The organism is Variovorax sp. PAMC26660, assembly GCF_014302995.1.
In the GTDB taxonomy this organism is placed as follows: Bacteria; Pseudomonadota; Gammaproteobacteria; order Burkholderiales; family Burkholderiaceae_C; genus Variovorax.
In genome coordinates this window covers 6214036-6271706 of record NZ_CP060295.1, presented here as the reverse complement: position 1 = coordinate 6271706, position 57671 = coordinate 6214036, and the positions used below count along the sequence as shown (strand labels likewise).

Here is a 57671-nt window from a genome sequence, read left to right as displayed (position 1 = left end):
GCGCACCGAGCATGCCTTCGCACCCGACCATCCCGACTTCGAGCTCCGGGCTGCCGCCGGTCAGCGTCAGCAGTGAAATGAAACCTTCCGTGGGGAAATAGGCGTGGCGCGTGGACTCTCCGGGCGTGCAGAGCACCTCGGCCAACACCAATTCAGCAGGTTCGCAGATGGCGAGGAAGCGCCGACGATCCCTGGCGGGGAGCAGTTCGATCAGTTGGTTCACGACTGCGGTCAATTCGCTCTCCAGTGCGTTGGCTACCCTTCTACGGGAAGGGGGCGAACCGAACGTCGTGCGGTGGCCGGATGCCGCACGGATCGGTGCAACGAGTCTGCAACCAGCGCCGGAAATTCACTGTTCGATAGCGCACACAGCGAAATGGTGTCGGCAATCGCCGGATCGACGTCACCCGGCGCGCCTACGCCGCCATCGTCTCAGGCAGAAGCCGGGCGTATTCCTTCTTGACCACCGCGTAGCACTCACAGGTGCGTTGCTCCAAGCCGCGTCGATCCAGCACTGAAATGTGACCACGCGCGTAGCGGATCAACCCGGCTTCCTGGAGCTTGAGTGCGCTTTCGGTCACGCCTTCGCGGCGCACGCCGAGCATGTTGGCAATCAGTTCCTGCGTCATCAGGAGTTCGTTTCCTTCCCGCCGGTCCAGGCTCAGCAGCAGCCAACGGCAAAGCTGTTGGTCCAGGGAGTGGTGTCGGTTGCAGACCGCCGTCTGCGCCATCTGCGTGATCAGCGCCTGGGTGTAGCGCAGCAACAGGTGAAGGATGGGGGGACGCGTGAATTCTTCCTTGATGGCCTGAGCCCTCAGTCGAAATCCTTGCCCCGCGCCTTGCACGACCGCGCGGCTGGGCGTGGATTCGCCGCCCATGAACAACGAGATACCGACGATGCCCTCGTTGCCAACCACGGCAATCTCGGCCGATGCACCGTTTTCCATCACGTACAGCAACGAAACGATGGCGCTGGTCGGAAAGTAAACGTGGTCCAACGTGATGCCTGACTCATACAGCACCTGGCCCAGCGGCATTGCTACCGCTTCGAGTTGCGGCAGCCAGCGTTGCCATTCGGCATCGGGCAGGGATGCCAGCAGATGGTTTTTCCTCGGGTCGATCGCAACGGACATCGCGCTCTCCAAGTGGCTCCGGAGATGAATCGGGATCCGGGTTCAGGCGCAGAGCCTTTCTCAGTATAGGCATCGGTACCATTTTTTTCGCCATCGCAAAAATCGGGCTTCTCGCGAGTACGCCAGCCGTTTCGCCCGCTATGGCACCCCGATGCCCAGCGCGAATCACGGTGTTGGGAGCGCGGCTTTCTTCCAAGAGCAGGATTTTTCGCTGGCGATGACCAAAGCGCCTTCGCGGGTGATTGCGCGGACAAGCACTGCTTCCGTCGCGAATGCTTTCGTCCCGACTTGCGTTTCAAGAGTCGCTTCGATCATGCCGCCTGCAACCAACCGCTTCGCCGCCGCAACATCTGCCGACAACGTGAGCCACCGAGGCGGTGTCATGCGTTCGATCCGCATCAGCAATTGAATGTCCATAGGAGTCCTTTGGGGGCAGAGAACGACATAGCCCAGTCATTGGAGCGAGTGGCGTGGCAGGCAGATGGTGAAAATGCAACCGCTGCCCGGTGCGTCCCGAACAGTCAGCGTGCCGAAGTCGGCCTCAACGCTTTGGCGGGCGATGGAAAGGCCCAGGCCAAGACCCGTCTTGTCATGGCTGTGCTGATTGAAGGGCGCGAACATCTTGGCGGCGCTGCCCGGCGGCAGCCCTCCGCAGTGATCCTCGACTTCGATCAATACGTGCTCGCCGAGCTCATAGGCCTTCAGGGCGACTTCGGTATGGGAGTGCGTGAACTTGAATGCGTTCTGCAGGAGGTTTGCCAATGCAGCAAGCAACAGTTCGCGATTTCCCCGGATCGCCAGAAGGGGAGCGACAGGCGGTACCTCGAAGGCGCAACCTGCGGCGATTGCAACAAGCTGGGCCGAGGTTTCGGCTTCCTTGATGAATGCGGCGATGGAGAAGGTCTGACGCTGTTCCGGCGCGCCGCTGCGCACCTCGGTGAGGGCCCGACTGATCAGGGTGCCCATCGCTGACAGGCTGCGCTTCAATACGGCCCCGGTGGCGCCGCCCACGGTCATGTTGCCGAGCTCAAGGGCGTGGATCGCCAGCGTTGCCGTCCCCAGCGAATTGCGCAGCTCGTGAACCAGGAACCCGAAACGTTCGGTGGCGTCGAGGCTTTGTCTCAGGGCGATTTGAGTGTCCCGCTGGGAGCTGAACTCGGTGACGGCGTCCGCAATGGCGTTGTCCAGACACCGATTCAGCGTCCGGAATTCTGTGACGGCGAACGGTGCGTCGCGTTCAAACGCCAAATCCGTGATCGCTTGGCAAAGGTCACCGTAGTCGTGGACAACTTGGTCTACGGTGTAACCCAGCTTCAGCAATTCCTTGCCGTGAGCGGTGGCGGTCACCCCCATTTCTGACAGGACCAACGAGTCCCCGCCGGATGGCCCTGAGATTCGGATGCTGTCGGCAGGCTTGTCGTCTTCTTCAGCCGCAAGGGTTCTTATCAGTTGCTCGAGGAACAACGGGATGCCGTTTGCCAACTGATGCTCGGTGGCGGCGCGCCGGGGCCTCTGTGCGACCTTCGCTTTGCACCGTGAAATCAGCTCTTCTCGGTTGTGGATGAGAAAGTTGCGCATATTCCGAGACCTTGACGGCTTTCGCCTGATTCACTCAATGAATGCCGCCTGCTTTTGCTTGGCAGGCGTACGCTCCATCGTTAGCTGGTCGGGGTGGAATTGTCTGTACGGTGACGAACATACCTGGCACTGCGGCCAAAGCCGAGCGCGGACTGCCTTCCGTGGCGGGCGCAGGAGAAAAGGACGGCCAGCCCAGACTGAGCAATCGATCTGCATGGCACGCGCTCGGAAGGCTTCGCCATATTGGCCGCCTTATTTCGTCGGCTCGGTCTCCGCAGGTGGTGTGACGATCACAGTGGTGGTTTCGCTGGGCTTGCCAGTCTCCCCCTTTTTGCCATCGACGCCCTGGGCACCTGCTACGCCCGGAGGCCCCGCAGGTCCGGGTACAGCCGCGGGTGCAGCTGGAACGGCGATCACTGCAGCAGGTCTATCGCACGCGGCCAAGCTCAGTGCGCCGAACAGCGCCAAAGTCAGTAATGAACGGTTCATGGGGAATCCTTTGAAGGCCCCTCAGGCTAGGCGCATTCCGAGTGCGAGACAGTGCGTCAGCGAACATAAAAGCAGAGAGTCAGCCCACGCACGGCATCTCGGCCTGTGCGCTTGCAACCGAGCGAAAAGCGCAGGCGGCAGGCTCGAACTGCCCGGCGGTGCGGCGATGCGGCGATGCGCGGCGGCAGTCGATCTGTTTCGCGCTTGACGGATTCGTAGCACTCGCGCATCTGCCGCTCGAGGCATAGTCGTCGCTTCCTAAGAGGTTGTACACCCGAGGCGCATGAAAATGGAGGTTCTGACATCTCCCGATCTCCTTCAGGGCCTACCTCCGATGCCCGAAGAAGGATAAAAGGACGCTCAAGCGCCTTGGCTATGGGGCGACTTGCCCTATGTCGGTGGCAAACCAGCGAAAGATCTTGGTCGGATTTTTCCAATCCATCGTGCTTCGAACGAACAGAAATCCGGATGCTGCGTTGCCGATCGCGTCGACGGGAATGCCGGCGGCATGCAACGCAGCCGCTTCTGCCTCAGCACTCATGTTGAGCGGAAGCTTCAGAGTGATGGTCGCGTTGTGGATGACTTGCTTTGGCACTGCTTTTCCTCCCGTGAGTGCGCTGGCACATTAGGAACGCGGCGGAAATCGGTCTGTGCGGTTCCGCACGTAAGGAGCGCTCTTTTTCATCAGGAGTAGGCTCTGATGAAGCGCAGGTAGGCACCCCACGGTAGCCCGGCACGCGGGCGGGTACGTGACCACTGCGCGCGGAACAGGCATAAAAATGCCCGCTTGAGGCGGGCACCGAAACGTCAGGAGTTCAGGATTTGCCGTGCTGCTTGGGGTCGGCTTGATGAGGCTCCGACTTGTGGGGCGGCTGGCCCTGCTGCCCCTGCTGCTTTTGCTTCTCCGGCTGAGATTGGTCCTGTTGTTTCTGCGGCTGTTGGGCCGGCTTCTTGTCTTGCTGGTTGGACATAGACGGATTCCTAGTGGCGCAGCGATATTGACTGCCAGTCCATTCAGCTACAACGACACCCTATGGCTGTAGGCGTTTGTCGGGATAGGGGGTAAGAAGTTGCGGGCTGCATCCCGTCACTCCTCGGGGCTGAACCTTCGATCCGAAGGCAGCCTTTGAGGTGGCTTCTTCATCGGCATTTGTCGGACAGTGACGGCCCGCCAGCATCGAGGCTCCGCTCTTGATTGAGCAGGCGCCTAAGCTACCCCTACCAGCGCTGGATGGCCGTCAATCAGATCATGGCGCGGCTCGGGCGCTCGGTCTGTGTGCTAGCGCACGGTCCAAACTTCCTCCCAGCGGTAGTGTCGCGGTTCCAACTCCCTCCAAATGGAGGACACCATGACCCCCTCCCAATTCACCGCTGAGTCCCTGCTTCGTACCTACCTCAATGGGCGCAGCATGCCGAAGATCCTTTGTGACGCAGTTGTATGGGCGATCGAAGCTCGACTGATCAGCAACGAGACGCCAACTCTCGATGAAACGCTGCGCCTTGACATCGACAACCATGCGGTAGCGCTTCCTGAGCGACCGATCGTGTGTGCCTTGCTGCGTCGCGTCGACGAGATTGAAGTCACAACGTATGCGAGCGCGAGGCATCCAGGCCACAGAGAGTTCGGAACCTCGGTGTATTGAGACGAGTGCTCGGGCTTCAGGGCTGCCCATCGCTTCTACGGGGCGATGACGGGCCGATTGATTGGTTGTGGATTGCAGGCACAAGTTCATGGCTCTCGGGCTTGGCGGCGTACCCGTAGGAGCGCAGGCCGTGTTCGAGGCTAAGAGCGCAAGCGAACAGACGATGACCACCCCCTCCAGAGAGAGTGATTAGCGCGGTCTTTTCTGCGTTTCACCCATTCCAAAGGAATCGTCATGAAGTACACACTGCCATCACTGCTCGTCCTTGGGTTGCTGGCGCTCGGCGCCTGTACCGGCCCCATGGGCCCTCAAGGCAACACGGGGTACACCGGCGCCACGGGCGCGAGAGGAAATACCGGCAACACCGGATACACCGGCGCCCAGGGCGAGACCGGCAATCAGGGCAACACCGGCAATACCGGCGCCACTGGCGACACGGGCAACCAGGGCAACCAGGGCAATCAAGGCGAGACCGGCAACCAGGGGAACACCGGTGCCACGGGGGCCAGGGGCAACACTGGCAGCAGGGGTTCCGGGGGCGGCACCGTCGTTGTCGTTCCTCCTGCACGCTGACGCGTCGCCCGGCGCGATCTTCTTTCAGGCGACTCGGGCGACCCGCCTTGGGTAACGGTGAAAAGCCATCAGCGCATCTTCACGCCGATGCTTCCGTTGAACCGTTCTTCGCCCGCGCGCCACTGCCCGAGGCCCACAGCTTGTCGACTTCGCCGTAGAGGTGCTACGTCCTGGTAGTCCAAGTTTTTATCCGCACCCCAGTGGATCAAGCCTCAACCGGCGCCGACACTTGAGTTGGCCCAGGCTCAGGTGACCGCGCTGCGCGTTGCGCCAGTCGGGGCCGTGGATGCGCAAGACGTCGGCAACTTCCAGGGCGCAGTGCGCCATGAAGGCAACCTATGCAGACAGCTTGTCCAGCGGACTGACAACCTCGCGCAGGACTTCGGTGGCCACATGTGTGTAGATCGATGTGGTCTTCAGCTTCTTGTGGCCCAGCATCACCTGGATCACTCGGATGTCCACTTTCTGCTCCAGCAGGTGCGTAGCGAAGCTGTGGCGCAGCGTGTGCATGGTGACGCACTTGTTGATCTTGGCCGCTTCGGCGGCGTCACGGACTGCCCGATTGAGCTGGCGCGCTGTCAAAGGATCGACCGGGTTCATGCCCGGGAACAGCCAGCCGCCCGGCAGCATCCTGCCTTGCGCATGACCGCATAGCCCGCTGCGCTGGCGACCGGCACAGCAAAGCTGAACACTCCGTTCGCCACATGGGACAGCGCGATGTTATCCCCCGCGTTGCTCTGCAGCACCAGGCCACGCCCTCTCACAATCAAAGCACGGGGAGTACAAGCGGAAGGTCAAATGCAAGGACGGTGTCGGAGCAACGTGGCGCGGGGAATGGAAGGATGAGTTTCGCGATGGCCCATGCAAGGTCAAGCTCGAGGCCAGCTGCGAGGTGTTCAAGGAAGAGGTCAAGCGTGAGGGGCGTCATTGCCTTGCAGGCGCGTTCCATACGCCCCAAGTCCGGGCCTTCAATCGTCAATCTGGCCCAGTCCGTGGACCGGAGTTGGTCGTCGATCAGCAGTGCCCCTTCCCCGGGGAGTGCGCGCAGGCCGCACGCAGGAAGGTTGGGACGCTCAGGCTGTCGACGAGAAAAGGGTTTACCCTAATCTCAAACTGCTACGTTTTGCACTGAAACCGAGATCACCCCAAACCGCACCGCGCCAAGAACGGATTCATGGCGCGGCGCGCGTTTATCACTACCACTTCATGCGCAACCCGAGCGAGCCCTGCACGGAAGTCTTCACATCCGTCGCGCCGCCCGAGGCCCACAGCTTGCCGATTTCGCCGTAGATGCTGGTGGTCTGGTTGAGCGCCAGCGTGAGGCCACCGGCCAGTTCGCCGACGGTCGAGCCGGTGCGGCTCGTGATGTCGGTCGTGGCGGCAGGTCCGATGAAGCGGGCGACGTCAGCGCCGCCGCTCGCCTTGTAGATGTTGAAGCGGCCGTACGGCTGCAGCGTGCCGAGGCTCGTGGAGATCTCGCCCTTCACGCGCACGCCGACGCGCGCGATCCAGCCGTCGTCGCTGTCCTGCCGCACGTTCGCACCGGAGATCGCGATGTCGTCCAGGCTCAGGTGCTGGCGAATCAACTGCAGTTGCGGCTCGATCTTCCAGCCGCTGTCGCCCATTGCGAATGCCTGGCCCACCTCGATGGATGCCGTCAGGCTGTCGCCCTTGCCCGAGCTGCGCTGAGTGGACAGCGGCTCGACGGTGTAACGGTGCCGCCCGGCCTGCAGCACGGCGTCGGCGTAGAAGCCCGAATCGGCGGTCCAGGTGCCGTAGGCGCCCAGGTACTGGCTGCGCAGGTCGTTGCCGCCGACGGCCAGGTTGGCGATGCCGCTCGCGAAGCCGCGGACCTTGATGTTGCCGTCCAGCTGGCCGACGTACACGCCGGCACGCCAGTTCGATGCGGCGAACAGGTCGGTGCCGGCCTGGAAGCCCTTGAGGTTGCCCTTGCTGTGCGGGTCGACGGTGCCTTGCTGGCGAATGTCGATGTCGGTGGCGATCACGCGGCCCCAGGCGCGGCGCCCGGTGTCGGTCGATGCGGCGGCGCCTGCCTTGACATCGTCGTCGCCGATGCGCTGGTGCAGGTTGCCGATCATGGCCAGGTCCGCCTGGCGCAGTTGACTGGGCAGTGCGGAGAGCAGCGGGACTTCGGCGCGATAGGCGGGCACTTGCACGGCGTTCGTGCCCGCGCCTGTCCCTGTCCCCGTGCCGCCTGTCGATCCGCCCGTGCCTGTTGTTGCCGTGGTGGTCGATCGCAGATACCAGTTTTCGCCGGCCCCGCTCGCGTCGGCGGCATAGAGGCGGTACTCGTAGGCGCCCGCATCGACGTGGCCGCCAGCGAGCGTGAACGCGTTTCGGGTGGTTTGCGCGGTCGTGGTGGCGCCGTTGAGTGCCGCGACCACCTCGATGCCGTTGCCCGTGGTCAACGCGCCCAGGCCGCCCAACTGGGTGATCTGCACGCTGGTGCTGCCGCTGGCCGAGGCGCTCGCGCCGTTGAGCACTAGCCGGTCGCTCACGCTGGTGCTGTCGCCCAGGAATGTGCCCAGCCGCAGCACGCCGCCGTTGCCCACATAGGCGCCGTTGACCGTGAGGGTGGTGCCCGGTGCGCTACCCACGAGCGAGACGGTGCCGCTGTTGGCGAGCGAGGCGACCGTCTGGCTGAAGCCCGCGAGGTCCAGCGTGGCGCCGCTGCGCACCGTGTGTGCCGAGGCTGCGCTGAAGGTGCCGGTGGCGCCGGCTTTCAGGGTGCCTTCGGCCACGTCGGTCGCGCCGGTGTAGCTGTTGGCGCCCGATAGCGTGAGGGTGCCGCCGCCGATTTTGGTGATGAAGCCGCCGCCGGTGATGTTGCCGCTGAGCGTGGCGCTGAAGCTGCCGGTGTCGATCACCGGGTCGTTGTTGCCGGTCAGCACCACGGCGTTGGCCAGGTTCAGGCCATCGGCGACGAAGCCGAGCGCGGTGCCGTCGTCCATGGCCAGCGCGCCGGTGCCCAGCGCCAGGTTGTTGCCGACGTTCAATCGACCCTGCTTGAGCGCCGTGCCGCCGGCATAGCTGTTGGCGGCGGTGAGCGTGGTGGTGCCGGCGCCTTGCTTGACCAGCGAGCCGGTGCCGCTGATCGTGCCTGACAGCGTGAGCGCATTCGAGCGGTTGATGGCCAGCGTCGCGTTGTTCACGATGTTGCCCACGATGCTGCCCGTGGTGCCGCCGCTGCCCAGCTGCAGCGTGCCCGCGGTGATGGTGGTGGTGCCGGTGAAGGCCTGGTCCTGCGTCAGCGTGAGCGTGCCCGCGCCGGTCTTCTCGATGCCGCCCGTGCCGCTGACAAGCCCGGCGTAGGTCGCGTTGTCGGGCTGGGCGAAGCGCACCAGCCCGTTGTCGGTGATTGCTGCTGGCGCGAATTGCGCGCTGCTCTGCAACACGCCGCCCGAGCCGACGGTCATGCTGCCCGTATAGGTGCTGGCATCGGCGCCCAGGATCAGGGTGCCGCCATTGACGGTCGCGCTGGTGACGCCCGAAGACGGCAGCGCCACGTTGAAAGTCCAGACCCCGGCATTGCTCTGCAGGGTCTGGAACCCGGCCAGGGAAAGCGGCGCAAACGTCGAGGCGCCGCCGTCCACGCTTTCGAGCGTGAGAAGGTTGGCTCCGCCTCCGCCGCTGATGTTGCCGGTGATCGAGGACCCGGTGTAGACGTGCAGCGAATCGTTGCCGTTTGCGAAGTTGAGCGACCCGATGACGCTGCCCTTATTGGTGAAATCGACGGCCGAGGTGCCGTTGGCGCCGAACACCGTGGCGGTACCGGGGTTGCTGCTGCCCGCTACATAGCCCGCTTCCATCGTGCCGGTGTTGAGAATGGTGTTGTTGCCGGAGTTCGCCTGGAACCAGATCGCCGCGTGGGTCGATCGCACGGTTCCGTGATTGATGATCGTGTTGCCGCTGCCGACGGGATTGACGGCCTCCGAATTGCCGGCAGTTCCATCCGCGAAGACGTTCGCGTTCTGCTCGATAGTGAGGATGCTGTTGCTGTTGAATTCGATCGTATTGGCGCCGATGCCGCCGGGGTACGGACTGTTGCCGCCGGTAGAGCTGTTCTGGACCGTGGCGCCATTGCGAACCGTGATGACGGCGTTGTTGCCAAGGCTGATCGCGGAGCTGTTACCCGTGTCGACCAGCGCACCTGACTGGACATCCACCGAGGTGTTGGCGGCCGTGGCCGGCCCCGTCCCCACGGTCGTGCTTTGCGCTCCCCCCGTCGTGCCGCAGGTGATGGCCGCGCCCGCGGCCACGCAATCCGCTGCAGCCGGCATCGACACCGCAGCCAAGGCAATGGCCACCGCTGCACCTGCCGCGCTGGCTGTGGTGCGTGCCTTTGCATGACCGCGGCTCAACTCCGATGCCACTGTCCATGCCGCGAGAGCATCGTTCCACACGATGCGAAAGACTCTGTTCATGATGTTCCTGGTTGGTTCCGCCGCCGCGGGGTAGCAACGCTGTCCCAGCCAAGATCAGGAAGAACGGCCTATGCCGAACAAGCCCTATGTACCGGAGCGCCGAGCGTGAGCGCGCGAGCATATGTAACAAGTGTTCGGCTGCGGTAGATGCATAGTTAACATTATTTTTTCTTTGTTAACTACATCACATAAAAGAGGCGATTTTGAATTCTTCCTGAAAGTCTCGTCGACGGAACGCAACAGGTTGTTGGAAGCCCTCGCTGGTGCGGCGGCTTGCTGCAAACAAAGCATAGCGGTACGTTTTTTCTGTGCGAACGGCGGAACCCTGTCGCGCCTGCAGATGTGTTTGACGATTGCGCCGGATTTGCTGTCCGAAGCATGGGCTTTTATGTTCAGAGAGCTTTGCAACATTCACGGCCTGCGAGTCTTTGGACATTTGCCCAGGCATTAGTTCGGAAGCGTTGCTAAAGAGCCATGGACGTGACGGTTTGGCTGCCGGGCATGCCTTCATGAAATTGAAAAGACGGTCTAGCTTCGTCGCTTCCTCGCTTTGTCGAAGACAGCACCTGCCGAGAGCCAGACACCGCACTTGCCCCTCCGTCGCGGGTGAATCAATACCTTATCTTTATTAAAAAAAGCGCCACTGCACTAGGTGCGTGGCGCTGAAGACCGGTCATATCAAAGGATGGGGGAAAAGGGGATGACCGGCCAAGACAAAGTGTACTGGTCGCCGTCAGCCTTACGCCAGTGGTCTTGGAGGCGGTACGACAGCATGTCGCGGCGCTATTCCTCTTTCAATAAGCTTTCAACAATGCACCAAAAATATGCAACGCCCCAAAAACGTGCTTGCTTCTAAATATTGATTACAACAAATAACCACATTGAATGGATCCAAAAAGTGTGGTAATGGCGTTATTCTTCGGTAACTTAGTGTTTCTATGAAAATCTGATAGTCGATTGAAATTTTAAATCAATTCAACATAATGACTCCAAAATGCGACACGACTAGTTGAAATCACCTGCCGTCCTTCTAAGATTTATTCAGAAACAATAATTTCTAAGTATTTCGCGCGACCGAATGGTCTTACGACCTTTCAATAGTTTTTTCTAAACGGATGGATGGGGCACATGAACACAACTTATCGCTCGCTCTGGAATGAATCCCTTGGCGCCTGGGTCGCGGCGTCGGAGCTCACTTGCTCCCGCGGCAAACGCAGCGGGAGTTGCGTGGCAGCCAGTGCGCTCACGCTGTCGCCATCGCGGCGTCTGCGCTCAGGGATCGTGACCGCGCTGTTGACGCTGGGCGGGCTTGGAGGGGTCTCTCTGGCGCAGGCACAGGTGAACTGCACTGCGGCGCCGTACTACGTCTACAGCGGCAGCTCGACGTGCGCGGGTACTCAGTCCCAAGCGACTTTCGGCGGAGCCACTGCCATAGGTTTTAACGCCCTCAGTACGGGGCTGAATGCCACCACTCTCGGCTACCAGGCCCTTGCCTCTGCGACCAACGCCCTTTACCTGGGTGCGCGCACCGCCGCCGGGACAGGTGCATTGGCCCAGAGCGCCATTGCGATCGGCACAGACGTGACCGCCAGTGGACAGGCTGCCGTTGCCGTCGGCGTCCAATCTCAAGCAACTGGCGAAGCAGCCACCGGCGTCGGGTCCCTCGCTCGGGCGCTAGGGAAGAGTTCGTTGGCGCTCGGAACACAAGCGCTCGCTATGGGGGAAAGCACAGTTGCGGTCGGCCAGGGTGCGGGTGCGGGCTCGACGATCGCCAATACGGGTTCGATCGCAATGGGGACCGCCACCGGAACGCTGGTCAGCGGCGCGCTGAACACCGCCGTGGGGGGAGGCACTCCAAGCGTGATGCGGGGCGCGGGTTCGGGCGTCACGGGAACGCGCAACGTCGCCTTCGGCACAGGCGACGGCACGGTCGCCTACGACGCAACCTTGAAGGCTGCGGCAGGCAGCCTGGTCAGCGGCAACGACAACATCGCCGTCGGCACCAACGCAGGCATCGGCGTCACGAGCAACGCGACAACGTCGATCGGCCTGAACGCGATCGCGAGCCTGGAGAACGCGATCGCCATCGGCAGCAATGCCCGGGCGAATGCGGTCGAAGCGGTTGCAATCGGGACCAACGCTACCGCCACCGGCGGTCGCTCGGTCTCCATCGGCTCCGGCAACGTTGCCAACGGCAACGGCGCGGTGGCGATCGGCGACCCGAACACCGCGACTGGCAACGGCGCGGTGGCGAACGGCATGGACAACACTGCCACCGGCGACGGTTCGGTGGCCATGGGCAACACCAACAAGGTCGGTGGCGGCGGACAGGATGTGGGCGTCGCCGGCACGGCGGCACAAGGCGCGGTCGGCATCGGCTACCAGAACACGGTGGTCGGCCAAGGCAGCGTGGCGATCGGCAGCACCAGCAAGGCGCTGGCCGCGGGCGCGGTCGCGTTCGGCGACACGGCAGTGGCGAACAACGCTCGGGACGTGGCGCTAGGCTCCGGGTCGGTCACTGCAACAGCGGTGGGCACGCCCAGCGCGACGATCAACGGCAAGCTCTACAACTTCCAGGGCATCGCGCCGACGAGCACGGCCAGCGTCGGCGCGGCGGGCGCCGAACGCACCATCACCAACGTCGCGGCCGGCAGGATTTCCGGGACCTCGACAGATGCCATCAACGGGAGCCAGCTGAATGCCACCAATTCAGCGATCACCGATGTGTCGACCGTGGCGAACAAGGGCTTCAACGTGACGACGGGAGCGACAGGCACCGGGACGGTGACCGGTACGAGCGTGTCGAACGTGGCGCCCGGCGGCACGGTGACATACACCGCCGGCAACAATATCGCGCTGACCCAGGCGGGCAACGCAGTCACCATCGCCACCAGCGCCACGCCTTCGTTCACCAGTGTGACGACAGGCAACACGACGTTGAATACCAACGGTGTCACGATCGTCGGCGGCCCGAGCGTGACGACCACCGGCATCAATGCCGGTGGCACGCAGATCACGAACGTGGCGGCGGGGACGGCCGCCACGGATGCTGTCAACCTGAACCAGCTGACCACCACGGTAGCTGCCAGCAAGACCAAGTACTACCAGGTCAACTCCACAGGTGGGGGCAACGAAGCCAACGACGGTGCGACCGGCACCGATGCCATCGCATCGGGCAAGAACGCAACGGCCGCAGGTACCTCCAGCGTGGCCATGGGTCTGGGCGCCACGGCCGGCACGGCCAACAGCGTGGCGCTGGGCGCGGGCTCGGTCACGGCGACGGCAGTGGCGACGCCGAGCACGACGATCAACGGCACGGTACACAACTTCCAGGGCATCGCGCCGGTGGGCACGGTCAGCGTCGGCGCAGTCGGCGCCGAACGCACGATCACCAACGTGGCGGCTGGTCGGATCTCCGGCACGTCGACCGATGCGATCAACGGCTCGCAGCTGTCCGCCACCAACTCGGCGATCGCCGACGTGGCAACGACAGCGGGCAAGGGATGGAACCTGAGTGCCAATGGCGAGGCGACGCCGCAAAACATTGCGCCAGGCGGGACGGCGGATTTCGCCAACGGCAGCAACACGACGGTCACGCGCACGGGCAACCAGATCAAGGTCGATGTGGTGGCAGATCCCGTCTTCAATTCCGTGACCACGGGCAACACGAAGATCGACAACAATGGCCTGACCATCGTGGGTGGCCCGAGCGTGACCTTGACCGGCATCAATGCCGGCAGCAAGGTGATCACCAATGTGGCGCCCGGCGTGGCCGGCACCGATGGCGTGAATGTCAACCAGCTGACCAGCACGGTGGCCGGCAGCAAGACCAAGTACTACCAGGTCAATTCCACGGGCGGGGGCAACGAAGCCAACGACGGCGCGACCGGTGCCGATGCCATCGCATCGGGCAAGAACGCAACGGCCGCTGGTGCCTCCAGTGTGGCCATGGGCCTGGGCGCCACGGCTGGCACGGCCAACAGCGTGGCGCTGGGTGCGGGCTCGGTCACGGCAACAGCGGTCGGCACGCCCAGCACAACGATCAACGGCACGACCTACAACTTCCAGGGCATCGCGCCGGTGGGCACGGTCAGCGTCGGTACGGTCGGCGGCGAACGCACGATCACCAACGTGGCGGCCGGCCAGATTTCCAGGACCTCGACTGATGCCATCAACGGCAGCCAGTTGTTTGCCACCAATTCAGCGATCACCGATCTGTCGGTCGTGGCGAACAGGGGCTTCAACCTGACGACGGGAGCGACCGGCACCGGCACGGTGACCGGCACGAGCGCGTCGAACGTGGCGCCCGGCGGCACGGTGACGTACACCGCTGGCGACAACATCGCGCTGACCCAGGCGGGCAACACGGTCACCATCGCCACCAGCGCAACGCCTTCGTTCACCAGTGTGACGACAGGCAACACGACGATGAACGCCAATGGCATCACGATCGTCGGTGGCCCGAGCGTGACGACCACCGGTATCAATGCCGGTGGCACGCAGATCACGAACGTGGCGGCCGGTACGGCGGCCACGGATGCCGTCAACCTGAGCCAGCTGACCACCACGGTGGCCGGCAGCAAGACCAAGTACTACAGCGTCAACTCCACGGGCGGGGGCAACGAGGACAACCTCGGCGCCACAGGTGCCGACGCCATCGCCTCGGGCAAGGACGCCAGCGCAACCGTCGCGGGCTCGGTGGCCATCGGCTCAGGCTCCGTCTCCGACCGCGCCATCGCAGGCAGCACTGGCAACATCCCCGCGGGCAGCTCGCTGATCCCCTTCAACACAACCGACCGCACGCTGCTGGGCGCGCTCTCTGTCGGCAGCGCCACCACCTACCGCCAGATCACCAACGTGGCCGACGGCACCCAGGCCCAGGACGCCGTCACGGTGCGCCAGCTCAGCGGTGCATTGCAGTCCTTTGCGGTCACGCCCATCCAGTACTTCCATGCCAACTCCACTGCAGCCGATTCGCTGGCCATCGGCGCGGAGTCGGTGGCGGTCGGCCCGCAGACGGTGGTCAACGGCAACAACGGCGTGGGCATCGGCAACGGCGCCGTGGTGCAGCAAAGCGCGCCGGGCGGCATTGCGGTCGGCCAGGGCGCGACATCGCACCTCGCCGATTCGATTGCCATGGGCACGAACGCGTCGGCGGCGGCCGTCCAGGGCGTGGCACTGGGCGCGGGCAGCAGCGTGACGCAGGCTGGTGGCGTGGCTTTGGGCGCAGGCTCCGTGGCTTCGACGGGGTCGGGCGTTGCAGGCTACATACCGCCCACTGCAACCGACGCGCAGCGCATCGCCATCGGCGCGACCACCAGCACGCTGGCGGCCGTCTCGGTGGGCGATGCGGCCAATGGCCAGTTCCGCCAGATCACCGGCGTGGCCGCGGGCACGGCCAACAGCGATGCGGTCAACGTCTCACAGTTGCGAGGCGTGCAAGGCCAGGTGGCGGTGATCGACCAGTCGACGGTCAAGTACGACACGAACCCGGATGGATCCATCAACTACAACAGCGTGAGCATGGGCGGCAGCAATGCCACTGGCCCGGTCACCGTGCACAACGTGGCGCCGGGCGTGGCGGGCACCGATGCCGTCAACGTCAACCAACTCAACAGCGGCATCGCGGGGGCCAACGCGTATACCGATGCACGCGTCAATGCCCTCGGCGGTGAGATCCGCAGCATCGCCAAAGATGCCAGTGCGGGCACCGCCGGTGCGATGGCCATGGCCAACATGCCGCAGGCCTACATTCCGGGCAAGAGCATGGTGGCCGCGGGTGTCGCGAGCTTTGACGGACAGGCGGCACTTGCCATCGGCGTGTCGAAGCTTTCGGACAACGGCAGGTGGGTCGTGAAGTTCAGCGGATCGGCCAATTCGCGCGGGAAGGTCGGCATGGCAGCCGGCGCGGGCTTCCATTGGTAAGCCGACTGCAAAAAAAGAGGAACAACATCATGAAAACTCAATTCCATCGCTTCTCGGCCGCCGCAGTGGGGGCTGTAGCACTGCTGGTGCTTCAGGGCTGCAGTTCCTATGTGAGCAAGGGCATCACCGACGACGGGAAAGCCACGGAAGTGGTTTTTCCGAACATCGACAACGATGCGTGGCTCAAGGAAGGCACGTTTCCGAATCTCGATAACCTGCGTGCCGTGGCGCCCGGTGTCACGAAGGACCAACTGTATGACCTGCTCGGTCGGCCACATTTCAGAGAAGGCTTGGCGGGCCCGCGCGAATGGGACTACATCTTTCATTTCCGCAAGGCTGGTGGCGGAGTGACCACCTGCCAGTACAAGGCGATTTTCGACAAGGACTACAAGGCGCAGACCTTCCATTGGCTGCCGGCTGGTTGCGGCGATGTGCTGGCAGCCCGTCCGATACCAGTGGTCGAACGGCAGGCCGCTGCGGGCCTGGCCGCACCGCGCAGGACCACGCTGGGTGCCGATGGCCTTTTCCGCTTCGACGGTCGCTCGCTGGCCGACTTGCTGCCTGAAGGGCGGCGCAAGCTGGACGGGCTGGCAAGCGACATCAAAGGCAGCGTCACGTCGGTGCAGTCAATCAAGCTGACCGGCCATACCGACCGGCTCGGCAGCAGCACCTACAACGAGGCGCTCTCGCTCGCTCGCGCCAACACCGTCCGCGACTACTTGATACAGGCCGGCGTGCCGGCTCAGACCATGCAGGTCCAGGGCAAGGGCGAATCGGAACCGAAGGTGCAATGTGCGCAGACAAGGCGAGTGGAACTTATCGACTGTCTTGCGCCGAACCGTCGCGTCGAAATTGAGGTGTTCGCAGAGCGATGAGCTCGGCGAGGGGCCCTGCCGATCAATCGAGCCCGTCGCTTCAGGTGGAGTTCGATCCGATTCCGCGTACTGACGGTGCTCTTCAAGTCATTGGGTATCGAGCAAGACTTGATCGACATCCGACTTGGCCTCTCTTCGGCGCGGCATCAACTCGCCGCCGAAGTGCATGAGGTCGATGCGTGCCTCTCATCAGAAAACTCTGATGACGTATCATTTTTCCGGATCGCTATATCTCAGTCTGACTGACATGCGCTGCATGTAGGCCTCGGCGACCCGCTGGCTGACTTGGTTTGGCAGCGGATCTTTGACTCACCGACTCGACCAACTTCGCGCATGAGTGGCATCAACGACACCGCTTACCCTCGTTTGAAGACGGAGATCAGCGAGGAAGATCTGATCTCGGCATTCACGCCGACAGAAGTAGAGCGTCGCTTCATCGCCGATGCATACAGCCGGGCAACGGTCCAGGCTCTGATGGCCATCCAGCTGAAAACGCTGCAGCGGCTGGGCAATTTCGTCGCTGTAGCCACCGTGCCCGACGCGATCGTCAAACACATCTGCGGGAGCTACAAAGTTCGGCCGTTCGACGCAGAAACACTGCACCGCTACGACCTGTCCGGCAGCAAGCCGTCGCACCAGCGACGGCTGCGCGAATTCGTCGGGCTGCGGCTGCTGGAAGCCGCAGCGCCGGGTTGGCTCGAAGGCGAGGCCATCAAGGCCGCGCAAACCAAGCAGGAGCTGCCCGACATCATCAATGTCCTGCTCGAAGAACTGGTCCACCATCGGTACGAGCTACCGGGCTTCGTCACGCTGTCTCGCCTGGCGAGCCGCGCGCGGGTGAAGGTGAACGATGAGATCTGCCGACGGATCTCCGCAGCCTTGACGACCGCTCAGCAGACCCAGATCGACCAGATGTTTCGAACGCAGAAGGGTCGAAGCCAATGGGACCAGCTCAAGCGCGAGCCCAAGCAGCCGAGTGTGCGCGAGGTGACCAGCTTCCTCACGCACATCCAGGCGCTGCGAATGCTGGCCGCTGGCCTGCCAGTCATTGCCGACGTCTCGGTGTCCAAGCGAACCCAGTTCGTTCTCGAGGCCCGTGCGCTCAACGTGCGCGAGATGCAGGCGCTCAAGCCGGTCAAGCGCTACGCCTTGGCCGTACTGCTGATCCAGGCGCAACTGCAGAAGGCCGTCGACGACATCGCCGACATCTTCATCCGGTCCGTGCGCAACATGCACAACGTCGCGCGCGAACGCCTCAAGCAATACCAGCTGGAGCACGTGGCGCAAGGCGAGGCGCTAATCGCTCAGTTCCGCGAAGTGTTGACGGCCTTCGAAGACGACGGGACCGATCCGCAGCGCGTCAGCCGAATGCGCAAACTGCTGGACGACGAGCCGGCCGCGTGGATCGAGCGCTGCGACGAGCACATGGCCTATGCGGGCAACAACTATTACCCGTTCATGCAGCAGCCCTACCGCGCCAAACGATCGCTGCTGTTTCAGTGCCTTGACGCCATGTCACTGAAGTCCTCGTCGCCGGATGACGCGTTGCTGCGTGCCATCGACTGGATCGCACAGTTCCGCTCCAGTCACAAGGAATACGTCCCGGCCGACAGCGGTGCGCTCCCGCTGGAGTTGACCTGGCTGACGGACCGAAAGTGGCATGCGCTGATCAGAGGCCAGGGCCAGGACGCTGATTCGGGACTTGTCCATCGCAAGTACCTGGAGCTGTGCATCTTGACGCACGTGATGGACGAGCTGAAGTCCGGCGACCTCTACGTGCAGAACAGCGACCAGTACGACGACTACCGCGACCACCTGGTGGACTGGGAGGAGTTCGACACCGAGATCGGCGAGTACAGCGAGATGGTGGGCCTGCCGGCCGATGCCGACGAATTTGTCATGCAACACAAGCAGCAGCTCGCCAATCTCGCGCGCGAAGTTGATGCCCGATTCCCGGACAACGAGCATGTGGCAATGACCGAGTCCGGACTGCTGCTACGCCGCAGCGAGCGGGCCCCGCCGCCCGAAGGCTTGCCTGAGGTCGACCAGGCGATCACCAACTCGATGGCGACGGCCAGCATCCTGGATGTTCTGACCGAGACGGAACGCTGGCTGGACCTGCACAAGCTTTTCGGCCCGCTGTCCGGCTTCGAAAGCAAGGTCGACGATCCACGCAAGCGCTTCCTGACGACGCTGTTTTGCTATGGCTGCAACCTCGGGCCGACCCAGACCGCGCTATCGGTCAAGGGCCTGTCTCGTAAGCAGGTGGCCTGGCTCAATCTCCACCATGTAACGGAGGAGCGCCTGGACAAGGCGATCTTCAAGGTGGTCAATGCCTACAGCCGTTTCTCGCTGCCCCAGTACTGGGGCACCGGCAAGAGCGCGTCGGCAGACGGCACGAAGTGGAACGTCTATGAGCAGAACCTGCTGTCCGAGTACCACCTGCGCTATGGCGGCTACGGAGGCATCGGGTACTACCACGTGTCGGACATGTACATCGCGCTGTTCAGCCATTTCATTCCCTGCGGCGTCTACGAAGCGGTGTACATCCTCGATGGGCTGGTCAAGAACGAATCCGACATCCAGCCCGACACGCTGCACGGCGACACCCAGGCGCAGAGCGCGCCGGTCTTCGGCTTGTCGCATCTGCTGGGGATCAAGTTGATGCCGCGCATGCGCAACATCAAGGAACTGGTGTTTTTCAAGGCCGAGCCGGGCGCCCAGTACAAGCACATTCAAAGCCTGTTCCGCGGCTCGATCGACTGGGATCTGATCAAGCTGCACTATCGTGACATGTTGCGTGTGGCGGTGTCGATCAAGCTCGGGAAGATCACACCGTCGATGATCCTGCGGCGGCTCGGCACCTTCAGTCACAAGAACAAGCTCTATTTCGCGTTCCGGGAACTGGGGCGCGTGATTCGCACCTTGTTCCTGCTCGACTACATCAGCGACATCGAGCTGCGACAGTCGATTCACGCCGCCACCAACAAGAGCGAAGAATTCAACAACTTCGTGAAGTGGCTTTTTTTCGGCGGGGAAGGGGTGATTGCCGAGAACATTCGCCACGAGCAGCGCAAGGTCATCAAATACAGCCAGCTCGTGGCCAACATGGTGATTTTGCACAACGTCCAGTGGATGTCGCGCAAGCTGAAAGAGCTCCAAGGCCAGGGGTATCCGGTGGGCGAGCCGGTTTTGAAGGCGTTGTCGCCGTATCGGACCAGCCACATCAACCGCTTCGGGGACTACACGCTGGATCTTTCGAGGGCCGTGGAACCGATCGATTACAAGATCAAATTCGCCTGAAAAATCAACGGGTTAGATACGATCCTGCAAATTTTTCAGGAATCACGGCCGACCCTCCCTTCGCCTAGCCTCGCGTGCGCCTTGTTTGCGCGGCTCCAACAACGGGTTTCCATGGACATCTTCAGTCTTGTCATCGACTTCGGACTTCACATCGACAAACACCTCGAGGCATTCGTTGCCGCGTATGGGCTGTGGGTTTACGCGCTTGTCTTCGTGATTGTCTTTGCCGAGACCGGGCTGGTCGTGACGCCTTTTCTTCCGGGCGATTCGCTGCTCTTCATCGTCGGTGCGCTGTGCGGCGCCGGGCTCATGTCCTACGCAGTTGCAGTGCCGGTTCTGTTGGCGGCTGCGATTGCGGGCGACCAGTGCAACTTCGCGCTGGGGCGATATTTCGGGCCGAAGGTGCTGCGGGGAGAACGCTCGCGATGGTTCAATCGCGAAGCCTTCGACCGCGCGCATGCGTTCTATGAACGCTACGGTGGGGTGACCATCGTTCTGGCCCGGTTCATGCCGTTCATCCGGACCTTCGTGCCGTTCGTGGCCGGGGTCGCGCAGATGAGCCGGAGCAGGTTCAGCGCCTTCAATGTCATGGGTGGCATTCTGTGGGTCGTGGCGCTGTGCTCGGCTGGCTACTTCTTCGGCAACCTTCCGGTGGTGAAAGACCACCTCGAAGTGATCATCTGGGCCTTGATCCTGGTGCCGGGACTGGTTGCAGTGGTGGGCGCATCCCGCTCGTCAGGTCCCCGGAAAGAGCTTCGCTGACGCGGCGGCTATTCGGGTTTGGCGGCGCTGCGGTCGTGCCTGGTGGGCGCGCCGAACCGCACCCGCACTTCCAGCCCGGTGTGCTGCGGACCGTCATGCAAGGACACCGTCGCGCCGTGGCGCTCGGCAATCGATCTGACGATGGCCAGCCCCAGGCCACTGCCGGCCGGATCGCCTTCGCGCACATGCAGGCCTTCGCCGCGAAAGAAGCGATCGAACGCGCGTGCGCGTTCCGCGTGCGGAATGCCGGGGCCGTTGTCGGTCACGAGCAGAACGGGGGCGCCGTCGACGATGGCCGTGCTCACGTCGACCTTGCTGCCGCCGGGCGAATAGTGCAGCGCGTTGCGCACCAGATTGTTCAGCAGCACTTGCAGCTCGTAAGGGTCTGCCAGCACCGAGGTCTTCGATGCGGCGGCTGCGCCCAGATCGATCTTTCTGAGCGAGGCGGCGGCCGCATGCTCCGACACCGTGTCGCGAACCAGTTGATCGAGATCGACCTGCTGCATGCCGATGTCGTCGTCGCCGCCGGGTTCGGCACGCGAGAGTTGCAGCAGTTGCTCGACCATGCGCTGCAGCCGGTCGATGCCCTCGCGTGCATCGTGGAATGCGGCCGCGCGGCTCTGGGCGTCGTGTGTGTGCTCCAGCAGGCCGATCTGCAGGCGCAAGGCGGTGACGGGCGAGCGCAGCTCGTGCGCCGCGTCGGCGACGAACCGCTGTTGCAAGGCGAACGCGGCGGCCAGGCGGTCCATCAAGCCGTTGAATGCGCCGACCAGCGGCTGCAGCTCGCGCGGCATCTCGGCGCCCTCGATCGGCTCCAGCGTGAGCGCGTTGCGCTGCGCGATCTGCGCGGTGGCCTCGTGCAGCGGATGCAGGCCGCGGCGCAGCGCCAACACCAGCAAGCCCGCAATCATCAGCGCCAGCACAAGCAACGGGAGCAGCAGCTTGGAGGCAGCTTCCACCGCCATTTCCTGCCGGGCGGCAGTGCGTTGCGCAGCCAGCACCACGAAGTCGCCTTCGATGACGGTGCAGGTGCGCCATTCGACACCGTCAAGGGTCGCTCGGCGGGCGCCAGCCTCGGGACGAAACTGGAACGCGAAGGCGCTGTCCGGAACGCTGACGGGTTGGCCGTCTCGGCGCCATACGCGCGTGACCAGGTCCGACTGGTCCGGAGCGCGCATGCGCGGCTGCGTGGCCTGCGAAATCGCCGGGAAGGCCTGGCCTTCGGCGTGATAGCGCCCGACTGCCGCGGCCACTTCGCGCAGGTTGTCGTCCAGCACTTCGTTCATTTCGTCGAGCACGAAGACATAGGCCACGAGCACGAGCACGATCGAGCCGAACGCCAGGGCGCCGAGCGTCCATTGCAGCAGTCCGCGTCGCAGCGAGCGCAAGATCAGTCCGCGACGCGGTAGCCGACACCGCGCACATTGACGATGACGGCGGAGCCGAGCTTCTTGCGCAGGTAGTGCAGGTGCACCTCGATCGCATTGCTGCCGATTTCTTCGCCCCAGCCGTACATCGATTCCTCCAGTTTCTCGCGCGAGAGCACCGCGCCGGGCCGCTGCATCAGTGTTTCGAGCAGGGCGAACTCGCGCGCCGACAGCGCGACGGGTTGCCCGCCCTGGGTGACCGTCTTGCGCAGCGGGTCCAGCACCAGATCGCCCGTGGTCAGCAAGGAAGAACCGCTGCCGGCATGCCGGCGCAGCAGCGCACGCACGCGTGCCACCAGCTCGTCCATGTCGAAGGGCTTGACCAGGTAGTCGTCGGCGCCGGCGTTGAGTCCGGCGATGCGGGCCGAGACGGCGTCGCGCGCGGTCGCGATCAGCACCGGCAGATGGTTGCCGCCGCGCCGCACGCTGCCGAGCAGTGCCATGCCATCTTTGACGGGCAAGCCAAGGTCCAGGATCGCCAGGTCGTACACGCCGTTGCGCAACGCCAGCTCGGCGGCCGCGCCGTCATGGGCCCAATCCACGGTGAAGCCGGCGTTGAGCAGGCCCTGGCGAACGGCCTTGCCGATCATGGGATCGTCTTCGACGAGCAACAGACGCATGGATGGACGGTGCCTTCAGTTGCGGTGCAGGAAGTGGAGGGCGGCGCTCTCGCAGGCATCGTAGCGCTTCAAAAGCGCCGCCATCCATTTTCCGAGCCGGCCGCGCAGGCCCCACGCCGCGGCGGCACCGAGCGCCGCCACCGGCAGCGCGGCGGCGATGTCGAAAGGAAAGTGCACGCCCAGGTAGACCCGGGCCCAGCCGACCACGAGGCCGATCGCCAGTAGCGGGAACACGAGCCACGATCCGCGTGCCGAAGCGAGCGTTGCCAGCGCGACAGCCCATATCAGCGTGACGTGATCGCTCGGCAGGCCCGGGTCGTCCACGTGCGCCAGGAACTGGTGACCCATGTGCACCGCGAACGGCCGCGGCGATGGCCACGCCATGCCAACCAGTTGCGCGAGGCCGAGCGCGAGCAGCACGGACAGCGCAACGTGCAACAGATCCAATCGCGTGCGCTGGCTTCCGCGCAACCAGAGCACACCACCGACGACGGGAAGGACGAGGATCAGCCACTGCGCGCAAAAGCGCGCGAATGCCAGCGTCGATGGTGCGGGCTGCGGGCCCGCATTGAAGAGTTCGAACAGGTGTGCGTTGCTGAGGATCATGCGAATGGGATCCTCGGCGCTTGCTGCTTAAGTGCGACTTAAAAAAGGAGCATGTGTGGATTGGATCGATGGTCTCATTCGACCTGTCAGTTTTAATAACACAATGTGCATTATGTAAAATAATAAGCATGAGCTTGCCACAGCCACACTCAACGTCTATGTTCAGAAATGTGTTCGCGGATTTCTCACAAATGTGTTCGCGACTTCATCCTTGATTGTCGACCTCTTCTTCAGCAAAGCCTTCGCCAGAGCGCTCACCAAAGACGGCGCGACTCGCCGTGTCAACACCGTAGGCGCTGCGATAGACGGACAGCCACCGCACCGCTCGGCCCCAACTCCGACGTGTCCGTACAAGGTCAGCCCCATACCGATGCGGTACGCGGGTCCGTTCGATATGGCCCGCGGTGAAGTTCATTTCTCAGCAAACACCTCGATGTCGACGCGGCGGTTCGGAGCAAGGCAGTCGATCAGTTCTGCTCTCCTGGTCTGTGCACAATGCACCTTCGGCTCCGATTCGCCCTTGCCTTGTACCTGCATGGTCTGCGCCGGCACGCCGGCCTGCACCAGGTAGTCGCGCACGGTATTGGCGCGTGCCAGCGAAAGTCCCTCGTTGTAGGTCTTGCTGCCGAGCCGGTCGGTATGCCCCGTCACCTTGATCGCATTCACCGACCTGACGCTGCTCCTGATGTCATGTGCCAGCGCGTCCAGTTTGTGCCGCCCTTCAGGCAGCAGATCGGCCAACGAGCGGCCATCGAAGCGAAACAGGCCGTCAGCGCCGAGCGTCGTCTTCGCAGGAACAACCGCCGGCTGAACGGTCGCGATGGACTTCGCTGCCGCAGGCGCCGACTTGAGCATGTCCGCGCAGCCCGCTCCCTTCCAGTACATGCCGTGGGTCAGCACGTCCGCGTTGAAGCGAACCATGTACTGGCAGGTGATGTATTCAGGGCCGGCGCCCGTGCGAAAGTGGAAGATGTAGTTCCACTCGCGCACGCCCGCGAGTCCCTCGCTGAAGTGCGGGAAGCCCAGCAACCCACGCACCTGATCCTTGCCCATGCCGGTGCGCATGGTGCGCAAGGCCTCGAGGCTCGGGAAGGAGCCCTGTTGCCACTTGGCCGAGTCCAGTGCGGGAAATTCATCGTCCGTCGGCGGTGTCGGGTTCTCCGACGCGGCCCTGGCCTGCATCTGCGGCGTGATGGTGTAGCTCGGGCTGGCGCAGCCGCCGGCCACCAGTGCCACGAAGCACAGCGCGGCGAACGGCGTGGAGTGAGCCGTGAAGGAGGTCTTGGCTTGAAGTAACTTGTTCATGATGGAGTTCGTCCAGTTCATCTGTATCGCAATCAGTTGAAGACCCATTCCGCGCCGACGGTGGCACCCACCCCTGCGCGGCTGGTGGCCACGCCACCGGTGACGCTCCAGGCGTTGTTTTCCGAGGTGCGCCGGAAGCTGACGCCCACCGCTCCTTGGCCCTTGAAGGAGCCCACGCCGATGCGCATGGCCGTCTTGCCCGGAACGTAGCTCGCGGGCATCTGCAGCGCCATGGCCGCGGCAACACCGGCGTAGGCGTTCTTCTCGACGCCGTCGATGCGGTCGTTGACCGCGTTGATGCGGTTGTTCAGGTTGCTGTTGACCGCGCTCAGCTGGTTGACGTTGACCGCGTCGGTGCCTGCCACGCCCGGCGCCACGTTGTGCACCGTGACCGGCCCGGTGGCGTTGCTGCCGCCCATGGTCACGCTGTTGTAGTTGACCGAGCCGTCCACGTTGGTGTCGTACTTGACTGTCGACTGGTCGATCGCTGCAACCGTGCCCTGCACGCCCCTCAACTGAGAGACGTTGACCGCGTCGCTGTCGGCCGTGCCCGCGGCCACGCCGGTGATCTGCCGGAACTGGCCGCTGGCCGCGTTGCCCACCGACACGGCCGCCAGCGTGCTGGTGGTCGCGCCGATGGCAATGCGTTGCGCGTCGGTGGCGGTGGGCGGCACATAGCCTGCCACGCCCGCGCCTGTCGACGCCACGGAGCCCGCGCCCAACGCCACGCCGCCGGCCTGCGTCACGTTGCTGCCGGCGCCCAGTGCCACCCCCTGCACCGCAGCGGCCGACGCCTGCGTACCCAGCGCAATGGAGTCGGCCAGGTGCGAGGTGGCGCCCTGCCCGATCGCAATGCCGCCCGGCGCGCTTTGCTGGACGACTGCACCGTTGCCGATGCCCACGCCGTTGTTGCCATTGACCACGGTTTGCGGACCGACCGCCACGGACTCCGTGCCAATGGCCAGCGAGTCCGCCGCGGTGGAGTTGGCATGGAAGTACTTGATCGGTGTGACGGCAAAGGACTGCAGTGCACCACTGAGCTGGCGCACCGTGACAGCGTCCTGCTGTTGGGTGCCGTCGGCGACGTTGGTGATCTGGCGGTAGGTGGTGGCGCTACCGACCGAGACGGCGCCCAGCAGTGCGCGATCGGTCGTGTTGTAGGGGATCAGCGCGCTGCCCGCAGGGATGTTGCCGGAGGTGCCCGCAATCGCACGGTCGGAGACAGAGCCTGAACCGATTGCGACCGAGCCGTCGACGGTGGCACTGGCATTCTTGCCCGAGGCAATGGCATCGGCACCTGTCGCGCCGAGGTTGTCTTCGTTGCCGCCACCGATGGAATTGACGCTGTAGTACCGGATCTTGTTGGCGGTGACGGTGGTGCTGAGATTGGCGATCGACTGGTTCGTGGCGAACAACTGCGAGCCGTTGATGGCATCGGTCGAGCTCCCGGAGATCCTGCCGGCCGCAAGGTTGGTGATCGTGCGCTCTGCGCCCGCCGCGCCGACACTGACCGTGCCGATCGGCGAGATGCCCTGGAAGTTGTAGGTCGTGCCGTTGATCGTCGTGCTGGGGGTCCCCACCGCTGCGGCCGTTGCCGAGCCCGCACCCAGCGCGACGCTGTTGGCGTCCGCGGCAGTGGCCCCCAGGCCGATAGCCACTGCCGAAGTGCCTGCGGCCGTCGCGTTCTTGCCCGAGGCGATGGCGTCCACGCCTGTGGCTCCGAGGTTGTCTTCGTTGCCGCCGCCCTTCGAGTTGACGCTGTAGTACCTGGTCTTGTTGGTGGTGACGGTCGTGCTGAGATTCTCGATCGCTTGGTTGGTGCCGAACAGCTGGCTGCCGTTGATCGCATCGGTCGAGGTGCCGGAGATTCTGCCGGCGGCCACGTTGGTGATCGTGCGTTCCGCCCCCACCGTGCCGACACTGACCGTGCCCACCGGCGCGATGCCCTGGAAGTTGTAGGTCGTGCCGTTGATCGTCGTGCTGGGAGTCCCCACCGCCGCAGCCGTTGCCGAGCCCGCACCCAGCGCCACGCTGTTGGCATCTGCCGCCGTGGCTCCCAGGCCGATGGCCACCGCCGAATTTCCAACGGCCGTCGCATTCTTGCCCGATGCGATCGCGTCGGCGCCTGTGGCTCCGAGGTTGTCTTCGTTGCCGCCGCCCTTAGAGTTGACGCTGTAGTACTTGGTCTTGTTGGCAGTGACAGTGGTGCTGAGGTTCTCGATCGCCTGGTTGGTGCCGAACAGCTGCGAGCCGTTGATGGCATCGGTCGAGGTTCCGGAAATCCTGCCGGCGGCCACGTTGGTGATCGTGCGCTCGGCGCCCGCCGCGCCAACGCTGACGGTGCTCGTCGGCGTGATGCCCTGGAAGTTGTAGGTGGTGCCGTTGATCGTCGCGCTGGGGGTCGCCACCGCCGTCGCCGTCGCCGAGCCCGAGCCCAGTGCCACGTCACGAGCGTTGTTCGCCACCGCTGTGTCGCCGAACGCGACCGCGCCCGCAGCCAGCGCTTTGCTGGTGCTGCCGATGGCAACGCTGCCCTGGCCGATCACGGTGTTCTGGTAACCGATGCCGACCGCGCCCTGCGCTGCCGTGCCGGCCGTGCCAACCGCCTGGCCGCCCCCGCCGACCATGTTGGTGTTGCCCATGGCCACGGAGCCATTGCCGGTCGCGGTGTTGTCCAGGCCGCTCGCGATCGCGCCGTTGCCGGTGGCTGTGTTCGGGTCGCCGATCGCCACAGCGCCATTGCCGCTGGCGAAGTTGCCCGAGCCGATCGCCACTGCTTTGCCGCCGGTGGCGGTAGAACCGTTGCCGATCGCGACTGCATCCGCGGCGTCGGCGACGGTGCCAGTGCCCATCGCGATCGCATTGAGCGCCGAGGCCTTGGCGCTGTTGCCGATCGCGATCGCCTGCGCGGCAGACGCATTGGCGAGCGCGCCCACCGCGGTGGCGTTCTGGCCGCCCGCCGCAGAGCCAAACCCCAGCGCGGTGGCGCGCGTGACGGTTGCGGCAGCGTTGTTGCCGACCGCCACGGTACCGTCGGCCGCTGCGTTGGCTCCCGATCCCGTCGCGACCGAGCCGATACCACTCGACAGGGCCTGATTGCCCATGGCCAGCGAGAAATCCGCCGAAGCATTGGCGAGGTTGCCGAAGGCTGCCGAGCTGATCCCCGTCGCGTTGGACCGCGTGCCGACGGCGGTGGAACTCTCGCCCGCCGCCTTGGCCAGATAACCGCCAGCGAGCGCAAAGTTGGCGCCGGCCGTGGAGCTGACACCGACCGCAGTGGAGTTCGCTCCCGCAGCGTTGGAGAGAGTGCCCAAGGCGCTGGCGCCGGCTGCCGTGGCCTGGGCGGCAGCGCCGAGCGCAACGGCATTGACGTCGCTTGCAACCGTGCCGGACCCCAGGGCCATCGCGGCGGTGCCCGAGGCGACGGCGGTCGGGCCGAGAGCCAACGCGCTTCCCCCCGTTGCCTGGCTCTGGAAGCCGATGGCGGTGGCGTTGTTCTGGGACGCCGTCACATCCGTACCGATGCCGATGGCGCCGATTGCCGTGGCGCCTGTTCCCGCGACAGTGCGCGAGCCGAGATAGATGGAATTGAGCTGGGACGCGACCGACTGAAAGCCGACGGCGATGGCGTTCTGCGCGGTGGCCTGGGCGCGGGTACCTTGCGCGACGGCATCCAGCACGGTCGCGGTTGCCTGGTAGCCAAGGGCAACGGTGCGCAATGCAGCCGCATTCGCGCCGAAACCCAAGGAAGTAGCACTTTCCCCGCTGGCGATGGCCTGGGTCCCTACGGCAACGGTATTGGTGCCAGTCGCGGTCACATCCGTGCCAATTCCGATGGCACCGTCCGCCAGTGCGCCCGTGGCAGGCCCGGTGCGGGCGCCCAGATAGATGGAGTTGACGCCCTTGGAATACGCCTGAAAACCCAGAGAGATGGAGTTCTGTGCCGAGCTAAGGGCGTTGTACCCCACTGCGAGCCCTCCGAGTTGTTGGGCTTGCGCGAGAGAGCCAAGCGCCGTGGCCCCGATCCCTGAAGCCTTGGAGCTCAGACCCATGCATGAAGCAGTTCCGCTGTAGGCGTTGTAAGGCAGCGCAGTGCAATCCACCGACTGCGCCTGCGCCAGGGCAGACCACCCGATCCCCCCTATCGCCAGCAGTGCGCCCACGATGCCCGCGCGCCCGCGCCCGGATGGACGCGATGCAGGCACACAGCTTCCGCTGCGTTTGCCACGAGCGCGGGTGTTCTCCGACGCCGCGACCCAGGCGCCCAGGGATGCGTTCCAAAGCGAGCGATATGTTGTGTTCATGAGCCCATCCATTCAATTAAATAATCTGTTGAATGGCTGCTAGAACCATTCTGGTGCGCGCATCTTTGAATTGAGAATTGCAAACAAATATTAATAAACGAACCAGGACCCACAACCAGTCATGTCGCATTTTGGAGTCATTTTGTCGAATTGATTTAAATTTTCAATTAATCCAAAGCAATGAATAGTAATACAAACATACCAATGAATTAAACTCTTACCATATTCATTTAATCCTCTCAATATAGTTATTTGTTATTATTTTCAAATAACAATCAATGCGAACTGAATGGCCTTGCATCAAGTTGGTGCAACGCGAAGTTTTGAGGATTTGAACTATTAATCGTCGATCATCGATTGATAGTCATACGATTTAATTGAATCCGTGGACGGACGCTCGGTCATCGAGCGCGGTCCAGTTGTGAGCCATCAAGAGCTCGTTCGCTGAGCTACCGGAGCCCGAGCGAGCGCGCAGTGCGCTGGTCTGACTATTGATGACGGTCTGCGCATAGCGCAAGCGCCATGCACTTTCGCGCATCCCGGCTTTCTTGAATCAGAAGGGTTTAGGGACAGGAGTTGCGCGAAACAAGATGGCAAGTATCGTTTCACAGAACTCCTGAAAGAACTTCACTCTGACTCCACTTGGGTCACGCACATTACCTCTCGACAGCGGTTCGGCGCTGGTAGAGGCCAGGGAGAAAAAAGCCGCTCAGGGAACCGCCTCGATGCCGATCGCTGTCGCTCTTCATACTCAGGCTTGCAGGCCCGGCATCAGCGCTGCAATTGGAGCGGCACAATGTGTTCATGCCAAACACCGCCTCAATCCTCAAAGCCGAAATCTCCCGCGTTGCTTCGAGCCAGCTTGCTACGGAAAAAACCGAGATCCTGTCGCTCCCGGCAAATTACGGGCTTCGTGTCGCGTTGGGAGCGACGGAAACTGCAGTCGTACTTGTCTAAGTCCTTGAGCGAACGGGTCGTGGCCGATGCCGGCGAGCAGTTAGGTGTTGTCGGCCGACTGTCTTCAGCGCAACAGAACTGAGCCAGCACATGACTGCTGCGGGCTTCGACGTTCTTGCCAATGAAAGCCACGCGACCAAGGGCAACGACAACCGTCCTTACATCGTGGCCTGCAAGAGGTGATGCAGGTGCCCCCTTTCGATCTGATACGTGCCTTCCTGATGCCCTCGGCCACGCCGAATGGCTTCCTCGTGCCGGGCGTCGCCCTTTACGGCGACAGCATCATGGCGAACGGAATCGCGCAGCGCCTGCAGGCTGCGGGCATCGCGGTCAACGACCTGTCTCAGTCCGGAGACTCGGCCGCCAACGCATGGCGCCGCTTCGCCTACGACCTGCGCACGATGGGGACCGTCATCCTTCAACACGGCACGAACGACCTCTCCGCGGGTCGCGACCCGGTGCCGTACCTGCGCCGCATGGCGAAGCACGCGATGGCCGAGGGCCGCCGTGTCATGTTCACAGGCGTCACGCACCGCGAGTTGCCCTGTGCGTACAGTTGGCTCCGGGCGAACGACGACATCAGGAAACTTGCCGCCGACCTGAGGTGCACGCACGCAAGCTGGAACGGTGTTGCGTATTCGTCCGAGGACCTGATACACCCTGACGCGGCGATGGCAGAGCGCCTCGTCACCCGGCTCATGGAGGCACTCGCTCAGCCGCAAACTGCCGGCAGTGAAGAAGCTCGGGCGTGAAGCAGCGCTCGCTTTGTCCCCTCCTCCCCTGCCAGCGGCCGCAGCAGAACCTGGTTGATCAACAGCCACCGCCGCTTGTGCGCATCAGCGGCTCGCCGCCTCGAAGAAATCGAGGATCTGTTCGCCAAGCAACTGTTCGCCGCTGTTGAAGTGGGCCATGACCGACACGTGGTTGTGCCCGGCCAGGCTCAGGTGCCGCGGCGCGATGCGCCTTGCCTTGGCCATGCGCCACGCAAACTCGGTTGCATAAACATCCAGCAGTGGGTTTTCGTACTGGGCATGGACGATGAAGGTGGGTAGTTCGAGCCGGTGCGCATGCGCCATCGGTGACTGGTGCGCGTAGGTTGTCATGTCGTCGCCAAAGTACGCGCGAACGCCGGCCGCGTTCGGATTTTCCGGCAGCGTGTCCGCCCGCAGGCGCGCCGACACCAGCACCAGGCAGCGCAGGTGCCGGCCCATGAAGCCGAGCGCGGGGTCGCATGCGTAGCTCGCCGCATGGGTGCCGCCTGCCGAGTGCCCGACGAGGCAGACGGTATCGGCGTCGCCGCCATGTTCAGCCGCGTGGCGTGCGACCCACTCGCAGGCCATGCCCACGTCGCGGGCACCTTCCGGATGCGCTGCCTCGGGCGCAAGCCGGTACTCCACATTGATGCCCACGCAGCCCTGCCGCGCGAACCACGCGAGCACGTTGCCGTACATCGCCGCATTGATGTCCTTGCTGCCGCGCACGAAGGCGCCGCCATGGACAAACATCACCACGGGCGCACGCCGCGCGCCATGCGGCCGGTAGACATCGAGCACCTGCCGCGGATGGGCGCCATAGGGCAGATCGCGGATCACTACATAGCCGTCGCTGGGCGCCGCCATGAGCAGGGGCAGGTACACAGCCTTGACGCGGTCGCCGGCCGCGCGTATGTCCTGCGGCCACGCCGGACCGGTCTCGCGCAGCAATCGCTCGATCGCGTCGGGCCTGTCGATAGTCATGCCTGGCTTCGCTTCGTTGAGTCCCGTGGCTCAGCCGGGCCGGAATGCCGATGCCTCGACCTCCACGCGCCATGCCGGATGGGCCAGCGCCCTGACGACCAGCAAGGTCGATGCCGGACGCGCCTCGCCCAGGAACATGGCGCGCACCGAACCGAGCCGCCGCACATCGCTGCCGTCGGTCAGGAAGGTCGTCACCTTCACGAGGTGCGACACATCCATGTCCGCGGCGCGCAGCACGGCCACAAGGTGGGTCCAGGCCAGTTGGGCCTGGGCCTCGAAGTCGCTGGACACACTGCCGTCGACGGCCATGCCGACCTGTCCGGCAATGTGCAGCCAGGTGCCGGCGCCGCTCACGGCGATGCCGTGGCTGTAGGGGCCGCCGGGCGGCGGGACATCGGGCAGCACGATGCGGGTGGCGAGGGTGTTCGTCATCAGTGCACCGCCCCGTCGAGTTCGGGAATGAACGGGATCTCGACGCCGTAGACGCCGATGTCCTCGCGGATCTTGTCGACGCCGCGCTTGATGATGCCCATCTCCTCGTCGGGATGCGTGGCGCCGAGCCCGTGGTCCGCCGCCAGCGCCCGGTTGCGGCCGGAGCGCCGGCGTTCGTCCTCGGGCAGGTTCACGACCGCGTAGACGCCGTTGAGCAGGCTGCCGCGCAGCTTCTTCGCGACCTTGATGCCGATGGTCTTCTTTTCGTCGGCCGGCAACTCGCTGAAAAAGCGCCGCATGATGATGCGGCCGAACTGGATGTGCCGCGCCTCGTCGCGCAGGATCAGCCGGCAGGCCTCGCGGATCGAGCCGAAGCGCGCGTTCTCGTAGCGCGCCTGCAGCAACTCGCCCGACAACTGCTCGAACAGCGTGTTGACCGACAAGCCGGCGAAGAAGCTCATTGCCCGCTCGTCCTTCTCGTCGTGAAAGCGCGGAATGATGTCCCGGAAGTAGTCGGCGCGCGGCGTGGGTTCGTACGCCCCCAGGTGCTCGGCGATGCGAAAGCTCGCCTCGTGATGGCGGAACTCTTCGGCGATGAAGTTCGTGATGTGCTGTTTGATCTCGAAGGGCTGGTGTCCAAAGATCGCATCGCGCAGCCGCTCTGCGCCGTAGGGCGTCGCGCCATGCTCCATCCAGGCGCGCAGGCTCCACCATTCGGCGCCTGCCTGGCGGACCTCGGGCGGCAGGTCCGCCTGCCGCAGATCGGTGTAGTCGATGTCGGCCGCAGGGTCCCAGGCCATCTCGCGCGCCTGGGTGCACAGGCGCCAGACCTCGGGGTATTCCATCTGCGAGACCACCGGGTAGGGGTTGGGCACGGAGGGGATTTCTTCGAGCAATGAGGGCTGCATGGGCAATGTCCGTCGTGGGTGGATGGGTTGGAGGTGCTTCAAGACGAACAGTCATGCTAGGAAGGCCGTGCTCATACATCCAATACTGTTTAAAGTGGCTCGTCATTCGCCGCAGGTATCTCCACGCCCATGATCGAATTCAGGCAACTGCGCCAGTTCGTGGTGCTCGCCGAAGAGCTGAACTTCGGCCGCGCCGCCATCCGGCTCCACATGTCGCAACCGCCGCTGAGCGTGGCCATGCGCAACCTGGAGGCCCAGGTCGGCGCGATGCTGTTCGACCGCAGCCGGCACCACGTGCGCCTGACGCCCGCCGGCCAGGTCTTCCACAAGGATGCGCAACGCCTGCTGCAGCAGGTGCAAGCGGCCACCGAGCGTGCGCGCCGCGCGGCGCAAGGGCTCGAAGGCTCGCTGCGCCTGTCCTTCGTGCCGAGCGCCGCACTCAATGTGCTGCCCGCGATCTTCAAGCGCTTCCAGCACGACTACCCGACCGTGCAACTGCGGCTGACCGCCGAGACCACCGCGCGCCAGCTCGAAGACCTGCGCAAGGGCGAGGTCGAGCTCGCGCTGGTGGTGGGCCCGGTGTACGAGGCGCGCGACCTGGTGCTGGTCGACCTGCAGGCGCAGAAGTTCGTGATCGCGGTGCCGCGCAGCCATCCGCTGGCGACCCGAAGCTCGGTGAAGATCAAGGAGCTGGCGGCGGAACCGTTCATCTCGTTTCCGGCCTCGGAGGGCGCGGGTTTCGTCGCCGCGTTGCTGGGCGCCTGCCAGTCGGCCGGCTTCCTGCCCAAGGTCGTGCAGGAAGCGGCGCAGATGCAGTCGATCCTGACGCTCGTGGCCGGTGGGCTGGGCATCGCGCTGGTGCCGGCGTCGATGCGCACGCTGGCCATGGCCGATGTCGTCTTCCTCGAAATCGCCGGCACCCGCCCTCCTCCCACCTACCAACTCGTGTTCGCCCACACCAGCCACAACGACAACCCGGTGGTGCAGTCCTTTCTCTCGGTGGCGCGCAAGACGGTCGAACTGGTGGAGCGGTAGTCCGCTCGAGGCACACCAAAAAGCCGCGGTGATTCACGCCATGTATGAACCGCCGCCGGTGAACGTATTGGACAGACGGGCACCGGCATTCGCACCATGCGGTTCCCCACATGGAGTTCGCCGATGACATCGTTTCGCCAGTTGCTTGCCGTTCTGCTGCTCGCCGCCAGCACCGCCGTGCCGGCGCTGGCCGAGGGCTACCCCGAGCGGCCCGTCACGATCGTCGTGCCCTACCCTGCCGGCGGCTCGGCCGACATCCTTGCGCGCACGGTCGGCCAGAAGCTGTCGGTGCAGCTCGAACAGCCTGTGATCGTCGAGAACAGGGCCGGTGCGGGCACAGCCATCGGCGCGCGCTTCGTCGCGGAAGCGAAGCCCGATGGCTACACGCTGCTGCTCGGCACCGTGAGTTCCCAGGCCATCAACCCGGCCATGTCGAAGGTCGGCTACGACCCGGTGAAAGACTTCGTGCCGGTGAGCGCGCTGGCCTCCATCCCCTTCGTGCTGGTGGCCAACCCGAGCGTGTCGTACGTCAGCGTGGGCGACCTGATCGCGGCCGCCCGGCAGGGGCCGGGATCGATCGGCTATGCGTCCGCGGGGCCCGGCACCTCCAACCATCTGGCCGGCGAGATGCTCGCGTCGGCCGCGAAGATCAAGCTGCTGCACGTGCCCTACAAGGGCAGCGCGCCCGCGTTGGCCGACGTGCTTGCGGGCCATGTGCCGCTGATGTTCGACCTGCAGACCACTTCGCTGCCGAACATCGCCACGCGCAAGCTCAAGGCGCTGGCCGTGACCAGCAGCCAGCGCAGCCCCTTGCTCCCGGGCGTGCCGACCGTTGCGGAAAGCGGGCTGCCCGGTTTCGAGGTCAGCGCGTGGTTCGGTGTCTTTGCGCCTGCCAGGGTGCCGGCCCCGGTGTTGAAGAAGCTCTCCGCCGCCATGGCTCGCGTCCTTGAAGATCCGGCACTTGCGCAGCGGCTGCGCGATCTGGGCGCCGAGCCCGACGCGCGCAACGCAGCGCAGTTCTCGGCCTACGTTGCCGAGGAAGCTGGCAAGTACGCCGCGGTGGTGAAGACGGCAGGATTGGCGCCCTGATTTCGGAGAGGATTGCAGGCCCGAAATGCGTGTCGATTTCCAGCAGGCTCATTCGACGTAACCATTGAGGGTCTTCCTCTTTTTCTTCAGGAGAAATCAACCATGGCAACCAACACCGTCCGTCTGCACCGCGTTCTGCGCACCTCGCCAGACCGGCTCTACCGCGCCTTCATCGAGCCCGGCGCGTTCGAGCGCTGGCTGCCGCCCTTCGGATTCACCGGCAAGGTTCACACCATGGAGCCGGTGGTGGGCGGGGCCTGGCGCATGTCTTTCACCAACTTCGGCACCGGCCACGGCCACTCGTTCGGCGGGAAGTACCTGGAACTCATCCCCGGCCAGCGCATTGCCTACGACGCGACCTTCGACGACGCCAACCTGCCCAGCACCATGAAGACCACCGTGAGCCTGACGCCGGTGTCCTGCGGCACGGAAATGTCTGTCGTGCAGGAAGGCATCCCCGACGTGATTCCCGTCGAGATGTGCTACCTGGGCTGGCAGGAATCGCTTGTCGCCCTGGCCCAGTTGGTCGAGCCGAATATTCCGGGCTGAGGGCCTGCCCCTCTCAAGCGCGAACTGGCTCGACACCTCCCGCGAATTTTTCCGCATACATCCGGAAACTCGCGTTTCGCTGGTCGAGCGCCTCCTGCGTCAAGGGCACCATGATCGGAGCGCCCTCCTGAGCGAATGCCTGGCATTGCTCGACGTAGGGGCGCAGGCGCTCGTGATAAATGGGAGATGCAGCGCCCATGTCGCCGTTGCATTCGGTCCAGGTTCTTGCGAGGGTTTCCGCGGCCACCATCGCCAAGGTGGTGCCCATGCCTGACAGCAGAGCGGCACAGTGGCCCGCGTCGCCAATGACGGCCACGTTGCCACGGATCCATCCTGGCATGTGGGTCTGACTCACCGAGTCGAAGTAGAAGCCCTTCGCGGCGGGGTCCGTGAACGCCGCGCGCAGCGCGGGCACCTGCCATGCGTCGACGCGTGACAAGAAGCCATCGATGATCTTCCGGTGAACGGCCAGATCGCGGTATTCATATTCGATCTGGGGACTGGCGGCGAGCATCAGCGCCTGCGGCCCATCCCCCGCGTCGCGCACAGCGATGGTCAGGCCGGGCACATTGAGCAGCCCTCGGCGCCATTGGCGATCGTTCGGGAGATCGACGAGCGCGACGTAGTAGCCAAAGTGCCGGACGTAATCCTTCTCGGGCCCGAAGGCGAGTTTGCGCACATTGGAGTGAAGGCCATCGGCGCCGACCACCAGTTCATAGTGGCTTCGCAGTCCATCCGTGAAAGTGACGTCCACACCGTGGGGTCCGTCGTCGATCGAAGCAATGGAAGCCTTGAAGCGAAACTCGACATCGGCCGGTATGGCGCCCAGCAGAATCTGGTTGAGCCGATCGCGCGAGATCTCGATGTCCTCGTCGGTCTCATTGGCGAACCAGCGCAGGTCGAGGGTCGCGACTTGTGTTCCCGTGCCATCGAGGACCGGCGCCGGGGCCGAAATAACGACCTTTTCTTCATCGATCTTCCCCAGGATGCCCATTCGCTCTGCGGTCCCGAGCGCGCGTCCGCGGACGTCGATCGGCGCACCACCGGGGCGCAGGCCATCGGTACGTTCGATCACGGTCACTCGGTGACCAAGGTTGGCGAACCAGTAGGCCGCCGAGAGGCCGGCCATGCTGGCTCCGGATATGAGGACATTCATCGTGTGACTCCTGAGTGTTGGGGAGCGTGGGAACCAGGTGGGACTGCGCTGGCTTTGTGTCTACAGCTTGAAATCCCTGGCCATCCGTACCACCGCCTGCTTGTCGAAGTTGTTGATCTCGTCGATCAGCTCGTTCGTGAACAGGCGGTTCGTACCGCCAAGTTCCTGCGCCAGCTTGGGGTTCTTGCTGCTCTCGGCAGCCATTTCGATGTTTGCATTCCACTCCGCCAGCGACGACGCACCCATGCGCTGATCCGGATCGTCGGGGCGACGCATCCAGCTGTTCTTGCGGTCCTTCAGAATGAAGGCCAGCTCCTTGCGCGCTTCGTCCTCGCTGCGGCCCTTCGGCCTGCTTTCGGGATAGACCGCCCAATGCAGGTTGATCGCCACGTCGAGGTTGGTGCTCGAGAAAATGGTCGACTTCGCAAGACCCTGGAACAGCGCCACCAGCGCCTTGCGCTCCTCCTTCAGCAGCTTGCGCGGCACGCACAACCAGCCCGAGCCCGTTTGCGCGAATTTCGGCGTGAGCGGTACGTAGCGCAATGGGGTCCCGACCAGTTCGATGCGCGCAGTCGCGGTGTCGAATGCCACCATCGCGTCCACCCGGTCGTTGTCGATCGCCGCTCCAGCGGGTGCGCCGTCACCGATCGCGATGTACTCGCACTTGTCGTCCTTCAGACCCAGCTCGGCCAGCATGGTCTTGGTCACGACGATGCCGGCGTCGCCCTGGCTGCGCACGCCGATGCGCTTGCCGGCAAGGTCCGCCACCGACCTGATCGGGCTGCCTGGCTTGACCACGATCACATTCGCATTGCCGGGCAGCCATTTGTAGACGCTCACCAGATCGAGCGACGGGTCTTTCGCCATCGTGGGGAGCAGGATGCCCGGCACCGCGGGACCGAAATCCACGTGCCCGGCGCGCAGGCTTTGCAACGCCTGCGTCATGCTCGACATGTTGACGTACTCCACATCCACGCCGTTCGGCTTGTAGAAGTTGAGCCGGGGATGCTGGCCCGCAGTGCAGAAGCTCTGCTGTGGATCGTTCACCGCCGCGGTGTTCGCCAGCTTCATGACACGCACACTCTGCGCCAGTGCCGGCAGGCCGGCGCCAAGACCCATGGCACCAACGCCCAGGCCGAAATCACGTCGCGTCAACATGGTTTGCTCCTTCATGAAGAAAATAGCGGGGGTCGCGGCCGGCTCAAGTGCTCACCGTGCGCTGCGAAGCGTCGGCCGGCATCCAGTGCAGCACGCGCCGTTGCACGCGGCGCAGCACAGAGGTCAGCAAGATGCCGATCACCGAGAGCACGACGCACACCGCGAAGCTGCCACCGGTATCGGCCTGCGCTTCCATCTGCAGGATCAGCACGCCCAGCCCCGCCTGTGCGCCCACGAACTCGCCGACCACGGCCCCCACCACGCTGAAGGCCGCGGCCATGTTCAGGCCCGCGAAGATGTACGGCAGCGCACCCGGGAACTTGGCCTTGCGGAAGATCTGCCAGGGCGTCGCGGACAGCGAGCGCAACAGGTCGATGCGGTCGTTGTCCACCGCCTTGAAGCCCGCGATGCTCGTCACCAGCACCGGGAAGAAAGTGAGCAGGCAGATGATCACGACCTTGGAGCTGATGCCGAATCCCAGCCAGACCACGATGATCGGCGCCACGGCCACCTTGGGCACGCTCTGCAGCGCCGCCACATAGGGCTCCAACAGAGCCTCCAGCCGGGGCATCTGGGAGATCACGATGCCGATGGCCAGCCCGATACCACCTCCGATGAAAAAGCCGAGCAGGATCTCCGCGAGCGTGACGCCGCCGTGGTACCAGAAGCCGTCCTTCGCCATCGGCCCGGTGGCCAGGCCGCGCCACAGCGCGACGCCGATATCGCTGACAGGCGGCACCAGATGCCGGGGCACCTTGAACAAACGCACGGCGGCTTCCCACGAACCGAGCAGCGTGACCAGCAACAGGATCGATTGCACGCGGGTGGATGCCAGCGGATTGGCCCGCCCGCGACGCGGCGGTGGCATGACGGCAGAGGCCGGCTGTGCAGACGAGGCGGAGGGCATCATGGCGGTGGTCATGGAAACTGCCTTTCAGTCGAAAGAAGCGGCATGCGAGAAGCGCTCGCGAATCGACGCGGAAGCCGCGGCAAAGGTCGGGTGGGACATCGCTTCCATCGAGCGCGGCCGCGGCAGGTCGATGGGCAGTACGCGTTCGAGCGTGCCGGGGCGAGGCGACATCACGAACACCTTGTCGCCCAGGAACACCGCCTCGGGGATCGAATGCGTGATGAGCACCACGGTCTTGCCGCTTTCCATCCAGATGCGCTGCAGCTCCAGGTTCATGCGCTCGCGCGTCATGGCATCGAGCGCACCGAAGGGCTCGTCCATCAGGAGGATCTTGGGGTCGTGCAGCAACGCCCGTGCGATCGAGGCCCGCTGTTGCATGCCGCCGCTCAACTGGCGCGGCAGCTTGTGCTCGAAGCCTTCGAGCCTCACCATCTGCAGCAACTGCATGGCGCGCTCGCGTGCCCTCTTCCCGTCCAGCCCGAGCACTTCGGCCGGCAGCATGACGTTTTCAAGAATGGTGCGCCAGGGCAGCAGGATGGAGCTCTGGAAGACCACGCCCACATCGCGCCGCGTGCCGCGGATCGGCTGGCCGTCGAGCATCACCGAGCCGGTGCTGTAGTCGAGCAGCCCGGCCAGGATGCGCAGCAGCGTGCTCTTGCCGCAGCCGCTGGGCCCGACGATGGTGACGAAGCTGCCCTGCTGGATGCTGCAGTCGACGTCCTTCAGTGCGAGCACACCTTCGTTGCCGCCGCCGAAGGTCTTGGACAGGCCCTCGATGCGGATGTAGTCGGGCCGTAGCGGTGCATTCATGCGATGGCTCCTGCGGGGTCCAGGAACCGAACCATGTGGCGGGCCAGCACCTCGGGGGCCTGCAACGCCGTCACATGCCCGACGGCCGGCATCAGCACCGCGTCGGCACCACGGATGCGGGCAGCCATCGCGAGCGTCACGCTCGGCGGCACCACACGGTCGAGCTCGCCGGCCGGCAATAGCGTGGGCGCGACGATGTCCGCCACGCCGCATTCGAGCGAGGTCTGCACAGTCGCGAGGCGGCGTGCGGACCGTGCCGATTCGGGCCGCGCATTGGCGAAGATGCGCCGCAGTTCCGGCCTTTGCTTCAGGAAGGACTCGGGAAAGAACCAGGTCGCCAGCTCTTCGGCAGTGCCTGGAAGTCCGCGTCGCAACTCGGCAAGGCGCCGTGCATCGGGGCACAGCTCTTCAATGGGTCTGGGCAACGGCCATGTACTGCCCAGCACCAGGTGATCGACAGCGCGCGGATACAGCAAGGCCAGCGCCTGCGCAACACGGCCACCGAAAGATGACCCGAAGACATGCGCGCGTTTGAAACCCAGCGCACCGATGAATCGCTGTGCATCGTCCGCAAGGTCCGACAGCGTGCAAGCGTGTTCCGGGGCTTCGGTTTCACCGCAGTCGCGCTGGTCGTATGCGATCACGGTGAAGTGCCTGCTCAGATGCGGCACGAGCGCGGCGAACATCTGCCGCGAGGCCTCTGCGCCATGCATGAGCACGAGCGGCGGACCCTCGCCCTCGCGGTCGTAGGCGATGCGAACCTCACCCACCTGCAGGAAGTGCGTTGTCATGCGGCGTACCCCGCTTCATCGGCCAGCCAGAAGGTCATTTCCACCTTCAGCCCGCGCGGGTCGTGCAGGAACAACTGGTGGATGTCCCAGCCCGGGATCGGTGCCTCGCTGAACGGCACGCCGAGCGCGCCCAGATGCGCGCGCATCTCGTCGAGGCCGTGCGAACGGAAAGAAATATGGTCGACATGGCCCGTGGGCGGCTGCGGCGCGGCATCCCGCGTGGAAAGGTGCGCGAACAGGTGCACGATCGGCTGGCCGTTCGCGTAGAGCCAGGCACCGGGCGCCGGAATGTCTGGCCGCGCGCCGACCTGCAGGCGCATCACGCGGGTGTAGAAGTCCACCAGCTCGGGCAGTTCGTCCGGCGTGCAGCGGATCGTGTAGTGGTGCAAGGCGGTCACGGGCATGGCATTACTCCTTCAGTCCGGCCGCACATCGGCGGCGGAAGCGGCAGAAACGACAGAAAAGGCGGGCAAGCTCGTGAATCGGTAGGAGAGCCCGGGCATGGCCGGCACCCAGCGCGTGGCAGCGAGCGCCAGCAGCCGAATGCCGAAAACTTCCTCCGGCAGCCAACGATCGCGGGTGCCGAAGACATTGAAGGTGGCATAGCAGAGCGTGCCCTGCATGAGCGGCACGTTGATCACGCTGCGCAGCCTGTGGGTGCGCATCTGCTCGAAGTCGTCGAAGTGCTGCGCGAGCACGTCTTCGCCCTCGCCGACGAAGACGCGCCCCTGAACAAAGAGGCAATCGGCCCAAGGCGTCAATGTCTTGCGCTTCGTGCCGTCGACCGGAAAGCTGGCCGCCTCCGACGAATGGAAACGGCGCAGAAGAACCTCGCCTGCCGCATCGCGCGCGGTCGTCACGTTCCGCTGGATGCTGAAGATCGACTGCGGGGCTATTCGGCGCCTGAGCCTGTCGAGTGTGCGCAACCCCTCTTCCTGCGTAGCGCAGGCTGCGAGAACGTCCAGGTCCTGGTCTTCGAGGCTGCATGGCGATTTCATGAAGAAAGTCTAGGCCAGGCAATTCACAAGAAGCGCTTATAAACTGATGAACCGATAACTCTGGAGTTATGACTTGGCGCTCTTTCACGATCCCGCCGCGGCACTGCACCAGGCGCTGCTATCCCGTCTGAAGCTGCGTCAACTCGCTTTGCTGCAGCGCATCGATCGCCATCGAACGCTGGGTCGGGTCGCCGCCGAGATGCGGCTGAGTCAACCCGCGGTCACCAAGGCGCTCAAGGAGGTCGAGGACATCTTCGGCAGCCCGATCTTCGATCGCACGAGTCGCGGCCTCGTTCCAACGCCCTCCGGCGAGGCGGTCCTGGCCTATGCGAAACGCTGGCTGGCGGAGCTGGAAGCGACTGCCCAGGTTCTTTCATCCTACGAAGCGGGTCGGGGCGGCCGCGTGCGGCTCGGACTCACGCAGCAGGTGCCGCAAAAATTCATCTCCGCCCTGCTCGATCATTTGCTCCATCGCACGCCGCGCGTGACGGCAATGGTGCGCGAAGGCACCACCGACGAGTTGGTGGGCCTGCTGCTGGCTCGGGAACTCGACTGCGCGATCGGCCGCTCCTACGACGGTGACGCCACCGGGCTCGTGCAAGAGGCGTTCTATGAGCAGGCGCCATGCCTCGTGGTGTGCGCCAGGAGTGCAAGAAGGCTCTCGCGCGGGCCGCTGGATTGGGCGCGGCTGGCAAAGCTCGACTGGATCCTTCCACCGCCGAACACACCGATGCGGCGGACCTACAACGCGGTCTTCGTCGGCGCAGGCGTGCAGCCGCCGGTGCCCATGCTGGAGACCACGTCCATCAGGACCCTGGAGACCGCCCTGCGCGATGAGCCGAACGCCATTTCCATTCTTTCCCGTGACGTGGTGGACGACATGGAGGCCAAAGGCCACTGGCGGGCACTGCCCTACCCACTGGGGTGGAATCTTCCGCCCGTGAGCTTCCTTACCACTGCTGCATTGCAAGAAAACCTCATGGTGCGGGAACTGAAAGATGTGGTCGTGAAGGCCACGGCCGAGATGACGCAGCAACGGTCGTCGGCGCGTACCCCAGGCAAACAACCTCCATCTCCGGTTGCGTAAAGTCACCGTGGCTTTACGGTTCGTTCATCAAAGAACGCACACCGCAACGCCAACATCCGGGTGACCGGCAGCCTGTGCCCGATGTTGATTCGTCGGTCGGCGCTGCCGGGCCGCATGACGCAAAGGAAGACGACGGTATGACATCCATTGCATTGCAACCCGGCGGGAGTACCCCTGCATCTCTCGACATCCAGTCCGAGCTGGCGATTCCCACACTGGTGGCGCAGGTCTACGAATCGGCACCCGCGGCGGAACGCTGCCACCTCGTCGAGACGCTGCTGCGGCCCCTGGGCGTGCTCTCGCTCGTGGCCATCGCCAACGGCATCTTCGCGAAGATCAGGTTCCGCAACGCCGGGCAAGAGCTGAACGTGCGCGTGGACGACCTGCAGAACGTCCACGCCGCCGACATGGTGGCACTGGTCCACCACGCACAGCAGGTCAGCGTCGAGACCGTCGACAGCCTGGTGCATCTGCTCACCAGCTCGGGCGGCCTGGCAGGCTCCGCAGCGGCGGCGCTGCTGATCGGCCTGCTGGTGCAGCGCGCCCGGTCGAGGCGCAGCACCCAGGCACAGGCCGACGACTCGTCCCTGGACCCCTGCTGAGCAGGCGCTTCCACCACGGCTTGCATTGAGGATCTTTGCCCGGCGGCTGAGCACCCGGCTGGGCGCACGCCACAGCCGCAGCGACCCAAGCACATTCTTCAAAGTCGCGTTATGGTTCGGTGCCGCCCACGATGAACCTCAAAAAAAGGCAGGATCCATGATCGATCTCAACATCAACGGCAAGTCCGTTGCCGTCAACGCACCCGAGGACATGCCCCTGCTCTGGGCACTGCGCGACATCGTCGGTCTGACCGGCACCAAGTTCGGTTGCGGCATCGCGCAGTGCGGCGCTTGCACCGTGCACCTCGACGGGCAACCCGTGCGCTCATGCGTGCTGCCGGTCGGCGCGATAGGCAAGAAGGCCATCACCACCATCGAAGCCATCTCGCAGACCCCTGCGGGCAAGAGCATCCAGAAAGCCTGGCTCGACGTCGATGTGGTCCAGTGCGGCTACTGCCAGTCCGGGCAGATCATGTCCGCCGCCGCGCTGATCCAGCGCACGCCCAACCCGAGCGACGCCGACATCGACATGGCCATGTCGGGCAACGTCTGTCGATGCTGTACCTACTCGCGAATCCGTGCAGCCATCAAGCAGGCTGCAACCGGCAAGGCCGAAGTGCTGCAGTCGGTGGTCGCGATGCCGGCCAGGAGCGCATCGTGAAGCCGGGCGCAGGCATCAGCAGGCGTGCCGCCCTGCAGGCCGGTGGCTTGGCGCTGGCCTTCACCTGGGTCGGCGGCAGCAAGGCCTTTGCCGCGATCAGCCCCAGGCAGCAACCGGCCGACGCGGCCGCCGCGCTCGCGGATGGCAACCCTGCGTTCGCTCCGAATGCTTTCGTTCGCATCGATGCCGATGGCGGCGTGCGCCTCGTGATGCCGATGGTCGAGATGGGCCAGGCCATCTACACCGGCTCGGCCATGCTGCTGGCCGAGGAACTGGGCGTTGAACTCGACCAGGTGCGCGTGGAGCATTCGCCGCCGAACGAGGCGCTCTACGGCATGCCGCTGCTCGGTGGCCAGATCACCGGTGGCTCGACCAGCACGCGCGGTACTTACGGCGTGCTGCGCGAGGCGGGTGCCGTGGCGCGCACGCTGCTGGTGAGTGCTGCGGCCGCGCAATGGAAGGTCGACCCGGCGAGCTGCACGGTGGCGCGCGGCGTGGTGAGCCATGCCGCATCCAACCGGCAGTTGGGCTTCGGCGCGCTCGCCAGCGCCGCCGCCAAGCTGCCGATGCCGGAAAAGGTGGCGCTGAAAGAGCCGAAGGATTTCAAGCTCATCGGCCAGCCGCTGCGGCGTGTCGATTCGGCCGACAAGGTCAACGGCACGACGCAGTTCGGCATCGACGTGCGCCTGCCGGGCATGAAGGTGGCGACGGTCAGGGCCAGCCCCACGCTCGGCGGTGTGCTCGCTTCGGTGGACGACAAGGCGGCGCGGGCAATTCCCGGCGTGATCGACGTGATCCGCATCAAGGATGCCGTCGCGGTGGTGGGTGAGCATTTCTGGGCCGCGAAACGTGGCCTCGATGCGTTGACGATTCAGTGGAAGCCAGGCCAGAACGCCACGCTCACCACGCAGGAGCTGCGTTCGGCGCTGACCAACGCGCTGGCGAAGGACAAGGCCATCATCGGCAAGGAAACCGGCAAGCGGCCCGAGGGCACGCTGGTGCAGGCCACCTACGACCTGCCGATGCTGGCCCACGCGACCATGGAGCCACTCAACACCACGGTGCACGTGCGGCCCGACCAGTGCGAGATATGGGTCGGCACGCAGGTGCCGACGCGCTGCGTGAGCGCCGCCGCCAAGATCACCGGCCTGGCCGAAGACAAGGTCGTGCTGCACAACCAGTACCTGGGCGGCGGCTTCGGCCGGCGGCTGGAGACCGATTCGGTCGAGCAGGCCGTGGCCTTCGCCAAACAGGTGCCCTACCCGCTCAAGGTGGTGTGGACGCGCGAGGAAGACATCCGCCACGACATCGTGCGCCCGATGTACCACGACGACATTTCGGCCGTGGTCGACGGCGACGGACAGATCCTCTGGTTCGGCGACCGCATCTCGGGTGGCACCGTGCTGGGCCGCTGGGCCCCCGCCTTCATGGGCAAGGACGGCATGGACGGCGACCTGATCGAATGCGTGGCCGAGCCCTGCTACGACCTGCCGAACCGCAAGGTCGAGTGGGTGCGGCACGACATGCCACCGGGCCTGAACGTCGGCTGGTGGCGCGGCGTGGGACCGACGCACAACCTCTTCGTCATGGAGAGCTTCATCGACGAACTGGCGCAGCGTGCAAAGAAGGACCCCGTGGCCTACCGGCGGGCCTTGCTCAAGAAGAACCCGCGCACGCTGGCCGTGCTCGACCTGGCCGCCGAAAAGATCGGCTGGGGCAAGGGAGAGTTGCCGGCGCGCGTGGGGCGCGGCGTGGCGGTGGGCGATCCGTTCGGCAGCCGTGTGTGCGCCATGATCGAAGTCGAGGTCTCGCCGCAGGGCGAAGTGCGCATGCGGCGCGCGGTGGTCACGCTCGATTGCGGCATTGCCGTGAATGCAAGCTCCATCGAGGCACAGATCCAGGGCGGCCTGTTGTTCGGCCTGAGCGCCGCGCTCTTCAGCGAGATCACGCTGCGCGAGGGCGCCATCGAGCAGAGCAACTTCCACGACTACCGGATGCTGCGCATCAACGAGGCGCCTCCGGTCGAAGTCCACACCATCAAGAGCGGCGAGGCTCCTGGCGGCCTCGGCGAAGTCGGCACCGCCATCGCCGCGCCGGCGCTCGCGAATGCGATCTTCGCAGCCACCGGCGTGCGGCTGCGCGCGTTGCCGGTGAACCGTGCGCTGCTCGCCCAGGACAAGGAAGCGCTGAAGAAAAAGATCGCCAGTGCCGGGGCCGGCGAACACGGCGAAAGGAGCGCAGCATGAAGCGACTCTTCAAGGTGCTGGTGGTGCTGTTCGTCGTTGGCGCGGCGCTGTACTTCTTTCTGAATCGCACCGACAAATCCGAGGGCGAGGCGCCGGTGCTGGCCGGTGCGGCGCCCGATGCGGCGCTGCTCGTGCGCGGCGAGTACCTCACCAAGGCCGCCGACTGCATCGCCTGCCACACGGTGCCCGGCGGCAAGGGGCAACCCTTTGCGGGCGGCCTGCCCTTCGTGCTGCCGTTCGGCACGATCTACTCGTCGAACATCACGGCGGACCCGGAAACGGGCATCGGCAAATGGAGCGACGACCAGTTCGTGCGCGCGCTGCACGACGGCGTGCGCGCCGACGGAAAGCGCCTGTACCCGGCGTTCCCGTACACCTCGTACACCGCGCTGAGCCGCAACGATGCGCTGGCCATCAAGGCCTACATCTTCAGCCTGCCCAAGGTGAACCAGCCGAACAAGGAAGCCGACCTGGGCTTTCCGTTCAACCAGCGCTGGGCCATGGGCTTCTGGAACGCGGCCTTCTTCAAGAGCAGCCGTTTCGAGGCCGACCCGTCGAAGCCGCCCGCGTGGAACCAGGGCAAGTACCTCGCCACCGCGCTCGGCCACTGCGCCGAATGCCATACGCCGCGCAACGCGGGTTTCGCGATGGAAACGAGCAACAACCTTGCGGGCGAATCGATACAGGGCTGGCGCGCCTACAACATCACCTCGGATGCGAAGAATGGCATCGGCGCCTGGAGCGACGCCGAGATTGCCGCGTACCTGACGACCGGATATGCACAGGGCCGCGGATCGGCCTCGGGCCCGATGGGCGAGGCGGTGGAGCACAGCCTGCAGTACCTGAAGCCCGAGGACGCTTCGGCGCTGGTGAGCTATCTGCGCACGGTGCCTGCGAAGTCGGGCAAGAACCCGATCGAGATCGATGCCAAGGCGCCCTGGGCCGTGGCCGCGAGCGCGGCAGCGCCTGCATCCAACACGGCCGAGGGCCACGAGCAAGGGCTCAGGCTCTTCGCTGCGGCGTGCGCGAGCTGCCACCAGTGGAACGGACAGGGCCAGCAGAGCGCCAACGCCTCGCTGCTGGGAACGCGCGGCGTGAACGATGCGGACGGCTCCAACGTCACGCAGATGATCCTGCAGGGCGTGAGGATGCGGGTGCACGACCAGGAGGTCTACATGCCTGCGTTCGGCAAGGCCTACACCGACACCGAAGTCGCTGCGCTGGCCAACTACGTCATCGCGCAGTTCGGCAACAAGCAAGGCACGGTGACGCCGGAGTTCGTGGCCAAACAGCGCACGCGCTAGCCCTTTGCATGCTTCAGGGGCCTGACGGCCGCGTCCCCAGCTCCACGCCCGACCGGAGGGACAGCCCGGCGTCTAGATGCCGCCTCAGGGTAGGCTGAACGCCATGAGTTCGCTGGTCGTCTCACCGCCCATGCCGCCGGGCAAGAAGAAGCCGCCGGCGACATAGAGAGACTTGCCATCGCTCGCAGCCCCGGCGGCATGGCGGCCGCGTGGCATGGGTGCCAGTGTTCGCCAGGTGTTCATCTTCAGATCGAACCCCTCGTTCTCCGCGAAGGCTCTCTTCTCCTGCGGGAACTCGCCGCCCAGCACCACGGCGAGCCCTCTGTAGGGGTAATCGTCCTTTCCGTGCAGATTGATACGGTTTGCGCGGAAAATTCCAATGAAAACAACAACTTGCGATTTTCCGATGCTCGCTCTGCCTGTCCCTTTCGTGCAAATTGGTACGCTTTGCTCGTCCCCACCGATCTCAAGGTCGAGTCAGTCGACATCAGGACCAACACATCCCTGACAGCGATCGGTACACTTTTTTTGTGCGCCCAGCATCGGGGGGATCCCGGAGTCCGGCGCTGCAGCTTGAGGTCAGAGGAAACTCCTAGCTGCCACGGGCGAGTCGCGTTGGATCTACGGATCGTCGCCTCAACAACACGGTTGAGACACGCTCGTACTGGCACTGCCGCCCGGTTGTTTGCTTGCTAGCTCATACATGCCCTCTATTAATCCGCATGATTGTGGGGAACTGCTCTCTGAACACGTGCTTATGAGCCGTACAAGCATGGACTCCAGGCAGTGCAGCTCATGCAGTCGGGCGCGCACTTCGACGAGCTTTTGCGAGCCCAGTTGACGCGCTTGCGCGCAGTCCGTCTGTGAATCCAGTTCCAGCGGGCCCGCAACTTCATCAAGCCTGAAGCCCAAGCGCTGAGCACATTTGATGAATCTCACGCGCTGCACATCGGCTAAGCCATAACGACGCACACCACCCTGCGGCTTTGGTGGCTTGAGCAGCAGCCCTCTGCGCTGATAGAACCTGATTGCTTCCACCCCGACCCGGGGTGATCTCGATTTCGATGCAGATCACAGTGGCTTGAGCCAAGGGTATACCCGAAATCATCGGTCGCACTGCCGACACTTCAGCCGGTGCAAACCCATCGCTCCTTTGTGGTGTCATTAAGTTGACCAAACATTGCTGATGCCCGACCTCGCCGATGGGAAGCCGTCTTGTCCGAGCCTCTCCGTTCGTGCACCATTCCGGGGATGGAGAAAACTAAAGTACTTGCTACAACTATCGAGATGGCGCGCGCCGGTCTCGGCTTTACACCCACGGCAGCGCTTTCGTATATCGCAGAGCTGATTGAACGGGAGGATGCGCAGGGTGGGGTCCACGATCACAATGTCGAGCAGCTGCTTCGGCTGGGCGCGTGCATCTGGGCCCTGAGGCATAGCATCTTTGTGCCGACAGCACCTCGTGCAGATCTTGACGCAGCATCGAGAAATGTCGACGAGCGGTGCATTGAGCAAGCATAAGAATGCCCGCTCGAGGCGGGCATGAAACGTCAAAAATTCAGGACTTGCCGTGCTGCTTGGGAGTCGCTTGCTGAGGCTCCGACTTCTGGGGTGGTTGGCCCTGCTGCTTCTGCTTTTCCGGCGGGGATTGATCCTGCTGCTTGTGCGGCTGTTGAGCCGGCTTCTTGTCTTGCTGGTTGGACATAGACGGATTCCTGAAGGCGCAGCGACATTGACTGCCCAGCTATTCAGCTACAACGGCACCCTCTATCTGTAGGAATTTGCCGGTGCGGGCGGTAAGAAAGTGCGTGCCTTCCAACTCGCACAGTCAGTCTCAAAAGCGATGTTGGGCAATGCCGGCCTCGGATGGGCCGGTATCTCGCCTGTTGTGAACCCGGCCGAGTTCCACTCACCCGATGCTATCCACTGATTGCGTGCACAACTCTGTGGATAACGGGGGGAGAGAACTCGGGAAGCGGCGCCTCTTCTGGATCATGAATGAAATGCTCAAAAGACAGGCAGTCACCACGAGCCACTCAATAACCAGCAACCCGCAGTCAAGAAGTAAGACGCAAGTTCATGGGTTTCCCAAGCGGCCGCGCGCCTGAATAATGACCGCCGGTCGCAATCCGAGGCCACCAATAAGAAAGAAGAGACATGCCCAAGAAAAAGCAAGCCATCTGGACGCGACGTGCGTCACGCCAGAGCAGGTGCGTGGTGGTCGCCTCGTTCATAGGTTTGATTGCCAGCGCGGGCCATGCCGCTTGCCTTCCGACTACAACGCCCGCCGCCGGCACCAGCGTCGTCTGTGATGGCGTCAACAGCGGTGCCACCAACGTGACCGCCCAGCCGGGCAGCACCAACGTCACGATCACCGTGAATGCCGGTGCAACCCTCAATACCAATGCCACTCAGGCACTGGTGGTGCAAGACAGCAGCACGATCATCAACAACGGACAGATCACGGTATCGGGAGGCTCCGGTGGTTTTCGCGCCGCCATGGCGGCCACGGGCAACAACAACACCCTGACCAATAACGGCAGCATCCGCACCACCAGTTCGAGCACGGCAGGCATCTCGACCGCCTTGGGCGGCAACAGCACCGGCAGCCAACTAACGAACACGGGCAGCATCACGACCACGGGCGGCACCTCGCACGGCATCTACAGCATCGGGCCGGGCAACTCCCTCACCAACAGCGGCACCATCTCGGTCAGTGGCACGGGCGCCAAAGGCGTTTTCATGCAAGGCGGCAACCTGGTCACGAACGTGCTGATCAACACCGGCACCATCAGGGCCATCGGAGCCAACACGACACCCACCAGCGGGTTCGCGGACGCCGTACACGCCAACACCACGGGTGCCTCCACCTTCTACTCGCGCGTGGAGAACCTCGCGGGCGGCATCATGACCAGCGCCAACTCGGCCGCATTGCGCGGCCAGAACGGCAACGATACTTTCGTCAATGCCGGCTACCTCGAAGGACACGGCGGCACGGCGGGAGACAGCGCCATCATCATGGGCCAGCAAGGTACCGGCACATTGATTCTGCGCACCGGGTCGGTCATCAAGGGCGCAGCGGACGGCAACATCGGCAGCAAGCTCAGTGACGCCTTTCTGGAGGGTAGCGGCACCGTGGACAACACGTTCCGCAATTTCCAAAACCTGACGATGCGCGGCGATGCCTGGTCCTGGCTGACCGATGCCAGCTTCGCGCGCAGCATCCAGGTACAGACCGGCACCTTCACTTTCAACAGCACGCTCGCCGCTCCGCTCATCAATGTGTTGCCGGGGACTACGGTGGCCGGCACGGGCACCTTTGTCGGCAATGTGAACAACCAGGGCACCTGGCTGCCTGGCCCCGGCTTCGCCAATGGCTACGGCGCATTGACGGTGCGGGGCAATTACATCGGCACCGGGGCGCTGCTGCAGATCAACACCGTGCTCGGCAACGACAGTTCGCCGGCCGACCGGCTCGTGATCGATGGCGGCAGCGCTTCCGGCATCACGGGAATCCGTGTCGTCAATCACGGCGGTCCCGGCGCTTTGACGCTGGCCGACGGCATTCTGGTGGTGCAGGCTGTCAATGGCGGCACGACCGCGGCCAATGCCTTCTCGCTGACGGGGCCCGTTGAGGCCGGCGCCTTCACATACCGCCTGTTCCGTGGCGGAGCGACTGGCAACAATACGGACAGTTGGTATCTGCGGTCGTCGGGCTATGCGGTCGGCGGCACCATCGTCGGCTCGATGGCCGAGGCTGTCGCGCTGGTTGCTGCGACGCAGCCCTCGGGATCTCCCGCAGGCGCGATTGCCATCGAAAAGGTCAATCTCTACCGCCCCGAGGTGGCGCTCTTCACCGCGATGCCACAAGTGCTGCGCAGCGCCGGGTTGTCGCAACTGGGCACCTTTCATGAGCGTCAGGGCGATCAACAACTGCTGACAGACAGCCAAGGGGTGCAAGCGTCATGGGGTCGGGTGTTCGGTCGGAACGTGAACCAGCGCCTGCGCGGCGACGCGGACCCCGGCTTTGATGGCTCGGTGAGTGGCTGGCAACTGGGCCACGACTTCTACGTCGGCAGGGGCGACTCAGGCGCGCGCGATCGGGTCGGCCTGATGGGCGGGTATACGCGCGCGAGCGGCGACGTGAGCGGCTTGTCCGGCGGTGTGCACGAGGCGGCCGTCGGTCGCCTCTCGATCGAGGGCTACAGCCTGGGTGGCTACTGGACTCACATCGGCGCCGGTGGTTGGTACACCGACACGGTCCTCATGGCGGGCCGGTACAAGACCGACGTGCGCTCGATCCTCGGCCGTGGCGGCCGTCCGGATGCCAAAGCACTCACGGCGTCGGTCGAAGCGGGCTATCCCTTGGCGTTGAGCGATCAGATCGTGCTGGAGCCGCAAGCGCAGTTGATCTGGCAGCGCAGCACCATTGACAGCTTCCAAGACGGGCTCTCCGCGATCCAGTTCGGACGAGACAACGCCGTGACCGGGCGCATCGGGGCGCGACTGCAAGGCACTTTCAGCGGCGGAGGCGGCACCTGGAAGCCTTATCTCAAGGCCAACCTCTGGCACACCTTCAGCGGCCGCAGCGACGTCATGTTCGGATTCACCGACACCATCGCAACGCGCCGCAATGCAAGCGCGCTGGAAGTGGGTGTTGGAATCAGCGGCCAGTTGAACCGGGCGTTCGCGGTGTACGGCGGACTGGCCTATACCCGCGCCATTGGCATCACATCCGAGAACAGCACCCAGGGGCAGCTCGGCATGCGGTATTCGTGGTGAATCTCTCGAAACCGTCTGCTATCGCCGGGGCACGCCTCACAAAGGGTCTGTCGTAATAGGCTCGACGATGAAGCTTGAGTTCGGTTTCCTGTGCGACTACTTCACCAACGACGAATTCCGTCGGGAGATCCACACGCTGTTGAACCGGGGCGAATCGGTACACCAGCTCCAGCGTGCCATTTACCACGGCCGGATTCTTCCCGAGCGCGGCCGTCGGCGCGACGAAATGCGAGCGATCTCGGGCTCCCACGCCTTGCTTACGAACGTTGTCATCGCATGGAACACCATGAGGGTGCAGGGTGTCGTCGATCACTGGCGCAAGGAAAAGCACCCGATCGAAGATGCCTGGCTGCGTCGTATGGGGCCGGTGCACTTCGGGCACATCAATTTCCGCGGCACCATCGCCTTCAGAATTGAGCAGTTCGAGGACGCCTTGTTGCACAAGAGCTCGCCGCAGCGTCGTGCCGTCCAGGCCGGGTGATGGGCAGGGGCAGCGCTGCTATTTGCACGTGAATCAGAAACCTCTCAAAACGGGTTCTTTCGTAAGTGACTGATTCATATAGAGATTTAACGCCAAACCGCTGCGATTTGCACGCGACTCAGAAACGCTGCCTTCCGGTAGCCGCCCAGGCCGAGCGCGTCGACTACGCGTCACGCGGCAGGCGGATGGTGAAAATGCAGCCCGCGCCCGGCACGTCTTGTACGGTCAACGTGCCAAGGTCGGCCTCCACGCTTTGGCGCGCGATCGAAAGACCCAGGCCCAGACCGGATTTGTCATGGCTGTGCTGATTGAACGGGGCGAACATCCTGGTGGCGCTCCCTGGCGGCAACCCTCCACAGTGATCTTCGACTTCGATCAGTACGTGCTCGCCGAGCGCATGCGCCTTCAAGGCGACGTCGGTGTGGGCGTGAGTGAACTTGAACGCGTTCTGCAGGAGATTGGCCAACGCGGCGAGCAGCAGCTCCCGATTTCCGCGAATGGCCAACAGGGGATCGACCGGGTGCACCTCGAAGGCACAGCCTGCGGCGCTCGCAACCAACTGGCCCGCGGTTTCAGCGTCCTTGATGAATGAGGCGACGGAGAACGTCTGTCGCAGTTCCGGCTGGCTGCTGCGCACCTCGGCGAGTGCCTGGCTGATCAAGGTGCCCATCGCCGACAGGCTGCGCTTCAGGACGGTTCCGGTGGCGCCACCCAATGTCATGTTGCCAAGCTCCAGGGCATGAATGGCAAGGGTCGCCGTCCCCAGGGAATTGCGCAACTCGTGAACGAGGAAGCCGAGGCGCTCGCGCGCGTCGAGGTTCTGTTGATGCGCAATTTGCGTATCGCGCTGGTAGCTGAACTCGGTGACGGCGGCGGCGATGGCGTTGTCCAGGCACCGGTTCAGGGTGCGGAATTCAGCGACCGCGAAGGGCGCGTCGCATTCGAACGCCATGTCGTGATCGCCTGGCAAAGGTCGCCATAGTCGTGCACGACCTGGTCGACGGTGTACCCCAGCTTGAGCAGTTCCTTGCCATGGGCTGTGGCGGTCACCCCCATTTCCGACAGGGCCAGCGAATCGCCGCCGGATGGCCCTGAGATTCTCATGCTGTCGGCAGTGTTGTCGTCTTCTTCTGCGGCAAGGGTTCTGATCAGTTGCTCAAGGAACAGCGGGATGCCGTTGGTCAGCTGCTGTTCGGTGGCGGCGCGGCGGGGCCGCTGTGCAACCTTCGACTTGCACCGTGAAACCAGTTCCTCCCGGTTGTTGGTGAGAAAGTTGCGCATGCTCGGACCTCGGTGGCTTTCGCCTGGTTCATCAATGAATACCGTGCGCCTTGCTTCCAAAGCGCATCGGTCCATCGTTACCCGATGGAGATGCAGACGTCTGTACGGTGCCGCACATTGCCGGGCTGTCGGATTGAGAAGAACCGAATCAAATGCAACACGAAGAAACCAAAAGCAACAAAAGCAATCGAATGCGAATGAAAGTTTCGCCCTGAGGCGTAATGCCTTACCGTCCGCCGCCTACAACAATTAACGTCACAAAGGGGCTTAAATGCGAAGCGAGTGCAAAAACTTGTTGACAGTCGATGAAGGTCTGACGAGAAATTATTCAGGGCGCGGTCAATTCGACGGACAGGCCCTACACCCCGTCACAGCATTTCCGTGGCCGGATTTTCTCGCAGGACAGCACACCAAGCCGGTGCGCGTTCTGCTGGTGGATCCGGACCCCGCAATCCGACGGGTGATCGCGCAAGAGCTGCTGGACGATCTTCGCATCCAGCTTGATGGCCAAGCCAGCACCTTGCGGGAAGGCCGGCGCCTTCTGATGCAGCATGAGTTCGAGGTGCTGATGGTCGACGTCCGCCTGGACGATGGCAGCGGTTTCGAGCTGATCGAAGAGGCCAAGAAGCATCGCAGCGCACCCGAAGTCATCGCAATTTCTGCGCACCATGATGAGTCTCAGACTCTGCGCGCACTTGAACTCGGCGCGTCCGGCTACCTGGTCAAGAACGCATGGCTGCAAAGCTACGCACAGGCCGTCTTGCATGTGGTCAACGGCGGAGCCGCCGTCACTCCGACACTGACCCGCAGGTTGCTCAGCCGCCTGGACCACACGCGCGGTAATGAAACTCCTGTTCGTCCGTCGGGCAATAGAGCATCACTGTCCGGGCGAGAACGCGAGGTGTTGCGGCTGGTAGCGATCGGGAACATCAGCGCCGACATCGCGGCACAGCTCGCCATCAGCCCTCAAACGGTTAACGCTAACATGAAAAGCATCTATCGCAAGCTGCACGCGCACACTCGGGCGCAGGCGGTGAGCTTTGCGTCGCACCGGGGTCTGCTATAGAGGCCTGTGTAGGTTACGGCCTACAGCCCTGACCCGAAGAGGGTGGGCGAACGCAGTGGAGTCGTCGTCAGAGCTGAAGCAGCTTCAACGCCTGCTGCACCATTCAAAGAACAAGTCCAATTCGGCTGACTTGTCGAAAACCGCGTCTGCACCCAGCACCCAGCTCCAAGCTCCTGCGCCTCATCTCCTTCGTCGGATAGTTCGTGAGTACGACAACGCGCTGGTGGGGCAAACGTCCCAAGCATGCGCGCAAAACGGTCAAACCGGAGCCTTCGCGCAGAAACAAGTCCACCACGACGAGCTGCCAACGATCCGAGAGGCCATCGAGCAGACTGGCACCCTCGTCTGCTGTCTCGGCGAAGGCCACAACCTCCGCATCGGCAAGCTCCGCCATTGCAGGAACCAGGTTGTCCCTGATGGTCTTGCTGTCTTCGACGAGCACAGTGGCGAGTGGCATAGCATTTGAGGCGTTGGATCATCTTTCTGCCTGGGAAATCGAAGACGAATCAGTCATTGGTTATACGAGGAAGCCGGCTCCGGCATGTAGGCCAAAAGCTCAAGGTGCTCGTTCCTTGCTCCCCGTCCCTCGATCTTGGCTAGCATCGCCGCAGGTGCGTAAACGGAGGAACTCGATGTCAAAGCAGACGCCACAATCGGACCAGGACAGCGCGCCTGATCTCGCAAAAGCTCTCAAGGAAAACCGGCAAGCCACGAAAGCCGTCCAGCAGGCTGCGGACGATCTTTCCGTGGTGCATGCCGTCTTGGACAGCGAGGTGCCAAAGGAGACGCTGGCACCCGATGTGGGTGAAGCGATCGAACGGACAGATCAGCTTGAGAAGAAGCTGAACGAGTCAGGTAAGAACCTGGAGAAAGTCAACGAAAAGCTTGCGCGGGAATTGGCCAAACGCAGCTCGTAGCCCTAGGCCGATCAAGCGTCACCAGACGTGTGTGGCGCATCGGCGTGCGGGTGTCTAATCAGTGAAATTTTCCCATTCGCGCACCGAACTCAACGCGTAAAGATTACCGATGCCAGTTGGCATCCACAGAACCCACCAGTGATGAAAATGTCACTGGTCTGGAAACCCGCGCTGGCATGGACTTCCAGCGAGCTGGGCGGTGGCTTCCCCTGAAAAATTGGCTCGTCCCGTTGAAACAGCTTGTCTTCTATGGCAAGCATTTCTGCTCCGCAGAGAATGCAGGCGGACCGGCGAACGACAATAAAAAGACCCCAGAGTTTTGTCTGGGCTCTTCGAGTTGCTAGTGCCTTGCAAAGGCACGAGGTATCAGCGATTACTTCGGCAGCAGCACTTTGTCGACCACGTGGATCACCCCGTTCGACTGGATGACGTCTGCGATGGTCACGGTGGCGGTGCCGCCGTTTTCGTCGGTGATCATGACCTTGTCGCCGCTGGACTTGGCCGTCAGTGTTCCACCCGAGACGGTCTTGAGCGACGCCATGCCGTTGCCAGCCATGATCTGCTTCGTCAGCGCGGCTGCATCGAGCTTGCCTGGGACCACGTGGTAGGTCAGGATCGTGGTGAGCTTAGCCTTGTTCTCGGGCTTGAGCAGCGTATCGACCGTGCCTGCCGGCAGCGCAGCGAAAGCTGCATTCGTCGGCGCGAAGACCGTGAACGGACCGGGTCCCTTGAGCGTCTCGACCAGGCCTGCAGCCTTCACCGCTGCGACGAGCGTTGTGTGGTCTTTGGAATTTACTGCGTTGTCGATGATGTCCTTGGTGGGATACATCGGTGCGCCGCCGACCGTAACCTGCGCAATGGCGGCAAAGGAGCCCACGGTCAGGGAAGCGGCCAATGCGGCCACGGCGAGGCGATTGAATTTGCTCTTCATGTTCGGAATCTCCAGGTGGTAGTGCCGGCGCACGATGCGCATCGACTGCAGACAGTACGAGCGCCTTCGCCAGTTGGATTCGAACTTCGCGATTGACAGTGACGATGTCGCCTGAAAATCTCGACCATGGACTGAGGCGCTACTTCGTCCGACGGACTTTTGCATACTGGTGCTTGCCAGGCCAAATGTGCGATCGCCCATGCCCGCCGCCTGGCCGCCCGGAGGTCCGCAGCCTCGCTCACCGCAATGCGCAAGGGCAATCGTTCCCCCCGCAGTGGATGGCAGGGGATGGCCGACACCGCCATCGGCCTTCCTTGCTATTCGAAGCATTCGAGATCTGTTCGTCACCAGGGATTTTCCAGGGTGTTACGTTTCGCTTTTCGTGGCGCTTGAAATACGAAACGGTAGTGCCTATGTTGTCTTCTGTCGGAAATTGGTCAACCGAAAAGGAGGTATTGAAATGACCATGAACTTGCTCAAGCAAATCGCCGGCTCTCGCCTACCGGTCTCGTTCTATCGCACCGAGGACATTGACCAGGTCAGGCTGCTGCGGGCAGCCGGACTCGTGATCGCCCTGGTGCCGTCCCCCTCGGAGCCGGTCTCCCTGTCAGGGTCCCCTTCGGCGGCCCAGGTGCTGGCCGTCACCCAAAAGGGACGCGAGGAACTGGCGAAATTCGGCTATCCGGAAACTCGCCCCCCGCGTTGGCGATTCCGAATGCCGCGAATCAAGAATCCGGCGCGCGCTCCATCGCTCGGCCGCGCGACCACCCCCCACGAAACGGCCAGGCCGCATTGA

General features: G+C 63.8%; 48 protein-coding genes and 2 pseudogenes (1 of these 50 running past the window's edge). 20 read left to right on the top strand and 30 right to left on the bottom strand.

Annotated features, from left to right (window positions below; all coding sequences use genetic code 11):
* The 6 genes from H7F35_RS29460 to H7F35_RS29435 all read right to left on the bottom strand — a co-directional run.
* Positions 1-223, bottom strand: the start of a protein-coding gene (locus tag H7F35_RS29460; RefSeq protein WP_261803407.1) for a Crp/Fnr family transcriptional regulator. The gene continues 458 nt to the left of window position 1, outside the view; only the first 223 of its 681 coding nucleotides appear in the window; the start codon lies at positions 221-223; the stop codon falls past the left edge of the window.
* Between the two features lie 193 nt (positions 224-416).
* A complete protein-coding gene (locus H7F35_RS29455) occupies positions 417-1133 on the bottom strand; it encodes a Crp/Fnr family transcriptional regulator (protein WP_187110040.1) in 717 nt (238 codons plus the stop codon).
* A gap of 165 nt (positions 1134-1298) precedes the next feature.
* Positions 1299-1550 (bottom strand): hypothetical protein, encoded by a 252-nt coding sequence (locus H7F35_RS29450; RefSeq protein ID WP_187110039.1) that lies wholly within the window; start codon positions 1548-1550, stop codon positions 1299-1301.
* A gap of 36 nt (positions 1551-1586) precedes the next feature.
* On the bottom strand, positions 1587-2711 hold the full coding sequence (locus H7F35_RS29445; RefSeq protein ID WP_187110038.1) for a sensor histidine kinase: 1125 nt from the start codon (positions 2709-2711) through the stop codon (positions 1587-1589).
* 862 nt (positions 2712-3573) lie between these two features.
* Positions 3574-3795 carry a hypothetical protein gene (locus H7F35_RS29440; protein ID WP_187110037.1) on the bottom strand — a complete coding sequence of 74 codons (222 nt, stop codon included), beginning with the start codon at positions 3793-3795 and terminating at the stop codon, positions 3574-3576.
* Between the two features lie 220 nt (positions 3796-4015).
* Positions 4016-4171 (bottom strand): hypothetical protein, encoded by a 156-nt coding sequence (locus H7F35_RS29435; RefSeq protein ID WP_187110036.1) that lies wholly within the window; start codon positions 4169-4171, stop codon positions 4016-4018.
* 378 nt (positions 4172-4549) lie between these two features.
* Between H7F35_RS29435 and H7F35_RS29430 the strand changes: the two genes are divergently transcribed.
* Positions 4550-4843: a hypothetical protein gene (locus H7F35_RS29430; RefSeq protein ID WP_187110035.1), complete on the top strand. Its 294-nt coding sequence runs from the start codon at positions 4550-4552 to the stop codon at positions 4841-4843.
* A 234-nt stretch (positions 4844-5077) separates the two neighbouring features.
* Entirely contained in the window at positions 5078-5416 is a 339-nt protein-coding gene (locus H7F35_RS29425; protein WP_187110034.1) for a collagen-like protein, read from the top strand.
* A gap of 336 nt (positions 5417-5752) precedes the next feature.
* On the opposite strand, the pseudogene H7F35_RS29420 reads toward H7F35_RS29425, so the two are convergent.
* The 3 genes and pseudogenes from H7F35_RS29420 to H7F35_RS29410 all read right to left on the bottom strand — a co-directional run.
* A pseudogene (locus H7F35_RS29420) lies at positions 5753-6061 on the bottom strand (tyrosine-type recombinase/integrase); the annotation flags it as partial.
* Between the two features lie 551 nt (positions 6062-6612).
* Positions 6613-9861, bottom strand: coding sequence for an autotransporter outer membrane beta-barrel domain-containing protein (locus H7F35_RS29415; protein ID WP_187110033.1), 3249 nt, complete (start codon positions 9859-9861; stop codon positions 6613-6615).
* A 184-nt stretch (positions 9862-10045) separates the two neighbouring features.
* Positions 10046-10297 carry a hypothetical protein gene (locus H7F35_RS29410; RefSeq protein WP_187110032.1) on the bottom strand — a complete coding sequence of 84 codons (252 nt, stop codon included), beginning with the start codon at positions 10295-10297 and terminating at the stop codon, positions 10046-10048.
* A gap of 683 nt (positions 10298-10980) precedes the next feature.
* On the opposite strand from H7F35_RS29410, the gene H7F35_RS29405 reads away from it, so the two are divergent.
* From H7F35_RS29405 to H7F35_RS29390, 4 genes are all read left to right on the top strand, one after another.
* The gene (locus H7F35_RS29405; protein ID WP_410010738.1) at positions 10981-15786 is read left to right on the top strand and encodes a YadA-like family protein; all 4806 of its coding nucleotides are present in this window, start codon (positions 10981-10983) and stop codon (positions 15784-15786) included.
* Positions 15708-16661 carry an OmpA family protein gene (locus H7F35_RS29400; protein WP_261803405.1) on the top strand — a complete coding sequence of 318 codons (954 nt, stop codon included), beginning with the start codon at positions 15708-15710 and terminating at the stop codon, positions 16659-16661. Before H7F35_RS29405 ends, H7F35_RS29400 begins: the two co-directional genes overlap by 79 nt.
* A 333-nt stretch (positions 16662-16994) precedes the next feature.
* On the top strand, positions 16995-19964 hold the full coding sequence (locus H7F35_RS29395) for a Tn3 family transposase (protein WP_187110030.1): 2970 nt from the start codon (positions 16995-16997) through the stop codon (positions 19962-19964).
* 111 nt (positions 19965-20075) lie between these two features.
* The gene (locus H7F35_RS29390) at positions 20076-20726 is read left to right on the top strand and encodes a DedA family protein (RefSeq protein ID WP_187110029.1); all 651 of its coding nucleotides are present in this window, start codon (positions 20076-20078) and stop codon (positions 20724-20726) included.
* An 8-nt stretch (positions 20727-20734) separates the two neighbouring features.
* Here the strand turns inward: H7F35_RS29390 and H7F35_RS29385 are convergent, their stop codons facing one another.
* The 5 genes from H7F35_RS29385 to H7F35_RS29365 form a co-directional block, all read right to left on the bottom strand.
* Positions 20735-22114 (bottom strand): sensor histidine kinase, encoded by a 1380-nt coding sequence (locus H7F35_RS29385; RefSeq protein ID WP_187110028.1) that lies wholly within the window; start codon positions 22112-22114, stop codon positions 20735-20737.
* A 2-nt stretch (positions 22115-22116) separates the two neighbouring features.
* On the bottom strand, positions 22117-22773 hold the full coding sequence (locus H7F35_RS29380) for a response regulator (protein ID WP_187110027.1): 657 nt from the start codon (positions 22771-22773) through the stop codon (positions 22117-22119).
* Between the two features lie 15 nt (positions 22774-22788).
* Positions 22789-23379, bottom strand: a complete 591-nt coding sequence (locus tag H7F35_RS29375; protein ID WP_187110026.1) for an undecaprenyl-diphosphatase — start codon at positions 23377-23379, stop codon at positions 22789-22791.
* 411 nt (positions 23380-23790) lie between these two features.
* Positions 23791-24684 carry an OmpA family protein gene (locus tag H7F35_RS29370; protein WP_261803404.1) on the bottom strand — a complete coding sequence of 298 codons (894 nt, stop codon included), beginning with the start codon at positions 24682-24684 and terminating at the stop codon, positions 23791-23793.
* A 32-nt stretch (positions 24685-24716) separates the two neighbouring features.
* Positions 24717-28988, bottom strand: coding sequence for an ESPR-type extended signal peptide-containing protein (locus tag H7F35_RS29365; protein ID WP_187110024.1), 4272 nt, complete (start codon positions 28986-28988; stop codon positions 24717-24719).
* A gap of 1136 nt (positions 28989-30124) precedes the next feature.
* Between H7F35_RS29365 and H7F35_RS29360 the strand changes: the two genes are divergently transcribed.
* Positions 30125-30697, top strand: coding sequence for an SGNH/GDSL hydrolase family protein (locus H7F35_RS29360; protein ID WP_187110023.1), 573 nt, complete (start codon positions 30125-30127; stop codon positions 30695-30697).
* 84 nt (positions 30698-30781) lie between these two features.
* Here the strand turns inward: H7F35_RS29360 and H7F35_RS29355 are convergent, their stop codons facing one another.
* Genes H7F35_RS29355 through H7F35_RS29345 form a run of 3 tightly spaced genes read right to left on the bottom strand, consistent with a single transcriptional unit; the run spans position 30782 to position 33021 of the window.
* Complete coding sequence (locus H7F35_RS29355; RefSeq protein ID WP_187110022.1) at positions 30782-31681, bottom strand: alpha/beta hydrolase; 900 nt, start codon at positions 31679-31681, stop codon at positions 30782-30784.
* A gap of 30 nt (positions 31682-31711) precedes the next feature.
* Positions 31712-32113: a RidA family protein gene (locus tag H7F35_RS29350; protein ID WP_187110021.1), complete on the bottom strand. Its 402-nt coding sequence runs from the start codon at positions 32111-32113 to the stop codon at positions 31712-31714.
* Positions 32113-33021, bottom strand: a complete 909-nt coding sequence (locus H7F35_RS29345) for a ferritin-like domain-containing protein (RefSeq protein WP_187110020.1) — start codon at positions 33019-33021, stop codon at positions 32113-32115. The genes H7F35_RS29350 and H7F35_RS29345 overlap by 1 nt, the downstream gene beginning before the upstream one ends.
* Positions 33022-33150: 129 nt before the next feature.
* Between H7F35_RS29345 and H7F35_RS29340 the strand changes: the two genes are divergently transcribed.
* The 3 genes from H7F35_RS29340 to H7F35_RS29330 all read left to right on the top strand — a co-directional run bounded on the left by H7F35_RS29340 (position 33151) and on the right by H7F35_RS29330 (position 35694).
* The gene (locus H7F35_RS29340; RefSeq protein WP_187110019.1) at positions 33151-34056 is read left to right on the top strand and encodes a LysR family transcriptional regulator; all 906 of its coding nucleotides are present in this window, start codon (positions 33151-33153) and stop codon (positions 34054-34056) included.
* Positions 34057-34179: 123 nt separating this feature from the next.
* Entirely contained in the window at positions 34180-35145 is a 966-nt protein-coding gene (locus tag H7F35_RS29335; RefSeq protein ID WP_187110018.1) for a tripartite tricarboxylate transporter substrate binding protein, read from the top strand.
* Positions 35146-35247: 102 nt separating this feature from the next.
* A complete protein-coding gene (locus H7F35_RS29330; RefSeq protein WP_187110017.1) occupies positions 35248-35694 on the top strand; it encodes an SRPBCC family protein in 447 nt (148 codons plus the stop codon).
* A gap of 13 nt (positions 35695-35707) precedes the next feature.
* On the opposite strand, the gene H7F35_RS29325 is transcribed toward H7F35_RS29330, so the two are convergent.
* From H7F35_RS29325 to H7F35_RS29295, 7 genes are read right to left on the bottom strand one after another with little or no spacing between them, the layout of a single operon-like run.
* Positions 35708-36850: an FAD-dependent monooxygenase gene (locus H7F35_RS29325; RefSeq protein ID WP_187110016.1), complete on the bottom strand. Its 1143-nt coding sequence runs from the start codon at positions 36848-36850 to the stop codon at positions 35708-35710.
* 60 nt (positions 36851-36910) lie between these two features.
* On the bottom strand, positions 36911-38008 hold the full coding sequence (locus H7F35_RS29320) for an ABC transporter substrate-binding protein (protein WP_187110015.1): 1098 nt from the start codon (positions 38006-38008) through the stop codon (positions 36911-36913).
* A gap of 43 nt (positions 38009-38051) precedes the next feature.
* Complete coding sequence (locus H7F35_RS29315; protein ID WP_187110014.1) at positions 38052-38930, bottom strand: ABC transporter permease; 879 nt, start codon at positions 38928-38930, stop codon at positions 38052-38054.
* 12 nt (positions 38931-38942) lie between these two features.
* Positions 38943-39728 (bottom strand): ABC transporter ATP-binding protein, encoded by a 786-nt coding sequence (locus H7F35_RS29310; RefSeq protein WP_187110013.1) that lies wholly within the window; start codon positions 39726-39728, stop codon positions 38943-38945.
* The gene (locus H7F35_RS29305; protein ID WP_187110012.1) at positions 39725-40519 is read right to left on the bottom strand and encodes an alpha/beta fold hydrolase; all 795 of its coding nucleotides are present in this window, start codon (positions 40517-40519) and stop codon (positions 39725-39727) included. The genes H7F35_RS29310 and H7F35_RS29305 overlap by 4 nt, the downstream gene beginning before the upstream one ends.
* Complete coding sequence (locus H7F35_RS29300; protein ID WP_187110011.1) at positions 40516-40923, bottom strand: VOC family protein; 408 nt, start codon at positions 40921-40923, stop codon at positions 40516-40518. The genes H7F35_RS29305 and H7F35_RS29300 overlap by 4 nt, the downstream gene beginning before the upstream one ends.
* Before the next feature lie 12 nt (positions 40924-40935).
* Positions 40936-41517 (bottom strand): GAF domain-containing protein, encoded by a 582-nt coding sequence (locus H7F35_RS29295; protein WP_187110010.1) that lies wholly within the window; start codon positions 41515-41517, stop codon positions 40936-40938.
* A gap of 73 nt (positions 41518-41590) precedes the next feature.
* On the opposite strand from H7F35_RS29295, the gene H7F35_RS29290 reads away from it, so the two are divergent.
* The 5 genes from H7F35_RS29290 (at position 41591) to H7F35_RS29270 (ending at position 47417) form a co-directional block, all read left to right on the top strand.
* Entirely contained in the window at positions 41591-42604 is a 1014-nt protein-coding gene (locus H7F35_RS29290) for a LysR family transcriptional regulator (protein WP_187110009.1), read from the top strand.
* Positions 42605-42741: 137 nt separating this feature from the next.
* Positions 42742-43206 (top strand): hypothetical protein, encoded by a 465-nt coding sequence (locus H7F35_RS29285; RefSeq protein WP_187110008.1) that lies wholly within the window; start codon positions 42742-42744, stop codon positions 43204-43206.
* 157 nt (positions 43207-43363) lie between these two features.
* Positions 43364-43867, top strand: coding sequence for a (2Fe-2S)-binding protein (locus H7F35_RS29280; protein WP_187110007.1), 504 nt, complete (start codon positions 43364-43366; stop codon positions 43865-43867).
* On the top strand, positions 43864-46113 hold the full coding sequence (locus H7F35_RS29275) for a xanthine dehydrogenase family protein molybdopterin-binding subunit (RefSeq protein ID WP_187110006.1): 2250 nt from the start codon (positions 43864-43866) through the stop codon (positions 46111-46113). Before H7F35_RS29280 ends, H7F35_RS29275 begins: the two co-directional genes overlap by 4 nt.
* On the top strand, positions 46110-47417 hold the full coding sequence (locus H7F35_RS29270; protein ID WP_187110005.1) for a c-type cytochrome: 1308 nt from the start codon (positions 46110-46112) through the stop codon (positions 47415-47417). The genes H7F35_RS29275 and H7F35_RS29270 overlap by 4 nt, the downstream gene beginning before the upstream one ends.
* Positions 47418-47501: 84 nt before the next feature.
* Here H7F35_RS29270 and H7F35_RS29265 read toward each other — a convergent pair whose 3' ends face one another.
* The 3 genes from H7F35_RS29265 to H7F35_RS29255 form a co-directional block, all read right to left on the bottom strand.
* On the bottom strand, positions 47502-47729 hold the full coding sequence (locus H7F35_RS29265) for a hypothetical protein (protein ID WP_187110004.1): 228 nt from the start codon (positions 47727-47729) through the stop codon (positions 47502-47504).
* A gap of 324 nt (positions 47730-48053) precedes the next feature.
* Positions 48054-48455 carry a MerR family DNA-binding protein gene (locus H7F35_RS29260; protein WP_187110003.1) on the bottom strand — a complete coding sequence of 134 codons (402 nt, stop codon included), beginning with the start codon at positions 48453-48455 and terminating at the stop codon, positions 48054-48056.
* Positions 48456-48975: 520 nt separating this feature from the next.
* Positions 48976-49122 (bottom strand): hypothetical protein, encoded by a 147-nt coding sequence (locus tag H7F35_RS29255; RefSeq protein ID WP_187110002.1) that lies wholly within the window; start codon positions 49120-49122, stop codon positions 48976-48978.
* 452 nt (positions 49123-49574) lie between these two features.
* Between H7F35_RS29255 and H7F35_RS29250 the strand changes: the two genes are divergently transcribed.
* Positions 49575-52199 (top strand): autotransporter outer membrane beta-barrel domain-containing protein, encoded by a 2625-nt coding sequence (locus H7F35_RS29250; protein ID WP_187110001.1) that lies wholly within the window; start codon positions 49575-49577, stop codon positions 52197-52199.
* 67 nt (positions 52200-52266) lie between these two features.
* Complete coding sequence (locus H7F35_RS29245; protein ID WP_187110000.1) at positions 52267-52680, top strand: Tn3 family transposase; 414 nt, start codon at positions 52267-52269, stop codon at positions 52678-52680.
* Between the two features lie 163 nt (positions 52681-52843).
* On the opposite strand, the pseudogene H7F35_RS29240 reads toward H7F35_RS29245, so the two are convergent.
* A pseudogene (locus H7F35_RS29240) lies at positions 52844-53961 on the bottom strand (sensor histidine kinase).
* A gap of 271 nt (positions 53962-54232) precedes the next feature.
* Between H7F35_RS29240 and H7F35_RS29235 the strand changes: the two are divergent.
* Positions 54233-55027 carry a response regulator transcription factor gene (locus tag H7F35_RS29235; RefSeq protein WP_187109999.1) on the top strand — a complete coding sequence of 265 codons (795 nt, stop codon included), beginning with the start codon at positions 54233-54235 and terminating at the stop codon, positions 55025-55027.
* Positions 55028-55130: 103 nt separating this feature from the next.
* Here the strand turns inward: H7F35_RS29235 and H7F35_RS29230 are convergent, their stop codons facing one another.
* Entirely contained in the window at positions 55131-55484 is a 354-nt protein-coding gene (locus H7F35_RS29230) for a response regulator transcription factor (RefSeq protein WP_261803403.1), read from the bottom strand.
* A 175-nt stretch (positions 55485-55659) separates the two neighbouring features.
* Between H7F35_RS29230 and H7F35_RS29225 the strand changes: the two genes are divergently transcribed.
* Entirely contained in the window at positions 55660-55944 is a 285-nt protein-coding gene (locus tag H7F35_RS29225) for a hypothetical protein (RefSeq protein WP_187109998.1), read from the top strand.
* Positions 55945-56317: 373 nt separating this feature from the next.
* Here H7F35_RS29225 and H7F35_RS29220 read toward each other — a convergent pair whose 3' ends face one another.
* Positions 56318-56875 carry a fasciclin domain-containing protein gene (locus tag H7F35_RS29220; protein ID WP_187109997.1) on the bottom strand — a complete coding sequence of 186 codons (558 nt, stop codon included), beginning with the start codon at positions 56873-56875 and terminating at the stop codon, positions 56318-56320.
* A gap of 460 nt (positions 56876-57335) precedes the next feature.
* Here H7F35_RS29220 and H7F35_RS29215 point away from each other — a divergent pair, with 460 nt between their 5' ends.
* On the top strand, positions 57336-57671 hold the full coding sequence (locus tag H7F35_RS29215) for a hypothetical protein (protein WP_187109996.1): 336 nt from the start codon (positions 57336-57338) through the stop codon (positions 57669-57671).

Excerpts from the sequence above, each read along its gene's own strand:
- H7F35_RS29410 (WP_187110032.1), bottom strand. The coding sequence starts at position 10,297 with ATGTCCAAAGACTCGCAGGCCGTGAATGTTGCAAAGCTCTCTGAACAT.
- H7F35_RS29430 (WP_187110035.1), top strand. The coding sequence starts at position 4,550 with ATGACCCCCTCCCAATTCACCGCTGAGTCCCTGCTTCGTACCTACCTC.
- H7F35_RS29390 (WP_187110029.1), top strand. The coding sequence starts at position 20,076 with ATGGACATCTTCAGTCTTGTCATCGACTTCGGACTTCACATCGACAAA.
- H7F35_RS29425 (WP_187110034.1), top strand. The coding sequence starts at position 5,078 with ATGAAGTACACACTGCCATCACTGCTCGTCCTTGGGTTGCTGGCGCTC.
- H7F35_RS29370 (WP_261803404.1), bottom strand. The coding sequence starts at position 24,684 with ATGAACAAGTTACTTCAAGCCAAGACCTCCTTCACGGCTCACTCCACG.
- H7F35_RS29455 (WP_187110040.1), bottom strand. The coding sequence starts at position 1,133 with ATGTCCGTTGCGATCGACCCGAGGAAAAACCATCTGCTGGCATCCCTG.
- H7F35_RS29220 (WP_187109997.1), bottom strand. The coding sequence starts at position 56,875 with ATGAAGAGCAAATTCAATCGCCTCGCCGTGGCCGCATTGGCCGCTTCC.
- H7F35_RS29295 (WP_187110010.1), bottom strand. The coding sequence starts at position 41,517 with ATGAAATCGCCATGCAGCCTCGAAGACCAGGACCTGGACGTTCTCGCA.
- H7F35_RS29305 (WP_187110012.1), bottom strand. The coding sequence starts at position 40,519 with ATGACAACGCACTTCCTGCAGGTGGGTGAGGTTCGCATCGCCTACGAC.
- H7F35_RS29215 (WP_187109996.1), top strand. The coding sequence starts at position 57,336 with ATGACCATGAACTTGCTCAAGCAAATCGCCGGCTCTCGCCTACCGGTC.
- H7F35_RS29235 (WP_187109999.1), top strand. The coding sequence starts at position 54,233 with ATGCGAAGCGAGTGCAAAAACTTGTTGACAGTCGATGAAGGTCTGACG.
- H7F35_RS29335 (WP_187110018.1), top strand. The coding sequence starts at position 34,180 with ATGACATCGTTTCGCCAGTTGCTTGCCGTTCTGCTGCTCGCCGCCAGC.
- H7F35_RS29345 (WP_187110020.1), bottom strand. The coding sequence starts at position 33,021 with ATGCAGCCCTCATTGCTCGAAGAAATCCCCTCCGTGCCCAACCCCTAC.
- H7F35_RS29355 (WP_187110022.1), bottom strand. The coding sequence starts at position 31,681 with ATGACTATCGACAGGCCCGACGCGATCGAGCGATTGCTGCGCGAGACC.
- H7F35_RS29330 (WP_187110017.1), top strand. The coding sequence starts at position 35,248 with ATGGCAACCAACACCGTCCGTCTGCACCGCGTTCTGCGCACCTCGCCA.
- H7F35_RS29375 (WP_187110026.1), bottom strand. The coding sequence starts at position 23,379 with ATGATCCTCAGCAACGCACACCTGTTCGAACTCTTCAATGCGGGCCCG.
- H7F35_RS29225 (WP_187109998.1), top strand. The coding sequence starts at position 55,660 with ATGTCAAAGCAGACGCCACAATCGGACCAGGACAGCGCGCCTGATCTC.
- H7F35_RS29365 (WP_187110024.1), bottom strand. The coding sequence starts at position 28,988 with ATGAACACAACATATCGCTCGCTTTGGAACGCATCCCTGGGCGCCTGG.
- H7F35_RS29380 (WP_187110027.1), bottom strand. The coding sequence starts at position 22,773 with ATGCGTCTGTTGCTCGTCGAAGACGATCCCATGATCGGCAAGGCCGTT.
- H7F35_RS29415 (WP_187110033.1), bottom strand. The coding sequence starts at position 9,861 with ATGAACAGAGTCTTTCGCATCGTGTGGAACGATGCTCTCGCGGCATGG.
- H7F35_RS29300 (WP_187110011.1), bottom strand. The coding sequence starts at position 40,923 with ATGCCCGTGACCGCCTTGCACCACTACACGATCCGCTGCACGCCGGAC.
- H7F35_RS29280 (WP_187110007.1), top strand. The coding sequence starts at position 43,364 with ATGATCGATCTCAACATCAACGGCAAGTCCGTTGCCGTCAACGCACCC.
- H7F35_RS29450 (WP_187110039.1), bottom strand. The coding sequence starts at position 1,550 with ATGGACATTCAATTGCTGATGCGGATCGAACGCATGACACCGCCTCGG.
- H7F35_RS29445 (WP_187110038.1), bottom strand. The coding sequence starts at position 2,711 with ATGCGCAACTTTCTCATCCACAACCGAGAAGAGCTGATTTCACGGTGC.
- H7F35_RS29310 (WP_187110013.1), bottom strand. The coding sequence starts at position 39,728 with ATGAATGCACCGCTACGGCCCGACTACATCCGCATCGAGGGCCTGTCC.
- H7F35_RS29435 (WP_187110036.1), bottom strand. The coding sequence starts at position 4,171 with ATGTCCAACCAGCAAGACAAGAAGCCGGCCCAACAGCCGCAGAAACAA.
- H7F35_RS29230 (WP_261803403.1), bottom strand. The coding sequence starts at position 55,484 with ATGCCACTCGCCACTGTGCTCGTCGAAGACAGCAAGACCATCAGGGAC.
- H7F35_RS29320 (WP_187110015.1), bottom strand. The coding sequence starts at position 38,008 with ATGTTGACGCGACGTGATTTCGGCCTGGGCGTTGGTGCCATGGGTCTT.
- H7F35_RS29270 (WP_187110005.1), top strand. The coding sequence starts at position 46,110 with ATGAAGCGACTCTTCAAGGTGCTGGTGGTGCTGTTCGTCGTTGGCGCG.
- H7F35_RS29405 (WP_410010738.1), top strand. The coding sequence starts at position 10,981 with ATGGGGCACATGAACACAACTTATCGCTCGCTCTGGAATGAATCCCTT.
- H7F35_RS29350 (WP_187110021.1), bottom strand. The coding sequence starts at position 32,113 with ATGACGAACACCCTCGCCACCCGCATCGTGCTGCCCGATGTCCCGCCG.
- H7F35_RS29250 (WP_187110001.1), top strand. The coding sequence starts at position 49,575 with ATGCCCAAGAAAAAGCAAGCCATCTGGACGCGACGTGCGTCACGCCAG.
- H7F35_RS29255 (WP_187110002.1), bottom strand. The coding sequence starts at position 49,122 with ATGTCCAACCAGCAAGACAAGAAGCCGGCTCAACAGCCGCACAAGCAG.
- H7F35_RS29325 (WP_187110016.1), bottom strand. The coding sequence starts at position 36,850 with ATGAATGTCCTCATATCCGGAGCCAGCATGGCCGGCCTCTCGGCGGCC.
- H7F35_RS29315 (WP_187110014.1), bottom strand. The coding sequence starts at position 38,930 with ATGACCACCGCCATGATGCCCTCCGCCTCGTCTGCACAGCCGGCCTCT.
- H7F35_RS29340 (WP_187110019.1), top strand. The coding sequence starts at position 33,151 with ATGATCGAATTCAGGCAACTGCGCCAGTTCGTGGTGCTCGCCGAAGAG.
- H7F35_RS29395 (WP_187110030.1), top strand. The coding sequence starts at position 16,995 with ATGAGTGGCATCAACGACACCGCTTACCCTCGTTTGAAGACGGAGATC.
- H7F35_RS29245 (WP_187110000.1), top strand. The coding sequence starts at position 52,267 with ATGAAGCTTGAGTTCGGTTTCCTGTGCGACTACTTCACCAACGACGAA.
- H7F35_RS29285 (WP_187110008.1), top strand. The coding sequence starts at position 42,742 with ATGACATCCATTGCATTGCAACCCGGCGGGAGTACCCCTGCATCTCTC.